46 protein-coding genes (1 of these 46 cut by a window edge) are annotated in these 57,671 nt (G+C 72.0%); 19 read left to right on the top strand and 27 right to left on the bottom strand.

What is annotated here, in order from left to right; genetic code table 11:
• The 3 genes from ABZV42_RS31405 to glpK form a co-directional block, all read left to right on the top strand.
• Positions 1–207, top strand: partial view of a GGDEF domain-containing protein gene (locus tag ABZV42_RS31405; protein WP_355977947.1) — the 3' portion only. The gene continues 1,437 nt to the left of window position 1, outside the view; the window shows 207 of its 1,644 coding nt (coding positions 1,438–1,644); the start codon falls outside the window, past its left edge; its stop codon occupies positions 205–207.
• Between the two features lie 632 nt (positions 208–839).
• Entirely contained in the window at positions 840–1,580 is a 741-nt protein-coding gene (locus ABZV42_RS31400) for an MIP/aquaporin family protein (RefSeq protein WP_355977949.1), read from the top strand.
• Positions 1,581–1,656: 76 nt separating this feature from the next.
• Entirely contained in the window at positions 1,657–3,177 is a 1,521-nt protein-coding gene (gene glpK, locus ABZV42_RS31395; protein ID WP_355977951.1) for a glycerol kinase GlpK, read from the top strand.
• Positions 3,178–3,368: 191 nt separating this feature from the next.
• Here glpK and ABZV42_RS31390 read toward each other — a convergent pair whose 3' ends face one another.
• Genes ABZV42_RS31390 through ABZV42_RS31370 form a run of 5 tightly spaced genes read right to left on the bottom strand, consistent with a single transcriptional unit; the run spans position 3,369 to position 11,441 of the window.
• On the bottom strand, positions 3,369–3,974 hold the full coding sequence (locus tag ABZV42_RS31390) for an ATP/GTP-binding protein (protein ID WP_355977953.1): 606 nt from the start codon (positions 3,972–3,974) through the stop codon (positions 3,369–3,371).
• Positions 3,955–7,605, bottom strand: coding sequence for a hydantoinase B/oxoprolinase family protein (locus ABZV42_RS31385; RefSeq protein WP_356054712.1), 3,651 nt, complete (start codon positions 7,603–7,605; stop codon positions 3,955–3,957). Before ABZV42_RS31385 ends, ABZV42_RS31390 begins: the two co-directional genes overlap by 20 nt.
• A gap of 24 nt (positions 7,606–7,629) precedes the next feature.
• The gene (locus ABZV42_RS31380) at positions 7,630–8,025 is read right to left on the bottom strand and encodes a DUF742 domain-containing protein (protein ID WP_355977958.1); all 396 of its coding nucleotides are present in this window, start codon (positions 8,023–8,025) and stop codon (positions 7,630–7,632) included.
• A 9-nt stretch (positions 8,026–8,034) separates the two neighbouring features.
• Positions 8,035–8,475, bottom strand: coding sequence for a roadblock/LC7 domain-containing protein (locus tag ABZV42_RS31375; RefSeq protein ID WP_355977960.1), 441 nt, complete (start codon positions 8,473–8,475; stop codon positions 8,035–8,037).
• Positions 8,472–11,441 (bottom strand): nitrate- and nitrite sensing domain-containing protein, encoded by a 2,970-nt coding sequence (locus ABZV42_RS31370; RefSeq protein WP_355977962.1) that lies wholly within the window; start codon positions 11,439–11,441, stop codon positions 8,472–8,474. Before ABZV42_RS31370 ends, ABZV42_RS31375 begins: the two co-directional genes overlap by 4 nt.
• A 405-nt stretch (positions 11,442–11,846) precedes the next feature.
• Between ABZV42_RS31370 and ABZV42_RS31365 the strand changes: the two genes are divergently transcribed.
• A complete protein-coding gene (locus ABZV42_RS31365) occupies positions 11,847–12,500 on the top strand; it encodes a hypothetical protein (protein WP_355977965.1) in 654 nt (217 codons plus the stop codon).
• A 349-nt stretch (positions 12,501–12,849) separates the two neighbouring features.
• Here the strand turns inward: ABZV42_RS31365 and ABZV42_RS31360 are convergent, their stop codons facing one another.
• The 4 genes from ABZV42_RS31360 to ABZV42_RS31345 all read right to left on the bottom strand — a co-directional run bounded on the left by ABZV42_RS31360 (position 12,850) and on the right by ABZV42_RS31345 (position 21,351).
• A complete protein-coding gene (locus tag ABZV42_RS31360; protein ID WP_356054710.1) occupies positions 12,850–17,487 on the bottom strand; it encodes a hypothetical protein in 4,638 nt (1,545 codons plus the stop codon).
• A 93-nt stretch (positions 17,488–17,580) separates the two neighbouring features.
• Positions 17,581–18,459 carry a hypothetical protein gene (locus ABZV42_RS31355; RefSeq protein ID WP_355977971.1) on the bottom strand — a complete coding sequence of 293 codons (879 nt, stop codon included), beginning with the start codon at positions 18,457–18,459 and terminating at the stop codon, positions 17,581–17,583.
• Between the two features lie 364 nt (positions 18,460–18,823).
• A complete protein-coding gene (locus ABZV42_RS31350; RefSeq protein WP_356054708.1) occupies positions 18,824–20,341 on the bottom strand; it encodes a hypothetical protein in 1,518 nt (505 codons plus the stop codon).
• A 305-nt stretch (positions 20,342–20,646) separates the two neighbouring features.
• Positions 20,647–21,351, bottom strand: a complete 705-nt coding sequence (locus ABZV42_RS31345) for a GntR family transcriptional regulator (protein WP_355977977.1) — start codon at positions 21,349–21,351, stop codon at positions 20,647–20,649.
• Between the two features lie 336 nt (positions 21,352–21,687).
• On the opposite strand from ABZV42_RS31345, the gene ABZV42_RS31340 reads away from it, so the two are divergent.
• From ABZV42_RS31340 to ABZV42_RS31320, 5 genes are read left to right on the top strand one after another with little or no spacing between them, the layout of a single operon-like run.
• Positions 21,688–23,007, top strand: coding sequence for an MFS transporter (locus ABZV42_RS31340; RefSeq protein ID WP_355977980.1), 1,320 nt, complete (start codon positions 21,688–21,690; stop codon positions 23,005–23,007).
• A 56-nt stretch (positions 23,008–23,063) separates the two neighbouring features.
• A complete protein-coding gene (locus tag ABZV42_RS31335) occupies positions 23,064–23,858 on the top strand; it encodes a putative hydro-lyase (RefSeq protein WP_355978401.1) in 795 nt (264 codons plus the stop codon).
• 29 nt (positions 23,859–23,887) lie between these two features.
• The gene (locus ABZV42_RS31330; protein ID WP_355977983.1) at positions 23,888–24,646 is read left to right on the top strand and encodes a 5-oxoprolinase subunit PxpA; all 759 of its coding nucleotides are present in this window, start codon (positions 23,888–23,890) and stop codon (positions 24,644–24,646) included.
• Between the two features lie 50 nt (positions 24,647–24,696).
• Positions 24,697–25,314 carry an allophanate hydrolase subunit 1 gene (locus ABZV42_RS31325; protein WP_355978403.1) on the top strand — a complete coding sequence of 206 codons (618 nt, stop codon included), beginning with the start codon at positions 24,697–24,699 and terminating at the stop codon, positions 25,312–25,314.
• Complete coding sequence (locus ABZV42_RS31320; protein WP_355977986.1) at positions 25,311–26,180, top strand: biotin-dependent carboxyltransferase family protein; 870 nt, start codon at positions 25,311–25,313, stop codon at positions 26,178–26,180. Before ABZV42_RS31325 ends, ABZV42_RS31320 begins: the two co-directional genes overlap by 4 nt.
• A 155-nt stretch (positions 26,181–26,335) precedes the next feature.
• Here the strand turns inward: ABZV42_RS31320 and ABZV42_RS31315 are convergent, their stop codons facing one another.
• From ABZV42_RS31315 to ABZV42_RS31295, 5 genes are all read right to left on the bottom strand, one after another.
• On the bottom strand, positions 26,336–27,190 hold the full coding sequence (locus ABZV42_RS31315) for an SGNH/GDSL hydrolase family protein (protein ID WP_355977989.1): 855 nt from the start codon (positions 27,188–27,190) through the stop codon (positions 26,336–26,338).
• Positions 27,187–28,341, bottom strand: coding sequence for a glycosyltransferase (locus ABZV42_RS31310; RefSeq protein ID WP_356054706.1), 1,155 nt, complete (start codon positions 28,339–28,341; stop codon positions 27,187–27,189). Before ABZV42_RS31310 ends, ABZV42_RS31315 begins: the two co-directional genes overlap by 4 nt.
• Positions 28,338–29,501, bottom strand: coding sequence for a glycosyltransferase family 1 protein (locus tag ABZV42_RS31305; RefSeq protein WP_355977995.1), 1,164 nt, complete (start codon positions 29,499–29,501; stop codon positions 28,338–28,340). The genes ABZV42_RS31310 and ABZV42_RS31305 overlap by 4 nt, the downstream gene beginning before the upstream one ends.
• 139 nt (positions 29,502–29,640) lie before the next feature.
• Positions 29,641–31,059: a HEAT repeat domain-containing protein gene (locus ABZV42_RS31300; protein ID WP_356054704.1), complete on the bottom strand. Its 1,419-nt coding sequence runs from the start codon at positions 31,057–31,059 to the stop codon at positions 29,641–29,643.
• Between the two features lie 300 nt (positions 31,060–31,359).
• On the bottom strand, positions 31,360–31,752 hold the full coding sequence (locus tag ABZV42_RS31295; protein ID WP_355978001.1) for an ankyrin repeat domain-containing protein: 393 nt from the start codon (positions 31,750–31,752) through the stop codon (positions 31,360–31,362).
• 260 nt (positions 31,753–32,012) lie between these two features.
• On the opposite strand from ABZV42_RS31295, the gene ABZV42_RS31290 reads away from it, so the two are divergent.
• Both ABZV42_RS31290 and ABZV42_RS31285 read left to right on the top strand, forming a co-directional pair.
• Positions 32,013–32,207: a hypothetical protein gene (locus tag ABZV42_RS31290; RefSeq protein WP_037621052.1), complete on the top strand. Its 195-nt coding sequence runs from the start codon at positions 32,013–32,015 to the stop codon at positions 32,205–32,207.
• 39 nt (positions 32,208–32,246) lie between these two features.
• Positions 32,247–33,827 carry a hypothetical protein gene (locus ABZV42_RS31285; protein ID WP_356054702.1) on the top strand — a complete coding sequence of 527 codons (1,581 nt, stop codon included), beginning with the start codon at positions 32,247–32,249 and terminating at the stop codon, positions 33,825–33,827.
• Positions 33,828–34,047: 220 nt separating this feature from the next.
• Here ABZV42_RS31285 and ABZV42_RS31280 read toward each other — a convergent pair whose 3' ends face one another.
• A complete protein-coding gene (locus ABZV42_RS31280) occupies positions 34,048–35,547 on the bottom strand; it encodes a PLP-dependent aminotransferase family protein (RefSeq protein WP_355978006.1) in 1,500 nt (499 codons plus the stop codon).
• A gap of 29 nt (positions 35,548–35,576) precedes the next feature.
• Between ABZV42_RS31280 and ABZV42_RS31275 the strand changes: the two genes are divergently transcribed.
• From ABZV42_RS31275 to ABZV42_RS31260, 4 genes are all read left to right on the top strand, one after another.
• Positions 35,577–36,332, top strand: coding sequence for a hypothetical protein (locus ABZV42_RS31275; RefSeq protein ID WP_355978008.1), 756 nt, complete (start codon positions 35,577–35,579; stop codon positions 36,330–36,332).
• On the top strand, positions 36,329–37,096 hold the full coding sequence (locus ABZV42_RS31270; RefSeq protein ID WP_356054699.1) for a glycerophosphodiester phosphodiesterase: 768 nt from the start codon (positions 36,329–36,331) through the stop codon (positions 37,094–37,096). Before ABZV42_RS31275 ends, ABZV42_RS31270 begins: the two co-directional genes overlap by 4 nt.
• A gap of 43 nt (positions 37,097–37,139) precedes the next feature.
• Entirely contained in the window at positions 37,140–38,495 is a 1,356-nt protein-coding gene (locus ABZV42_RS31265; protein WP_356054697.1) for an MFS transporter, read from the top strand.
• A gap of 255 nt (positions 38,496–38,750) precedes the next feature.
• Positions 38,751–39,125: an RNA polymerase-binding protein RbpA gene (locus tag ABZV42_RS31260; protein ID WP_261709266.1), complete on the top strand. Its 375-nt coding sequence runs from the start codon at positions 38,751–38,753 to the stop codon at positions 39,123–39,125.
• Positions 39,126–39,462: 337 nt separating this feature from the next.
• Here ABZV42_RS31260 and fxsA read toward each other — a convergent pair whose 3' ends face one another.
• From fxsA to ABZV42_RS31240, 4 genes are all read right to left on the bottom strand, one after another.
• On the bottom strand, positions 39,463–40,029 hold the full coding sequence (gene fxsA, locus ABZV42_RS31255) for an FxsA family membrane protein (protein ID WP_355978014.1): 567 nt from the start codon (positions 40,027–40,029) through the stop codon (positions 39,463–39,465).
• Positions 40,030–40,241: 212 nt separating this feature from the next.
• Complete coding sequence (locus tag ABZV42_RS31250) at positions 40,242–41,036, bottom strand: polyprenol monophosphomannose synthase (protein WP_355978017.1); 795 nt, start codon at positions 41,034–41,036, stop codon at positions 40,242–40,244.
• 550 nt (positions 41,037–41,586) lie between these two features.
• Positions 41,587–43,203 (bottom strand): amidohydrolase, encoded by a 1,617-nt coding sequence (locus ABZV42_RS31245; protein ID WP_355978020.1) that lies wholly within the window; start codon positions 43,201–43,203, stop codon positions 41,587–41,589.
• 169 nt (positions 43,204–43,372) lie between these two features.
• The gene (locus ABZV42_RS31240; protein WP_355978023.1) at positions 43,373–43,813 is read right to left on the bottom strand and encodes an Lrp/AsnC family transcriptional regulator; all 441 of its coding nucleotides are present in this window, start codon (positions 43,811–43,813) and stop codon (positions 43,373–43,375) included.
• Between the two features lie 270 nt (positions 43,814–44,083).
• Here ABZV42_RS31240 and ABZV42_RS31235 point away from each other — a divergent pair, with 270 nt between their 5' ends.
• Positions 44,084–44,518: a hypothetical protein gene (locus ABZV42_RS31235; RefSeq protein ID WP_356054695.1), complete on the top strand. Its 435-nt coding sequence runs from the start codon at positions 44,084–44,086 to the stop codon at positions 44,516–44,518.
• A 288-nt stretch (positions 44,519–44,806) separates the two neighbouring features.
• Complete coding sequence (locus ABZV42_RS31230) at positions 44,807–45,202, top strand: hypothetical protein (protein WP_356054692.1); 396 nt, start codon at positions 44,807–44,809, stop codon at positions 45,200–45,202.
• Here the strand turns inward: ABZV42_RS31230 and ABZV42_RS31225 are convergent.
• The 6 genes from ABZV42_RS31225 to ABZV42_RS31200 form a co-directional block, all read right to left on the bottom strand.
• Positions 45,165–46,337, bottom strand: a complete 1,173-nt coding sequence (locus ABZV42_RS31225) for an acyl-CoA dehydrogenase family protein (protein ID WP_355978029.1) — start codon at positions 46,335–46,337, stop codon at positions 45,165–45,167. The genes ABZV42_RS31230 and ABZV42_RS31225 overlap by 38 nt on opposite strands.
• A gap of 241 nt (positions 46,338–46,578) precedes the next feature.
• Entirely contained in the window at positions 46,579–47,238 is a 660-nt protein-coding gene (locus tag ABZV42_RS31220; protein WP_355978032.1) for a TetR/AcrR family transcriptional regulator, read from the bottom strand.
• 160 nt (positions 47,239–47,398) lie between these two features.
• Positions 47,399–47,545, bottom strand: coding sequence for an SCO1431 family membrane protein (locus tag ABZV42_RS31215; protein ID WP_355978034.1), 147 nt, complete (start codon positions 47,543–47,545; stop codon positions 47,399–47,401).
• A gap of 270 nt (positions 47,546–47,815) precedes the next feature.
• Positions 47,816–49,168 carry a peptidase C39 family protein gene (locus tag ABZV42_RS31210; protein ID WP_355978036.1) on the bottom strand — a complete coding sequence of 451 codons (1,353 nt, stop codon included), beginning with the start codon at positions 49,166–49,168 and terminating at the stop codon, positions 47,816–47,818.
• A gap of 192 nt (positions 49,169–49,360) precedes the next feature.
• Positions 49,361–50,815: an amino acid permease gene (locus ABZV42_RS31205; RefSeq protein ID WP_355978038.1), complete on the bottom strand. Its 1,455-nt coding sequence runs from the start codon at positions 50,813–50,815 to the stop codon at positions 49,361–49,363.
• Positions 50,816–50,956: 141 nt separating this feature from the next.
• Positions 50,957–51,913 (bottom strand): hypothetical protein, encoded by a 957-nt coding sequence (locus ABZV42_RS31200; RefSeq protein ID WP_355978040.1) that lies wholly within the window; start codon positions 51,911–51,913, stop codon positions 50,957–50,959.
• Between the two features lie 231 nt (positions 51,914–52,144).
• On the opposite strand from ABZV42_RS31200, the gene ABZV42_RS31195 reads away from it, so the two are divergent.
• Positions 52,145–52,798, top strand: coding sequence for a hypothetical protein (locus ABZV42_RS31195; protein ID WP_355978042.1), 654 nt, complete (start codon positions 52,145–52,147; stop codon positions 52,796–52,798).
• Between the two features lie 467 nt (positions 52,799–53,265).
• Complete coding sequence (locus ABZV42_RS31190; RefSeq protein ID WP_355978044.1) at positions 53,266–55,131, top strand: AAA family ATPase; 1,866 nt, start codon at positions 53,266–53,268, stop codon at positions 55,129–55,131.
• Between the two features lie 78 nt (positions 55,132–55,209).
• On the opposite strand, the gene ABZV42_RS31185 is transcribed toward ABZV42_RS31190, so the two are convergent.
• Complete coding sequence (locus ABZV42_RS31185; protein WP_355978047.1) at positions 55,210–56,298, bottom strand: hemolysin family protein; 1,089 nt, start codon at positions 56,296–56,298, stop codon at positions 55,210–55,212.
• Entirely contained in the window at positions 56,295–57,626 is a 1,332-nt protein-coding gene (locus ABZV42_RS31180) for a hemolysin family protein (protein ID WP_356054690.1), read from the bottom strand. Before ABZV42_RS31180 ends, ABZV42_RS31185 begins: the two co-directional genes overlap by 4 nt.
• Positions 57,627–57,671: the final 45 nt, after the last annotated feature.

The raw sequence follows: 57,671 nt of genomic DNA, 5'->3' as shown, positions 1-57,671 counted from the left end.
CTGTCGCTGGCCACGGTGTTGTGCGCGCCGGGCAGTGTGCTCGACCACCGGCAGGCGGCCACCACTCTGGCACCCCTGAAACAGGCCGCCAAGGCTCTGGACGGGGCGAGCTGGGTGCTGGGGCGTGCGGGGCTGCCGGGGCATGAGGTCCGGCGAGGTACCCGGGCCGGTCCGATGGAGTCGTACGGTCAGACGCTGACCGGCTGAACCTGGCGAGCACCTTGGCCATCTGACCTCCAGGCCATCTGACCCTCAAGCCTCCAGGTCTCCAGGCCGGTCTACCGGGTGGCGGTGCGCGCCCGACCGCTCAACCGCCCAACCCTCTGACCCTTTACCGTCCGGCCACCCGGCCGTCCGGCCACCCGGCCGTCCGACCACCCGACCGACTGGCCACCCGACCACCCGACCGACTGGCCGACTGGCCGACTGGCCGACTGGCCGACTGGCCGACTGGCCGACTGGCCGACTGGCCGACTGGCCGACTGGCCGACTGGCCGAAAATGGTCCACTCCTGTGGCGCCGGCCTCCCTCCGTGGCGGCTCCACTTCGCGCCCTCCAACCGGTGCGGTCCGCGACCTTGACGCCCCCTGGGCGCCGGTGAACACTTCCGGGTGTCAGTCGGCATCGCCGCATTCGGGCGCCATCAGGCGCCGCACAGCTCGGGTCCCCGGCCTGCGCCAAAGGCCGTTCCCGTGGGCGATTCCGCTGCGACGGCACGCTCGTCACGGACGCCCGGGCAGGGCGCGGGATCTCCCTGCCTCCGGCTGAAGCAGCCATGGGAACGCACTCTGCACGGTGGCCCGGAGCGGATCGTTCCGGGCGAGAGCCTAGGAGCCGCCATGAGCAACGGAGACATCTTTGTCGGCGAGTTGATCGGTACCGCGATTCTGATTCTCTTCGGCGCGGGTGTGTGCGCCGCTGTCACCCTGAACAGATCGAAGGCCCAGGGGGCGGGCTGGATCGTCATCACCTTCGGGTGGGGCTTCGGGGTCCTCGCCGGCGCCTACACCGCGGCGCCGCTGTCGGGAGGCCAGATCAACCCGGCGGTCACCATCGGGTTCGCGATCGAAGGTTCCACCAAGTGGTCGGACGTGCCCTTCTACCTCCTCGGGCAGTTCACCGGAGCCGTCATCGGCGCGGTCCTGTGCTGGCTGCTCTACCTCGGCCAGTTCAACCTCAACGCCGAACAGGACAAGGCGATCGAGACGCTGGGGATCTTCTCGACACGTCCCGAGATCGACAACCCCGTACAGAACCTGATCACCGAGATCATCGCCACCGCCGCCCTGATGCTGCCCATCCTCGGAATGGTCGGCGGCGGCAAGCACGTGGCCGGGATCGGTGACGCGGGTCTGCCGGTCCTGCTCATCTCCTTCCTCGTCGTCGGCATCGGTCTCTCGCTGGGCGGCCCCACCGGATACGCCATCAACCCGGCCCGCGACCTGGGGCCACGCCTCGCCCACGCGCTGCTGCCGATACCCAACAAGGGCACGTCGGAGTGGAGATACTCCTGGATTCCGGTGGCCGGCCCGATCGCGGGTGCCGCTGTCGCCGCCGGCATCTACAACGTGGCCTTCTGACCTCTCGCCGCCACCCCCGGAGTGCAGCCTCCTGACGAGAACACAGCCTCCTGACGAGAACACGCAAGGGGACGACATGACGGACAACGCCGAGAAATACGTCGCCGCGATCGACCAGGGCACCACCTCCAGCCGCTGCATCATCTTCGACCGGGCCGGCGCGATCGTCGCCGTCGACCAGCGCGAACACCGCCAGATCTTCCCCAAACCGGGCTGGGTGGAGCACGACGCCACCGAGATCTGGTCCAAGGTCCAGGCCGTGGTCGCGGGAGCCATCGCCAAGGCCGGACTGCGCGCCGACCAGCTCAGCGCGCTCGGCATCACCAACCAGCGCGAGACGACCGTTCTGTGGGACCGCGCCACCGGCAAGCCCGTCCACAACGCGATCGTCTGGCAGGACACCCGCACCTCGGCGCTCTGCAACGAACTGGGCGGCACGGACGGCCAGGACCGCTTCCGCGAGCAGACCGGCCTCCCCCTGGCGAGCTACTTCTCCGGGCCCAAGGCGGCCTGGCTGCTCGACAACGTCCCGGGCCTGCGCACCCGCGCCGAACGCGGTGAGATCGCCTTCGGCACCATCGACTCGTGGCTGATCTGGAACCTGACCGGCGGCACGGACGGCGGGCGGCACGTCACCGACGTGACCAACGCCGGGCGCACCATGCTGATGAACCTGAACACCCTCCAGTGGGACCCGTCCATCCTCTCCGCGATGAACATCCCCGAGGCGGTGCTCCCCGAGATCAGGTCCTCGGCCGAGGTGTACGGCACCGCCGTCGGCCAACTCGGCGGTGTGCCGGTCGCGTCGGCGCTCGGCGACCAGCAGGCGGCGGTCTTCGGCCAGGCCTGCTACGAGGTCGGCACGGCCAAGAACACCTACGGCACCGGCAGTTTCCTGCTGTTGAACACCGGCAACAGGCCCGTCCCGTCGAAGAACGGCCTGCTGACCACCATGGGGTACAAGATCGGCACCGAGGCGCCGGTGTACTGCCTCGAAGGGTCGATCGCGATCACGGGCGCGCTGGTGCAGTGGTTCCGGGACCAGTTGGGCATCATCCGTTCCGCCGACGAGATCGAAACGCTGGCGGCGAGTGTCGAGGACAACGGCGGCGCGTACATCGTGCCCGCCTTCTCGGGCCTGTTCGCCCCCTACTGGCGTTCGGACGCGCGCGGTGTCGTCACCGGTCTCACCCGGTACGTCACGAAGGCGCACCTCGCGCGCGCGGTCCTGGAGGCCACGAGCTGGCAGACGCGTGAGGTCGTGGACGCCATGTACCAGGACTCCGGCGTGCCGATCACCACCCTGAAGGTGGACGGTGGCATGACCAAGAACAATCTGCTGATGCAGCACCAGGCGGATGTCCTCGGCGTGCCGGTGATCCGTCCGAAGGTCTCCGAGACGACCTGTCTGGGCGCCGCGTACGCGGCGGGGCTCGCGACGGGTGTGTGGAACGGCCTCGACGAGCTGAAGTCGCACTGGCAGAAGGACGTCGAGTGGACGCCGTCGATGGACGTCTCGGTGCGCGACCGTGAGTACCACAACTGGCGCAAGGCGGTGGAGAAGAGCTTCGGCTGGCACGACGACAGGGTCGAATGACCCCGGGCCCGCGCCGGCCGGGCATCGACGCGGGCCGGTACGAGCGGGGCGCCGGCCCGAAACAGGGGTTCACGCGCGTGTGCGGATCGGGAGAACCACGCGTGCGTGTGTGACCGCGGCCCGTACCCCGGTCGGCGGGGGTACGGGCCGCACCTGCGTGTCAGGTCGTGACGCGCCGCGCGGCAGGGGCGTCAGGTCGTGACGGCCTCACGGACGACGGCCGCGTGTGCCATCGCGTGCTGGACGACGCGGATGAGGACCTCCTTGACCGACTCGCGGTCCCGCGCGTCGCAGAGCACGACGGGCACACCCGGGTCGAGGTCGAGGGCCTGGCGCACGGCCTCCGCGGGGTAACGGGCGTCTTCCTCGAAGCAGTTGACTCCGACCACGAAGGGTATGGAGCGCCGTTCGAAGTAGTCGACCGCGGCGAAGCAGTCCTCCAGGCGTCGGGTGTCGGCCAGCACGACGGCACCCAGGGCACCTGTGGCGAGCTCGTCCCAGAGGAACCAGAAACGGTCCTGCCCGGGGGTCCCGAACAGATAGAGCACCAGGTCCTCGCGCAGCGTGATCCGGCCGAAGTCCATGGCGACCGTCGTGGTGTTCTTGCCCTCCACGCCGCTGATGTCGTCGACGGGCCGGCCCGCCTCGGTGAGGACTTCCTCGGTGCGCAGCGGCCTGATCTCGCTGACCGCGCCGACGAGGGTCGTCTTGCCGACGCCGAAGCCGCCCGCGACGAGGATCTTGAGCGTGACGGGCTCGACCGGAGGCTTGCCGCGCTCAGAACGCCCGAAGATCATCGATCTCTTCTCCTGCTTGGTGGGGGTCGCGTTGGTGGTGCGGCGGCGGGCCGTAGCCCCCGCCGCCTGGGGTTTCGATGACGAGTACGTCGCCGGGTCCGACGTCCGCCGCATCGCTTCCGCGGAGTTCCGTGACGGTGCCGTCGGCGCGCTCGACCCGGTTGGCACCGAGAGCACCGGGCTCACCGCCCGCCATACCGTACGGCGGCACCCTGCGGTGCTGTGAGAGCGTCGAGACGGTCATCGGTTCCAGGAACCGGATACGCCGTACGGCGCCGTCGCCGCCCCGCCAGTGTCCGTGGCCGCCGCTGCCGTGTCGAATCGCGAACTCGTCCAGCCTGACGGGCAGTCGCCACTCCAGGACCTCGGGGTCGGTGAGCCGCGAGTTGGTCATGTGGGTCTGGACGACGGGGGCGCCGGGGAACCCGTCCCCGGCGCCCGAACCGGAGGCCACGGTCTCGTAGTACTGGTGGCGCTCGTTGCCGAAGGTGACGTTGTTCATGGTGCCGGAGCCCTCGGCCTGCACGCCCAGAGCCGCGTAGAGGGCGCCGGTGATGGCCTGGGACGTCTCCACGTTGCCGGCGACGACTGCGGCCGGGGGCTCGGGGGCGAGCATCGAGCCCGGTGGCACCACGATGCGCAGGGGGCGCAGACAGCCGTCGTTGAGCGGGATGTCGTCGTCCACCAGGGTGCGGAAGACGTACAGGACCGCAGCGTTGACCACGGCGAAGGGCGCGTTGAAGTTGGTGGCGAGCTGTGCGGACGTGCCCGTGAAGTCCACGGTTGCGGAACGTGCTTCGCGGTCCACGGAGACACGGACCCGGATGACCGCCCCTGAGTCGGTCTCGTAGGCGCATTCGCCGTCATCGAGGGTGTCGACGACGCGGCGCACCGCTTCCTCCGCGTTGTCCTGGACGTGCTTCATGTACGCCTGGACGACGTCGAGCCCGAAGTCCTCGATCATCCGGCCGAGTTCGTCGACGCCTTTGCGGTTGGCGGCGATCTGGGCGCGCAGGTCGGCGAGGTTCGTCTTCGGGTTGCGCGAGGGGTGGGGCGGCTCCGTGAGCAGGGCCAGTGTCTCCGCCTCCCGGAAGTGTCCGTTCTCGGCGAGCAGCCAGTTGTCGAAGAGGATGCCCTCCTCGTCGATGGTGCGGCTGTTCGCCGGCATGGAGCCCGGGGCGATGCCGCCGATCTCGGCGTGGTGGCCGCGCGAGGCGACGTAGAACAGGATCCGCTCACCCTCCGTGTCGAAGACCGGGGTGATCACGGTGACATCGGGGAGGTGGGTGCCGCCGTGGTACGGGTCGTTGACGGCGTACGTGTCACCGGGCCGCATGGTGTCGCCGCGCCGCCGGACGACCTCCTGCACGCTCGTGCCCATCGAGCCCAGGTGGACGGGGATGTGCGGGGCGTTGGCCACCAGGTTTCCGTCGGGGTCGAACAGGGCGCAGGAGAAGTCCAGGCGCTCCTTGATGTTGACGGACTGGGCGGTCGATTCCAGTCGGGCGCCCATCTGTTCGGCGATGGACATGAAGAGGTTGTTGAAGACCTCGAGCAGAACGGGATCCGCTTGCGTGCCGAGATCGGAACTCTCCGTGACCGCCGCGCGTTCCATGACCAGATGCCCGTCGTCGGTCGTCGCGGCCCGCCAGCCCTCGTCGACGACGGTTGTCGCGCCTGCCTCGGCGATGATCGCAGGTCCGTCCACGGTCTCACCGGGCGGGAGCTCCTCGCGGCGGTGCAGGGGCACTTCGCGCCAGGTGCCGCCCGTGTGCAGTCGGACCGTATGCGCGGTGTCGGGGCGGGCGGCGGACGCGCCCCGGTCGGGGGCGAGGGCGGAGAGATCGGGGGGTTCGGTGAGACCGGTGGCTTCCACGGAGAGGGCTTCGACGACGACCGGACGGTCGAGGGTGAAGGAGTAGGTGGCGCGATGACGTTCTTCGAAGGCGTGGGTCATGGCTTCGGGTTCGGCGAGCTCGACGGTCAGTGCCGTGTCCGTTCCGTCATAGCGGAGTTGGGCCCGGCGCGTGATCCGGATGCGGTGCTCGGGGACGTCCTCGGCGAGGAGTTCGGCGCGGGTGGCGCTTTCCAGATCGTCGCACGTCTTGAGGATGCCGGGCATCGAGGACGGTTCGAGGCGTGCCTCGACGGACTGTTCGCGCATGGCCGTCGTGTCGGCGAGTCCGATGCCGAGGGCGGACAGGACGCCTGCCATGGGCGGGACCAGGACGGTGCGGATGCCGAGCGAGTCGGCGACCCTGCACGCGTGCTGGCCGCCGGCGCCACCGAACGTGGTGAGCGCGTAGCGGGTGACGTCGTGGCCCTTCTGTACGGAGATCCGCTTGACGGCGTTGGCGATGTTGGCCACGGCGATCTGGATGTAGCCCTCGGCGACCTGCTCCGGAGTGCGGGCGTCGCCGGTCCTCTCGTGGATCTCCTGGGCGAGCGCGGTGAACCGGTCCCGGACGACAGTGCCGTCGAGGGGCTCGTCGCCACCGGGGCCGAACACCTTCGGGAAGTGGTCGGGCTGGATGCGGCCGAGGGCGACATTGGCGTCGGTGACCGTCAGCGGGCCGCCGTTGCGGTAGCAGGCGGGTCCTGGGGCGGCGCCGGCCGAGTCGGGGCCCACGCGGTAGCGGGAACCGTCGAAGTGGAGCACCGATCCGCCGCCCGCGGCGACGGTGTGGATGTCCAGCATGGGGGCGCGCAGCCGGACCCCGGCGATTTGGGTGGTGAAGGTCCGTTCGTAGTCTCCGGCGAAGTGGGAGACGTCGGTGGACGTGCCGCCCATGTCGAAGCCGATGACGCGGTCGTAGCCGGCGAGCTGCGACATCCGGGCCATGCCGACGATTCCGCCCGCGGGTCCCGACAGGATGGCGTCCTTGCCGCGGAACTGACCGGCCTCGGCGAGGCCTCCGTTGGACTGCATGAACATCAGCCGCACGCCCCGGAGTTCGGCGGCGACCTGCTGGACGTAGCGGCGCAGCACGGGCGACAGGTAGGCGTCGACGACGGCGGTGTCACCGCGCGGGACCAGCTTCATCAGCGGACTGACCTCGCTGGAGAGGGAGACCTGCGGGAAGCCGACACGTGTCGCCAGCTCGCCCACGGCCCGTTCGTGAGCGGGATGGAGATGGCTGTGCATGCAGACCACGGCGACCGCGCGGATCCCGTCGTCGTACGCCTGCTGGAGGGTTGTGGCGAGGGCGTCCAGATCGGGGGCGCGCAGTACGGTGCCGTCGGCGGCGATCCGTTCGTCGACCTCGGCCACCCGCTCGTGGAGCAGCTCGGGGAGTTCGATCGCTCGGGCGAAGATGCTCGGGCGGTTCTGGTAGGCGATGCGCAGGGCGTCGCCGAAGCCCCGGGTGGTGAGGAGGAGCGTGCGCTCGCCCTTGCGTTCCAGGAGGGCGTTGGTCGCGACGGTGGTGCCCATGCGGACGGAGTCGACCGGGGCGTCCGCGGCGTCCCCTTCGCTGCCGAGGAGTTCACGGACGCCCGCGACGGCCGCGTCGGTGTAGCGGGCCGGATTGTCGGACAGCAGTTTGTGCGTGACCAGCCGTCCGTCGGGACGCCGCGCGACGATGTCCGTGAAGGTCCCGCCCCGGTCGACCCAGAACTGCCAGCCTGTCACGTCTGTTCCCCGTTTCCGCCCAGCTCAGAGCGCCCGGAGGCCGCTGATCACGTCGCGCAGAATACTCTCGTCCGGCAGTTCGGCAGGGGGTACGGGCCGTGTCACATGGACCATTTCGTCATCGACGAGGTCCCCGATCAGGACCCGCACCACTCCGATGGGCAGGTCGAGTCCGGCCGCGAGTTCGGCGACCGACTGGGGGATGTCACGGCAGAGTTCGACGATGTCCACGTGTTCCGGGGACAGCGAGTGGTCCGCCTCGGGGTCCTCGGCGTGCTGTTCCGTGACCACCAGCGCGATGAGATCGAGGCGGTGCTGGGCCGCGCTGGTGGTACGTCCGCGGGTCATGGCGTACGGGCGGACCACTGGTCCCGCCTCGTCGTCGAACCAGTGGCGTCTTCCCTGACCGTCTCCGCTCATGCCATCCCACTACCCGCCCGAAGACAGATCGGTACGCGGACTCGAGGCCAGATGTACGCCGACTCGCTTGACGAGAAGCGTCATCTCGTAGGCGACCTGGCCCACGTCGGAGTCCGCGTCCGAGAGGACGGCGAGGCAGCTGCCGTCGCCGGCGGCCGTGACGAACAGGAAGGCCTCGTCGAGTTCGACGACGGTCTGGCGGACGCTGCCGGCCTCGAAGTGCCGGCCGACGCCCTTGGCGAGGCTGTGGAAGCCGGAGGCGACGGCGGCCAGGTGTTCGCTGTCCTCCCGGGTGAGGTCCTTCGAGGCCCCGGTGGGCAGACCGTCGCCGGAGAGCACGATCGCCTTGTTGATACTGGCGACGCGGTCCACCAGTTCGTCGAGCAGCCAGTTCAGCTCACCGGACACATTGCTGGTCGCGGCGGGCCCTGCGGCCTTCGGTGCGGTCATCGACCGTCCCCCTTTGTCGTTCCTCGTGCTGAGCCGTCCTGGGCCTGGTCGCCCTCGGCATTCTCTTCTCGGCCGCGCTGCCAGCCACGCTGGAGCGAGGCCATGCGGCTGCGGACCTCGTCCGCGTCCCGTTCGGCGGGATCCGGGGGCGTGCCGTCGCGGCCGTTGCCGCGCTCGGCGAGCCGTGCCGGTCCGTCCTTCAGCTGCGGTGCCAGATTCGCCTGCCGGACACGCCGGGGCAGCGGGGCCGTGCCCGATTCTGTGCGGCCCGGCGCGGTGTCGCGGTGCGCGGTCGTGTCGTCCGGGCCCGCCGCGGACGCCGTGGTGCGGGTGCGGCGGGGCAGAGCCGGGGCGTCGTGGCGGCCCGGGCCGTCCCCGTGGCCGGTGCTCTCGCGGAGACCGGGCGCTCGGGGAGCTTCGGGTGCCTCGTGCAGAGCGGGTCTCCCCGGTGTGCCGAAGGGCGCGCGCGGGCCGGTGGCACCGGAGCGCTCACCGCCGTGCCGGGCCGAGGCGGCGGATCGCTCGCCGCGCCGCTTGGGCAGCGGCTTGGCGCCTTCGCGTTCGGGCACACGGCGGTCCCGGTGTTCCGCGTTCTCTCTCGGCTCCGGGTCCCGCACCGGTTCGAGGTCCTGTGCCGTGCCCTCGTCCACCTGGTCACGCCACGATCTGGCCCCGGTGACGGGACGGCCGTGGGAGCTGACGAGCTTGGGTGCCCGGCGTCGCGGCAACGGTACGGCGGTGGCGTCGGTCCGGTCGTCGTCCTCCGGGTCGCTGGAGTCGTCGCTGTCGCCGGCCTGCTCGTGCCGCCCCGCGGGAACCCCGGCGATGGAGCGCCGCGGACGGAACAGTCCGCCGCGTTCGCTGTCGTCGTCGCCGAGGGCGCCGGGGAATCCGGTGAGCGTGTCCAGGTCGACGGGCGCGTCCAGCTCGACGGGGCCGTCGAGGACCGAGGACGGCAGACCGGGCAGCCGCACCGACGACTCGGTGAGTGCCGGGCCACGCCGCTCCTCGGGCTCGCGCGCCTTGCCCGGCAGGGCGCGGTCGAGGCGGAATCCGATGCCGTTCGTGTCCGGGACGTCGTCGGTGAGCAGCGCGTCCGGCATGAAGACGACCGCTGTCGTGCCGCCGTACGGGGAAGGCTGGAGCGAGACGCGGACGTTCTGCCGCTGGGCGAGCCGGCTGACCACGAAGAGGCCGAGCCGGTCAGTGTCGGAGAGCTCGAACTCCGGCGTCTCGGCGAGTCTCAGGTTGGCGTCGAGCAGCGCCTCGGCGGTCATGCCGAGACCGCGGTCGTGGATCTCCAGGGTGAAGCCGTTGGCGACGCGTTCACCGACGACATGCACGGCCGTGTGCGGGGGAGAGAACACTGTCGCGTTCTCCAGCAGCTCGGCCACGAGATGGGTGACGTCGGCGACGGCGGGACCCGTGATGGCGACGCGCGGAAGCCGACGTACCTCCACGCGTTCGTAGTCCTCGACCTCGGCGACGGCGGCGCGGACGATGTCCATGAGCTGGACCGGCTTGCGCCACTGCCGGGACGGCGCCGCGCCGGACAGGATGACGAGTCCCTCGGCGTGACGGCGCATGCGGGTGGTCAGGTGGTCGAGGCGGAACAGGTCCGCCAGTTCGTCGGTGTCCTCGGTCCTGCGTTCCATGGTGTCGAGGAGGGTGAGCTGCTTGTGGAGCAGCACCTGGCTGCGGCGCGCGAGGTTGACGAAGACCTCGGACACGCCCTCACGCAGTTCGGACTGCTTGACGGCAGCCTCGACGGCCGCACGCTGAAGGGTGTTGAGGGCCTGGCCGACCTCGCCCATCTCGTTCCTGTCGTACTCGAGGCGCGGCACCTCGGTCTCGATGTCGACCTGTTCACCCGCGGAGAGGCGGCGCATGACGCTGGGCAGCCGTACACCGGACGCCTCGTGGGCCTCCATGCGCAGCCGCCGCAGGTCGCGGATGAGACTCCGGCCGATGCGTACGGACATGACGAGCGAGATCAGCAGGGCGATCAGTCCGACGACGCCCGCGCAGACGGCCTGGAGGATGACGCTCATGGCCACGGGCCTGACCCGGTCCCGGTAGTGGTCGCTCGCCCGGTCCTCGAGTTGCCCGAGCTCGGCGAGCACATGCCCGGCGGCGCCGTCCCAGCTCTTCGCCGTGACGCCGCTCGGCGCGCCGGTCGTGGAGGCGGCGACCGCCTGTTCGGCCGCGCGCAGCGGCCCGGTGCCGGCGTTCCCCCAGTAGCGCTCGAAGCGGGCGCGGTCCGAGGAGGGGAGCAGCGGCAGGCTGATGTCGTACAGCAGCGTGCGCTGGGCCACGAGGTCGGAGACCTCGCGGAGTTCGTCCCGGGTGATGTGACCGTCGACCAGCGCCGAGCCGAGAAGGGCGTCCTCGCGGGAGAGCAGTTCGCGGGCGCGGGACACGTTGACGAGGGCGCGGCTCTCCTTGTCCAGCTCCACGTCGTCGACCACGTGCAGATTGGCCAGCAGGACGTAGCAGGGATCGATGAGGCGGTCGTAGAGGCCGAGGGCCTGGACGCGGTCGAAGGTGCCGTCCCCGATGCCGTTGCGCAGCGAGGAGATCCCGTCGACGGCGTCGAGGAGAGAGGTGAGGCGCTCCGTGGTGCCCGCGCCGAGTTCCTTGCGCAGGCCCGTGTCCTTGGCGTTCTTGCGGACCTTCGCCAGGACGCGGTCCGTGACTTCGCGGCTGCGACCGAGTGCCGCGAGCCCGTCGGACGCGCGAGGATCGGCCAAGTAGACGAGTGTCTGGCGGCGTTCCTGCTGGAGGACCCTGACGGTGTCCTCCGTCGGATAGCCGATCTTCTTCACGACCTCGGAAACACTGAAGAGCCTGCTGGCCTCACGTCCCGTCAGCACCGTGGCGAAAGCCCAGATCGCGGTCAGCGACACCAGGGGCACGAGGAGCAGCGCCACAATCTTCCGGCGGATGGACTTCCCGCGAAAGCGCATGGCCTCCCCCAGCTCGACCCCCTTCGACGGGGGTACACATGTGCGTCAACAAACGGCGTGAGCCTACTACTGACCGGGAGGTAACTCGAAGACCCGTCCGACGCATGGTCTCGGCCCGGCAGGGAACGAGACATGGGGAGTTGTCCGTTCATTGGGGGAGATTGCGCCCCTGGATCCGGCACTTGGGGCCGGATCCCATCGGAGCGGGGAACTTCGTCACTTGGCCGAAATTCTTCGCTCGGCGGGAATCTTCGGGGCAGGTCGTTCGTCTTTCTGTACGGGAATTGAGGGCGGAATCGGCCACAGGCGCCGCATGCCGCACTCTGTCGGCGTAAAAGAGCGCAAGCCGGGCAGCCACTGGGGGGCGGGGGTCGCAAGACGCCCGTGCGAGAGGACTGCTGGGCGGTGGGGAGTGACAAGTTGATGGGCACGGCGGAGCGGAGCGGGTCACCCGCTGCTGAGGTCGCGACACGGAAGGCGGCACAACACGCCACCCGGGCACCGGATGACGGCATTCGGGCAGCGGGGCCCGGTCGTCCGGACACGCGACCGGCGACGGAAAGGCCCTGCACGGCGGACCTCCAGGACACCACCCCGGGAAGGGGTGGCCGAGCCGAGGAGAAGGGCGCTGCCACGAACGGACACGAGGACGACGAAGAGCGGGCGTACTACCGGCCGTTGTGGATCGAGGAGCCCGCGCGCAGGCGTCGGCTGCCCGACCCCGTGCGGACGTCTGCCGTGCGCGCGGTGCTCGTCATCGCGGTCACGCTGATACAGGCCGTGGTGGCCTTCCTGTGCACGGTGACGGATTCCTGGCTGGCCTTCCCGATGCTCATCAGCAGCATAGGCAGTACGGTCCTCGCCACCTGGGCCGCGCTGGACGTCTGGGTGACTCGGCAGGTGTGGAACCAGCGGAACGGCGTGGTGTCGGTGCCGAGCAGCACGGCGCGTGCGCTCCGACGCGAGCGACGTAAGGCCAGGCGTCAGGCGCGGATCGCGGCGCGGGCCCAGGAGCGGATACGCAGGCGGGGCGGGGCCGGGCAGTTGTCGCACTCGTAGCGGGGGCGGCGACCCTTCGCGCCTCGGCTCTTCGGCCGCGGGTCGGTCGAGGGCTCTCTCGGCGGTCGTTCGAGGGCTCCCTCGGCCAACCGGACCGTGTCCGCTGCGCGTCGCGGGCCGGCGAACCGGATCCGAGAACCGCGAGCGTGGCCGGCCATCGGCCGCCGAAGCGGTGGCCGATGTCGACCATCACGACTTCGGCGGGCGGGGAGCGGCCGTCGAACAGTTCTCTCCGACGGCCCCGGCCCAAGGAAGGAGGACGTGTGGATGAGCGCACCGCCAAGGGCGCGGGGAACCCCGCGGCCGGCCGCTGACGGCACGCGATTCCCCCTCCGAGACGGCTCGGTCGCTAGGGAGTGACCGGTGCCGGGCGCTTGTACATCCGTGTCGCGGTGATCTCGGTGTGCACGGCTTCTCCGGCGGAGGCTTCACGCGGCAGTCCCGGCCGCAGATGCTCCTCGACGCTGATGTACTTCAGCCCGGCTCGAAGGTCGGCGTCGTTACGCAGCCGGATGACGAGGGGGAACTCGGCGAGCGCGGTCGTGTCGAACAGGCCGGTGGTGTAGAGGAGCTGGACGCCGAGCGCGTCCGAGACGGCCCGCTGGAGCTCCAGCAGATAGGTCGCGTTGGCGCGCCCGATGGGGTTGTCGAGGAACAGGGTGCCTGCGTGCCGCTGCTTGTCACGGCCGCGGTCGTTGCTGCGCAGGGCCGCCATCGTGCAGTACAGCGCGATGGCGGCGGTGAGCAGCTGACCGCCGGAGAACACGTCGCCCATCTGTCCGACGGGGACCCGCTCCGCGCGCAGCACGGCGTCCGGCTTGAGGATCTCGACGGCGACGCCCTTGGGCTGGAGCGCGGCGCCGACTCCGCGCAGCAGCAGCGACATGCCGTCACGCCGCATGTCCGAGTTCTTCTTGACCGCGGCGCGGGTGGCCTCGTCCACCACCTCGCCGAGCCGCTCGGTGAGGGCGGCCTGGTCGGGTTCCTCGAAGCGGATGCGGAGGAACTCCTGTCCGGACCACTCCCCCAGTCCCTCCGGCAGCCTGGACAGCCGCTGGGCGGAACGAAGGGTGGCGAGGGAGGACTCGACGAGCCCGCGCAGCCGGTCCACGATCGAGTCCCGGTTGCGCTCCAGCTGCGCCAGTTCGTCGGTCAGCACACGCAGCCGGGGCGCGAACGCGTCCGCCCACTTCTGTGCGTGCTCGGGGAGGGAGGAGGCGGGCAGCTCGCGGATCTGCTGCCGGGCGGGGGTGCGCACCTGCTCGTAGCGCGTGGAGTTGGCGTGCCGCACCAGGATGTCGCTCGCCTCGCGGACGGCGGCCTCGGCCGTGGTCAGGTCGGCGGCGCAGCCGCGTAGCGAACGGCGGCTCTCGGCGGCGGAGTTGCGTGCCTCTTCGAGCGTGCCGGGGTAGGGCTCCTGCTCGTCCTGCGGCTCGTCGTCGACCTGGTCGCGGAGCAGGTCCCTGAGGAGTGCGGCGACCTCGTCGAAGCCGCCGGCAGCGTCCTCGGCCGACCGGTGGGCACCGAGGAACTCCCCGTGCGCCTCGCGGGCTTGGTTCAACGCCTCGGTGCGGGAGGCGAGTTCGGTGGTGGCGGTGCGCAGCAGTGCCTGAGCCTGCTCGGCGTCACCGGGAACCAGTTCCTCGGCCAGTTCGGTGTGCGTCCCGCCTTCCTCGGGCGCGTGCCGCTCGGCCTCGCCGCGCAGCCGCCCGAGCTGTTCGCTCGCGGTCGACATCCGGGTCTCCAGGAGCTGCACCAGTTCCTCGGCCCGTGCCGCGGCGGCCTGCCGGGAGGGGCCGTCCGAACCGTCCGGTGACTCCAGGAGCTGTCCGGCGCGGGTGCGGACCTTGTTGCTGAGCCGGTCCAGCTCCGCGAGCGCCGCGCTCTCGTCGCTCTCGGCCCGTGCCTGCTCCGCGCGCAGGTCGGCACCCACGCCGACCTTCTCGTAGAGCTGCGACGCGGCCCGGTAGGCCTCGCGCAGGGCGGGCAGCGAGGCCTTGGCCGCCGCCGTGCCGTCCTGGGTCACCTCGTCGGGGGCGCCGGCGATCTCCGCGCGTTCGGCGCGCAGCGCGCGGGCCGTGCGGCGGGCGTCGTCGGCGGCCCGCTGCGCGGCGCGGCGGTCCTCGTCGGCGGCGCGGGCCCGGTCCAGGCACACCTGGGCACGAGCCTCCGACTCGGCCGCCTCGTCGGCGAGTTCACGGACCTTGAGCTGCCATCCGGCGCGTTCGCGCAGCCGGAAGGCGAGTCCGGCGAGCGCGTCGGCGGCACGGCGGGCCTTCTGTGCGGCGTCCTGGCGCTCGTCGCGTACGTGGGCCGCGTCGGCCGCCGTCTCGTCGGCCTCCGCCCGCACGGTGCGGGCCTCGGCGAGCTCGGCCTCGGACTCCTCCGCGAAGGCGCGCGCGTCACGGGCGGTCGCGGCCAGCTCGGCGAGCCGCCCTGCGGGGCAGCCGGTACGCCAGGACGCGAGGCGGGCGGCCAGTTCCCGGTCCTTGCCGAGGCGGGCGGCGAGGGTACGGATCTCCTCGTCCCGCAGACCCGTCCGGGCCCGCAGCGCCTGGCGCTCCTCGTCGGCGGCGTGTTCGTCGTGCATGGCCGGGTTCGGTGGTACGAGGAAGACCCCGCCGTCGTCCGCGTCGGCGGCCGGGGTCGGGGCGAGCAGGGCGGCGGCCGTTCCGACGGCCACCGTCGAACGCGGCAGCAGCGCCGCGTCGCCGAGTACCTCGCGGGCCCGCGCATGGGTGTCCGGGTCGGTGATGATCACACCGTCGACGAGTTCGGGCCGGGCGGCCAGTACGCGCGCGTGGTCGACGGGGTCGACGGCCTGGGCGAGGTAGCGCCATCCGGGCAGCGCGGGGATGCCGTGCTCGCCGAGGTACTCGACGGCGGCGAGGACATCCGGGCCGGGCGGCAGCAGGCCGCCGTCGCCGAGCGCCCCGAGGATCCGGGCGTCGTCGGCCGCGGCGGTGCGCAGTTCGAAGAGCTGCCGCTCCGCGGAGGCGACGGTTTGGTCGAGGAGTCCGCGGAGGTCGTCGGCGTACCGGTCGAGCTCTTCGGGAGCCAGTGGCGCACCGCCCGACGAGACGGCCGGGCTGTCGGACTCCTCGTCGCGGCGCGGGTGCGGAACGATGCGGGGGGTGTCGGCGCCGGGCAGGCTCAGCAGCTCCGCGAGCCGTTCCTCCCGCGCCAGGGCCTCGGCCGTGCCCCGCTCAGCTTCGTGCGAGCGTTCGGCCGCGGTCGCCGCGTCCGCCGCGCGGGCGGCCGTCAGTTCGGCGCGGGACTCGGCGGACGCCGCCTCCCGCGCCTGGTCGGCGGCGCGCCGCGAGGCCTCGCGCGCGGTGTCCCAGGCGGCGACAGCCGTCTTCTCCGCGTCGCTGGCGGCAAGGGCGGCCCGGGCCGGGTCGGCGTCGGGGGCGCTGTCGTCGAGCCAGCCGGCCCGGACCGCCTCGGCGGTCTCCTGCTCGACCTCGGCCAGCCGCTGACGCAGATGACCGACCTCGCTGCGGGCGCGCTGTGCGGCGGTGGCGGCGGCCGTCGAGTCGGCGTGCGCCGTCTCGCCGTTCTCCTGGAGGGCGGCGGACCGCTCCTCCTGCTCGTTGGCGAGCGACTCGGCGCCCTCGGCGGCCCGGTGCAGGGCGTGGACGAGGTCGACGGCGGCCTTGGCACGGGCCGCGAGCGCGGGGGCGGCGTCCCGCTCGGCCTCGCGGATCACGTCGGCCACGCGGGTGGAGCGGTCGGCGGCGGCACGGTGACGCAGGACGGCCTCGGCCGCCTGCCAGGCCGCGTGCAGGGTGCGCGCGTCGGCGAGCTCGCGCTTCTGCGCGGCGGCCGACTTCTCCGCGCCGGCGAGGGCCAGCGACGCGTGGCGGTAGGCGAGTTCGGCCGCGATCAGCGCGCTGCGCTCGCGGGCGCCCTCGGCGTGGGTGACGGCGTACGCGGCGGCGGTCACGCGCTGGGCGAGCTCACCGGCGCGCACGCGCTCCCGCACGGCACGTGCGGACAGCCGGCGTGCCAGCGTCCTCGTACGCCGCTCGGCGCCGGTGTGGATGTCACGCGCGCGCGAGCGTGCCCCGGCGGCGTCGACGATCCGGAGGAGCAGGTCCACGGAACCGGCGGTGAACTCGCGCTCGGCGATGAGTTCGGCGCGTCGCCCCAGCTTGTTGCCGAAGCCGCCGACCAGGTCGGCGAGCCCGTCGGTGTCGCGGGTGTCGGTGACCGCGCGCAGCAGCAGGTCGGTGAAGTCGGAGTCCTTCTTGACCGCGAAGAGGCCGGCGGCCTCGCCCTCGTCGGCGTTCATCTCCCGCTGGTAGCGGAAGAGTTCGGGGTCGAGGCCCAGGTCGCCGAGGTGTTCGTTCCAGCGGTCGTGGATCTCCTCCCAGTGCACCTCCAGGTGCGGGTAGGCCTTGCCCGCCTCGGTGATCGCGTCTCGGAAGCCCTTCATGGTGCGCCGCCGCCCCTGCGCTCCCGAGGCGCCCTCGACGGGCGGCCGTACCGAAGTGGCCTCGGCGACGGGCAGGTTGTCCAGGCTGAGCCCGGGGCCCGGCCGGAACGAGTACCAGCCTTCGGCGAACTTCCGCGGGTCGTTGGAGACCTGCCGCCCGCGCCACTCGCTCGCCTTGCCGACCACCACGCACTCACCGGTGAGCGTGTGCTGCCACTCCAGCGCGACGTGCCCGCAGTCGTCGGCGAGCAGGAACTTGCGCAGCACGCCGGAGCTGGCGCCGCCCAGGGTGTTGCGGTGACCGGGGAGCATGACCGAGAAGATCAGCTTGAGCAGCACCGACTTGCCGCCGCCGTTCTCCAGGAAGAGAACACCGGCGGGCGCGGGCCGGCGGGGCGGGCCGACCGGCTCCTCCTGGAAGAACTCCGCCTGGGTGGGCGCCGGGTCGGGCACGGGCTCGCCGACTCCGCGCAGATCCAGCACGGTGTCGGCGTAACGCGCACCGGCGGGCCCGATGGAGTAGAGGCGGACCCGGGACAGCTCGTACATGGCGGCGGACTCTCGTAGTCGTGAGGGGCGGTGAGGTCGTGGCGGGGAAGCCGGGGCGACGGCCGGGGGCGGCCGTCGGACGTCGCGCTGACGTCAGGAGTGGAACGGCAGTCCGGCTCCGGCCACCAGTTCCAGTTCGTCGGTGTCCTCCGCGGGCAGCAGGGTCGCCGTGCCGTCGGTCACCGGGACGATGCCGAGCTCCAGCAGTTCGGCCATGGCCGCGCTGCCGGCCATGTCGCGGACCTGGAGCTGATAGCGGGCCGTCGTCCGGAAGGTCCCGCCGGAGTCGTCCCCGGTGCGCTGGAGGAACCCGGAGTCGGTGAGGAAGGCGACGGCCTTGGCGATGATGCCCGTCGTCGAGCCGGCCAGTCTTCGCGCGTCCTTGGTGGCCCCGGTGGAACTTCGTCGTGCCCAGATCCGCCAGGCAGCCTCCAGTCCGGGCGCGTCGGTCGCCGGGTCGGTGTTCTCACCGGTCTCCTCGGCCCGCTCCTCCAGGCGCCGGCATGCCTGCCGTACGAAGGCGTCGACGCCGTTGACCGAGACGCGCCCGATGTATCCGTCGTCGGCGAGGTCCTCGGGGCGAGGGAAGGCCATCGCGGCGACGGCGAGGTGGGCGAGCCCGTGCAGGAACCGGTCCCCGGCGTCGGTCGAGGCGCGTCGCGCGTAGTCGCCCATGCGGACGGCGAAGACCGAGTCCTCGGCGGCTGTCACGGCCATCCCCGCGCGCGGGGACACCTCCAGGACGACGAGCCCGAGCCCCGCCGCGACCGCGTCGGCGAGCCGCGCGAAGGGCGGGTCCTCGCGGTAGCGGCGCAGCAGCTCGGTGTACTCCTGGTCGCGCGCGGGCTGAAGTTTGGGCTGTAGCCCGAAGGCGACGAGCCGCGCCGCGTCGGCGGCGTCGGCAGGTGTGACGGGGGCGTGCGCCGGTGCGGCGGTGGCCTCCGGTTCACTCCATTCGACGTGCTCGGTCACGGCTGGGGCTCCTTGTTCGAAAGCACGAGGGTACGTGCACAGGGGCGGGCGGGTGCCCGGTGCGAGGCTCCCGGCCCGACGGGGTGCCGCTTCGCCGAACCAGGGAAGTACAGCTCCGCCGGACGGGCGGGGCCGGTGACGCCGGACGCGGGGGTCCGGGACCGTCCGGGGCCGAGCTGCGAACCCGAGAGACGCGGCTTCGCCGGACGGGCAGGGCCCGTGACGCCGGACGCGGGGGTCCGGGGCGACCCGCGGCGCATGGATCGAAGCGGCGAACCCGGGAGATGCGGCTCCGCCGGACAGGCGGGGCCGATGGCCCGGGACGCGGGGGTTCGGGGCCGTCCGGGGCCGAGGGGCGGACGGTTCATGCCCGGGCCGCCTTCATCCCGGCCGCGTCGAGCAGGGCCATACCCACGATCAGATCGGCTCCGCCGAACTCTGGGTCGTCCAGCTCGGTCCCGTCGTCCACGGAGAACAGCAGACGCTCCTCGCCCTGCCGGTAGGCGGTGCCGACGGGCGGACTCGCGGCGTGCACGGCCAGCAGAGCCACCAGGTAGGGCAGCTCGGGATCGCGGCGGCGGGCCTCCGCGAGCAGCCCGGACAGCCGGCGCGGCGCGTCGGGGGGCAGGTTCAGCAGCTCCTTGGCCGAGGCGAACTGCTCCTCGCTGAAGCGGCTGTCGTCAGGTGTGGCGATCAGATCGGGCTCGGGCATCTCCGCACCGAGGTGCTCGCGCTCCAGCGGCGGCGAGAGGAGGATCTCGACGAGGTCAGTCACCCGCACGGCGACCGGGGTGCGCAGCCCCGTCCCACGCTTGAAGAAGGCGTCGGTCACGCGCAGCGCCTGATCCACGGGCAGGGGCAGCACCGGCGCGACCAGATGCCCGTAGAGGTCGATCCCCGACGTCGTCATGGGGGTCCCGAAGGCCTGCCGGTCCTGCTCGGCGCGGAACAGCGGGCCCGCTTCGAGCAGACGGGACTGGAGCTGGGTGTGCCGGCGGATGCAGTCCTTGACTATGTCGACGAGCTCGGCCGCGCGCCGCTTCTGCTCGGGGTCCTCGGACTCGTCCCGGGCCTTGCGGATGTTGGTGAGGATCGCGTTCTCGTGGCGGTAGCGGTCGGCGACGTGGTCCAGGGCCTCGGCGATCATGTCGGGCACGGCCTGGAGCCAGTCGACGGCCCGGACGTTGCGCCGGGTGGCGTCGAGGGCCCTGCGCAGCGTCTCCGCGTACTGCACGGTGCGGTAGCGGGCCTGCTCGGCGGCGAGCTGCGCGTCGGCCAGCCGGCCGCGGCTGATCAGGACCTCCAGCTTGACCTCGGCGGCGATCTGCGCGCTGGTGACATCGGTGTCGAGGGCGCCGACGAGAACGTTGACCGCCTCGTCGGTCGTACGGAGGTAGACGCCTCCTCCGTAGCCCGGCACTTCCTCGATCAGCTTGAAGTCGTAGTCGCGGCGCACATAGGTGCCGTCGGGCGCGAAGGTGCCGTACACGGCCCGGAAGCCCCGGTCGACACTGCCGACGTTGATCAGGTTCTCCAGGACCCAGCGGGCCACGCGCTCGTGCTCGGCGACCGGTCGCCGGGGGGCCTGCGCGGCGATGCGCGGGATGAGCCTGGCCACTATCTGGTCGTGGTCGGCGCCCGTGTCGAAGTCCATGTTCAGTGTGACGAGGTCGATGGCGGCGAGGGCGACCTCGGCCATGCCGTACACCGTGTACTCGCCCGCGAGGTTCGCCTTGCGCATGTCCAGGTCGTGCAGCGGCGCGGTGCACGCGAGCGCGCGCAGCCGCCGCGCCAGGCCCTCGTCGGCGGCCGGGCCCGGCGCCGGGCGCGGCCCCGCGCTGAGCTGGGGCGGAACGCTGTCCGTCGATGCAGGCGAAGTCACGCTGCACAGACTAGGTCCTCGGTCCGACAACGGTCGAAACGGGCGGAAGCGACCGCCGCCCCCCGCCGGGCACGAACCCGCCGCCCCGCACAACCACACACCGGCCCGCCCGGCGCGGCCGACGTCATGACGTCGGCCTTGCGTGTCCGACGCCACACAAGGCCGACGTCATGACCCCGGCCTTGACTGTCCGAGGCCACACACCGGTTCCTCACGGCGGAGGCGCCGCGTCGTCCACTGGCCGCCCTCTGCCCCGGCAGCACCCGGCGTCGGCCGGACGACCTGGTCCAGGCCCGCGCGCCCCGTCAGCCCGGGGCCTGCCCCCCGTCCGTCACTCGGCGCGCGTACACCTCGACGAGCCCTCGGAGGGAGTCGTCGAGGTAGGCCGCGAGGAGGCGCTCCGCGCCGTCCCGGTCGCCCTCCAGCAGGGTCTGGAGGATCTGGTGGTTGCGGGCGAGGTAGGGCTCGTGGAGCCGCTGGGGGTCGTCCACGACGTGGAAGGCGAGACGCAGCTCGGCGAAGACGCTGCGCATGACCTCGTCGGTACGGGCGCTGCCGGCGAGCGCGACCAGTTCGCGGTGGAAGTGGATGTTGGCGGTCGACACTCCTTTCCAGTCACCTTCGCGTGCCGCCCGCTGCCCCTCGGAGACGGCCCCGGCGATTCCCTCGACGGCGTACGGCGGACTGCCGAGCCCGCGGACCACGGCGCACTCGACGAGGGACCGGGTGCGGTAGATGTCCTCGACGTCCTCGACGGTGAGCACCCGTACGAAGACCCCTCGATTGAGTTCGTGCACCAGGAGCCGCTCGTGCGTGAGCAGCCGGAACGCCTCGCGCAGCGTGTTGCGCGAGACGCCGAGCGCGCCGCCGATGCTGTCCTCCGACAGCCGTGTCCCGGGCGGGAAGAAGCCCTCGGCGATCCGGCCCCTGAGGATGTCCGAGACCCGCTCGGCGGTGCTGGTGCGGCCCAACAGGGCCCGATCGTCGGCCAGTTCCGTCAGCTCTGCCATGCCCGGAATTCAACCGCAGACCCAAGAACGAAACAACACGGGTATTGAGGGATCGTTCAACGATCCTCTACCTTGTCGGACAGGCGCCCTCCGCACCACCGCTCGTACCGGGTTCCCGCACCACCGCTCGTACCCGGTTCTCCGCACCACCGGCGCACGCGGTTCTTCGCACCACCGGCGCACGCGCACGCAGCTCTCGTACCACCGCGCGTACGCCGTTCCTCGCACCACCGCTCGTCCCCGGTTCTCCGCAGCACCCGAACTCCCGGGCGCCCAAGGCTCAGCACGGCTCGGCTCAGTCCTCACGCACTCTCCGTCCCTCACTGCGAGGTGCCCATGAGCACGACCCCTCCACCCCAGGCCCTGACCCCGGGCGCGCCGTCCGGCACGGCTGAACCCGCGGCCGGGGAAGGCGCGTTCGGCTGGCTGCGCGCACTCGGTCCCCAGGGCCGACGCGCCTTCGGCGGCGCGTTCGGCGGCTACGGCCTCGACTCGTACGACTACTTCACCCTGCCGCTGAGCATGGTCGCCCTCGCGGCCTACTTCGGCCTCGACAGCGGTCAGACCGGCCTGTTCACCACCGTCACACTGGTCGTGTCCGCGGTCGGCGGCGCCGTCGCGGGGGTGGTCGCGGACCGGATCGGGCGCGTAAAGGCGCTGATGATCACCGTGATCACGTACGCGGTGTTCACCGTGGCCTGCGGTTTCGCGCCGAACTACGAGACGCTGCTGGTGTTCCGTGCCCTCCAGGGCCTCGGCTTCGGCGGCGAGTGGGCGGTCGGCGCCGTCCTGGTCGCCGAGTACGCGAGCCCCCGGCACCGGGGGCGCACGCTCGGCGCGGTCCAGAGCGCCTGGGCGGTCGGCTGGGGCCTGGCGGTGACCGTCTACACGCTGGTCTTCCAGTACCTCGACGACGGCCTCGCCTGGCGCGTGATGTTCTGGACCGGCGCGCTGCCCGCGCTGCTCGTGGTCTGGGTCCGGCGCCAGGTGCGGGACGCTCCCGAGGCGGCCGCGGTCCGCGAGCGGAGCGCGCGCAAAGGATCGTTCACGACCCTCTTCAAGCCCGGCACGGCCGAGACCCCGGGCCTGTTGCGCACCACGTTCTTCGCGGTCCTGCTCTCCACCGGTGTCCAGGGCGGCTACTACACGCTGGCCACCTGGGTGCCCACCTATCTGAAGACGGAACGCGGACTGTCCGTCGTCGGCACCGGCGGCTACCTGACGCTCCTGATCTCCGGGGCCTTCCTCGGCTACCTCACCGGCGGCCTGCTCACCGACAGACTGGGCCGCAAACGCAACATCCTGCTCTTCGCGGTCCTCTCCGCGGTGTGCGTCCTCGCCTACGCGAACATCCCGAGCGGCGCCAACGCCCTTCTCCTGGTGCTCGGTTTCCCCCTCGGCTTCTGCATGTCGGCGATCTTCAGCGGCTTCGGCTCGTTCCTGAGCGAGCTGTACCCGGTGGAGGTGCGGGGCACGGGACAGGGCTTCGCGTACAACACCGGGCGTGCCGTCGGCGCGGCCTTCCCCACCACGGTCGGATTCCTGGCCGACAGCTGGGGCGTGGGCGGAGCGCTGGTCTTCGGCGCGATCGGCTACGCGCTCGCCGCGCTCGCCCTGACCGGACTTCCCGAGACGCGCGGCAAGGAGCTCCGGTGAACGAAACCGTCCAGGTCCGGCCGTCCGCCCTCCCCGGCGACGGCACGCCGGGCCTCTTGAAGACCTCCGCGCACGCGCACGCGTGGACCCCCGCAAGAGCACGTCGGCGGTTCCGGTCGGGGCTGTCGGTCCCCACCGCCGGGATCGCCGCGGGCCACGCCCAGGCGAACCTCGTCTCCGTGCCCGCCGACTGGGCGTACGACATGCTGTTGTTCTGCCAGCGCAACCCGAAGCCGTGTCCCGTCCTCGACGTCACCGACGCCGGTTCGTGGACCACCGTGCTCGCCGCGGGCGCCGATCTGCGCACCGACCTGCCCGGCTACCGGGTGTGGCAGGACGGTGTGCTGGTGGCCGAGCCCACGGACGTCGTCGAGTACTGGCGGTCCGACCTGGTGTCGTTCCTGATCGGGTGCAGCTTCACCTTCGAGTGGGCGCTGAGCTCCGCGGGCGTGCCGCTGCGCCACATCGAGCAGGGCCGCAACGTCTCCATGTACGTGACGGCACGTCAGTGCCGGCCGGCGGGCCGGCTGCGCGGCCCCATGGTCGTGTCGATGCGTCCGGTGCCTCCCGAGCACCTGAGCACGGCGATCCGGGAGAGCAGTCTGCTGCCGGCCGTGCACGGGTCTCCGGTGCACTGCGGCGACCCCTCGGGGCTGGGCATCGAGGATCTCTCCCGCCCCGACTTCGGCGATCCGGTGGTCGCGGCCCCGGACGACATCCCGGTTTTCTGGGCCTGCGGAGTGACGCCCCAGGCGGCGGTGATGGCATCCCGCCCGCCGTTCGCGATCACCCACGCGCCCGGCCGGATGTTCATCACCGACACCCGTGACGAGCAGTACCGAGTGGCCTGAACGGGCCGGACGAGGAGGAACGGCAGCCCATGACCCGCATCGATCTCAACGCCGATCTCGGCGAGGGCTTCGGCCGCTGGCGGCTGACCGACGACGAACAGCTGCTGTCCGTCGTGACCAGCGCCAATGTGGCCTGCGGCTTCCACGCCGGGGACGCGGCCACCATGCGGCGGGTGTGCGAGCTTGCGGCGGAGCGGGGCGTACGGATCGGCGCCCAGGTCTCCTACCGCGACCTGGCGGGGTTCGGGCGGCGGGCGATGGACGTGCCGCCCGACGAGCTGGCGGCCGAAGTGGCCTACCAGATCGGCGCTCTGGAGGTCTTCGCCCGCGCGGCGGGCTCGCGGGTGGCGTACGTGAAGCCGCACGGCGCGCTCTACAACCGGGTCGTGCACGACGAGGAGCAGGCGGCGGCGGTCGTCGACGGTGTCCTGCTGGCGGGCGCGGGTCTGCCCGTGCTCGGTCTGCCGTCCTCGCGCCTCCTGAAGACCGCCGAGGGGGCCGGACTGCCCGTCGTCGCCGAGGCGTTCGCGGACCGCGCGTACACCGAGGAGGGCACTCTCGTGCCGCGGACCCGGGAGGGCGCGGTGATCACGGAGGCCGAGGCCGTCGTCGAACGCTCGCTGGGCCTGGCCCTCTCCGGCGTGGTCATCGCCCTCTCCGGGGAACGCGTTCCGGTCCGGGCGCGCTCGCTGTGCCTGCACGGGGACACCCCGGGGGCGGTCGGGCTGGCCCGCCGGGTCCGGGCCGGGCTGGAGGCCGCGGGCGTGCGCGTGGAGGCGTTCGCGTGAGGGCCGGACCCGCCGACGACCGTAGGGACCCGGTCGCGGCCGGCGGCGGCATGAAGGCCCTGCACGTCGGCGACCGGGCGCTGCTCGTCGAGGTCTCTTCGGGCGAGGCCGCCCAGGCGCTCCACGCCGAGCTGGTACGGCGCCGCGCGGAGGGCTCGCTGACCGTGCGGGAGATCGTCCCCGCGGCCCGCACGGTGCTCCTGGACGGCCTGGACGAGCCGGCTCGGCTCGCGGAACAGCTGCCCGGCTGGGAGATCCCCCCGCCCGACGCGCGCGCGGATGCCACCGTCGAGATCCCGGTACGGTACGACGGCCCCGACCTGGCGGATGTGGCGGCCTTCTGGGGAGTGAGGGTGCGCGAGGTACCGGAGATCCACGCCATGGCCGAATTCCGGGTCGCCTTCTGCGGGTTCGCGCCCGGCTTCGGCTACCTCACGGGACTGCCCGCGCGCTACGACGTGCCGCGCCGGGCCACCCCTCGGACCGCGGTGCCCGCGGGCTCCGTGGCGCTCGCGGGCCCGTACACCGGTGTGTACCCGCGCAGTTCGCCGGGTGGCTGGCAGCTGATCGGCACGACGGACGCGGTGCTGTGGGACCACGCGCGCGTGCCGGCCGCGCTGCTGGCACCCGGTGCCCGGGTGCGCTTCGTACCGGAAGGGTGTTCATGAGCGACAGGGCCCTCGCGGTGGTGCGGGCCGGGGCCCTGACCACCGTCCAGGACCGGGGGCGGCCGGGGCACGCCCATCTCGGCGTACCCCGCTCCGGGGCGCTCGACGCGCCCGCAGCGGCCCTGGCCAACCGGCTCGTCGGCAACTCCGCCGGGGCCGCGGTGCTGGAGACGACGGTCGACGGCTGTGCCCTGCGCCCCCGTTCGCCGGTCACGGTCGCCGTGACCGGAGCGCCCTGCCCGGTGCGGGTGGACGGCCGCCCGGTCGCCTGGGGGGCACCTGTCCGGGTGCCCGCGGGGGCCCTTCTGGACGTCGGTTCCGCACGGGCCGGGCTACGGAGCTATGTGGCGGTGTCCGGTGGTGTGGCGGTCGATCCGGTGCTCGGCAGCCGTTCGACCGATCTTCTCTCGGGGCTCGGCCCGCCGCCCCTGACGGACGGCACGGTGCTTCCCCTGGGAAGTCCCGGCGCACTTCACGCGCGCGTGGACGTCGTCCCGCACCGCGCCCCGCCCGCCGAGCTGGTTCTGCGCGTGACCCTCGGCCCGCGCGACGGCTGGTTCACCGGGCCGGCCCTGCGGACACTCACGACGCGCGGCTACCGGGTCTCGCCGGCGAGCAACCGCATCGGTCTGCGCACGGAAGGGCCCCCGCTGGAAAGGGCGGTCCCCGGCGAACTCCCCAGTGAGGGCCTGGTGCTGGGTGCCGTCCAGGTGCCGCCCGACGGCCGCCCTGTCGTCTTCCTCGCCGACCATCCCACCACCGGGGGCTACCCGGTGATCGCGGTCGTCCGTCCCGCCGACCTCCCGGCGGCCGCGCAGGCGGTCCCGGGAACCCCGGTGCGCTTCCTGGCCGTTCGCCGCCGCTGAGGCCTCTTCAGTCGCGTACGCGGGCGAACGGGGCGCCGGCCCATACGGCCGGCGCCTGTTCGTCGTCCGCGCGCCCGTCCGTGTCCTCGTCCGCGCGCCCAGTCCACGGACGCGTCCCCGTCCGCACACGCGTCCGTGCGCCCGTCAGGCCCCCGTCAGGCCACGTCAGGCCGTTCCGCCACGGACAGGGCCGCCAGAGCGGACGCGACGGCGTGGGAGGCGCTCAGGTCGAGGCGGGCGCTGGTGCCCCGGGCCCGGTGGCGCACCTCGGACGCGGCGAGGGTGAGCAGCTGGGGCAGCAGGTCGGTGCAGCGCCTGGCCACCCAGCCCGTGCCCGCCGTGGCCAGCCACAGCAGGCTGGCGGAGCGCGTCGGCGTGGGGAATTCCGCCTCGGCCGTGGGGGTGACCCCGTCGGCGAGGCCCCGCTCGGCGAGCAGCGCGTGGAAGCGCAGCGCCAGTTGCCGGTGCCCCAGTTCCCCGGGGTGCAGCCGGTCGGCGCTCCACACGGCGCGGTCCTTGAGCCAGTCCTCCTCCGCCGCGTGCAGATGCATCGCCCCGTGCCGCCTCGAGAGCTCGTGCACCACCGCGTTGACCGCGTGCTGACGCCGGGCCAGCGGACGGGCCAGGGCTCCCGGCAGCCCGAGCATCGAACCGGGGTCCGGGAGGCAGGCCGTCAGCACGGCCGTGCCCCGCGCACGGAACGCCGAGTACACCGTGTCGAGCCGTTCGGCCACCGAGTGGATGTCGAAGGTGTACCGCAGGGTGTCGTTGACGCCGATCACGACGGAGACGATGTCGGGCTCCAGGGCGAGCGCGGCCGGGGTCTGCCGTTCGAGGACGTCCCGTGTCTGCGCCCCGCTGACCGCGAGGTTGGTGAACCGCACGGGCGCGTCCACCGGGGTGAGCCCCGGGGCCAGAAGCTCGGCCCACCCCCGCCACCGGTCCCCCACGGGGTCTCCCACACCTTCCGTGAGGGAGTCCCCGAGGGCGACGAACCGAACCGGTCTCATGCCACGCCCTCCTGGAGACGCGGCCGGGTCACGGCCACCGCGTCGTGCGCGGCGAGGAAGCCCGTCACGGCGGCGTCCCAGCCGAAGCACTCGGCACGCGCGCGTGCGGCCTGCCTGCGCTCGCCCTCGGCTCGGCCGAGCAGCAGCCGTACCGCGTCGGCGAAGGAGTCCCCGCTGTCGGCGGCGGTGGCACCGGCGGAGCCGACGATCTCCGGCAGCGCGGAGAGCGAGCTGGCGACCACGGGGGTCCCGCAGGCCATCGCCTCCAGGGCGGCGAGGCCGAAGGTCTCCGCGGGCCCGGGTGCCAGGCACACGTCCGCCGAGGCCTGGAGCGAACCGAGCAGGGCGCGGTCGGCGACGTGCCCGAGGAAGGTGACGGGCAGCCTCCGTTCCCGGGCGCGCTGTTCGAGCCGGGCCCTGAGCGGGCCGTCCCCGGCGACGACGAGCACGGCCCGCTCTCCGCGGCGCAGCAGCGCCTCCAGCGCGTCGAGCGCCGTACCGGGGCGCTTCTCGACCGAGAGGCGGGAGCACATGACGAGCAGGACCTGGTCCGCGCGCGCGTGGCGGGCCCGCAGCGCCGGGTCGCGCAGGGCGGGATGCCGGTCCACCAGGTCGACACCCAGGGGGGCGCGTACGACGTTGCGTGCGCCGATCCGCACGAACTCGCGCTCGGCGAATTCCGTGGTGCACACCACGCGCGCGTAGGAGTGCGCGGTACGGACGTTGAGGGCGTCGGCGGTCCGCCGGGCCATCGCCTCGGACAGTCCCCAGGTCCGCAGCACACCGTCGGCGGTCTCGTGGGAGACCATCACCGCGGGCACCCGGGCCCGTCGCGCCCATACCCCGGTCCAGCGCAGGGTGGTGCGGTCGGAGACCTCCAGGCGGTCGGGGGCCAGCGACTCCAGGAGCCTCGCGACCCGCCGCTTGTCGGTGAGGACGCGGTAGCCGCCGGTCCCGGGCAGCAGCGGGCCGGGCAGCGTGATGACCCGCCCCTGTTCGGTGTCGCGGTCACCGGCGCGCTCGCCGGGAATGACGAGGACCGGTTCGTGGCCGGCCGCCCGGTATCCGGCGCCCAGCTCCCTCAGCGCGGTGCGCAGCCCCCCGGAGGAGGGGGCCACGAAGTTGGCGAGCCGTACGATGCGCAGACTCATGCCGCCACCAGCTTCCGTGCGGAGAGCACGTCCTCGTAGTGGCCTATGAGCTGGTCGCCCACGGCGGCCCAGGTGCGGCCCTCGACCATGGCATGCCCGGCGGCGCCGTAGGCCGCCCGCAGGCCGGGGTCGCCGGCGAGGGTGCGTACCGCGTCCCGTACGGCGTCGGCGTCGCGCGGCGGGACCAGCAGTCCGGTACGTCCGTGGGCGACCAGGTCGAGCGGCCCGCCCGCGGCGGGCGCGACGACGGGCACCCCGCTGGCCATGGCCTCCTGCACGGTCTGACAGAAGGTCTCGAAGGGGCCGGTGTGCGCGAAGACGTCCAGGGAGGCGAAGATCCGGGCGAGTTCGTCGCCGGTGCGCCGGCCGAGGAAGACCGCGCCGGGGAGCGCGCCGCGCAGGGTGGCCTCGCTCGGTCCGTCACCGACCACGACGACGCGGACACCCTCCATCTCGCAGACCCCGGAGAGCAGTTCGACGTGCTTCTCGGGGGCGAGCCGGCCGACGTAGCCGACGATCAGCTCGCCGTTGGGCGCCAGTTCGCGGCGCAGGGCCTCGTCGCGGTGGGCGGGGCGGAAGCGGGCCGTGTCGACTCCGCGCGCCCACAGCCGTACCCGGGGAACGCCGTGCGTCTCCAGGTCGTGCAGGGCCGCGCTGGACGGAGCGAGGGTCCGGTCGGCGGCGGCGTGCACCGAGCGGATACGCCGCCAGGCGGTCGCCTCACCCGCGCTGATGTACGTACGGGCGTATCCGGCCAGGTCGGTCTGGTAGACGGCCACGGCGGGGATGCCGAGCCGGGCGGCGGCCGCCATGCCGCGGACGCCGAGGATGAAGGGGCTGGCCAGGTGGACGATGTCGGCGCGGTGTTCGGTGATGGCCGCGGCGACCCGCCGGCTGGGGAGGGCGACGCGTACCTGGGGGTAGCCCGGGAGCGGAATCGAGGGGACACGGACGACGGGACACGGCGCGAGGGCGTCGGGCCCGTTCCCGGTGGGGGTGCCCCCCTGGTCGGGGGAGGCCGCGAACTTGGGGGAGGTGGCCGGAGCGACGACCAGGGGAACGTGACCGCGACCGACGAGGTGCCGGGCGGTCTGGAGCGCGCAGTGGGCCACGCCGTTCACATCGGGGGGAAAGGATTCGGTCACGATGACGACACGCATACGGGTGTTCTCGCCCGGCTGGACGTGCCCGCGTCAACGTGGATCTATGCGAACGATGAACGTCCCGTGAGCGTTGCGGTCCACCCCCGAGCAGGTCAGCCGCCGTCCACGCGTTCCTGACTCCCGGGTCACCGAACGTTCATACGGCCGGCATGTCGGGCCCGATCCGGCTCCGTACCGCTGTCTGGACTTCGGCCTCCTCGGCCGGATCCGCCGCCAGCCTGCGCAGCTGATCCACCACACGCGCGTCACCGGTCTCGGCGTGCCGGGCGGCGGTCTCCCGGGTGGTCTCCTCGCAGTCCCAGAGGCATTCGACGGCGAAGCCCGCGGGGAAGGAGGGATCGGTGACGGCCAGGGCACGGGCGGCGCGCTGACGCAGGTGCGACGACGCGGTCTCCCGGTAGATGTGCCGCAGCACGGGGGCGGCGCAGGCGATGCCGAGCCGTCCGGTGCCGTCGACGAGGGTCCACAGGGTCGGCGCGTCGGGGCCCTCGCCCCGTACCGCCTCGCGCAGGGCCGCGAGGACGAGCTCGCGGTCGTGGGCGCCGCCCCGGCAGGCGAGGACGCGGCCCGCGGCGGCGCCGAGGGCGTCGGGCCGGTGCGCCCAGCCCCTGGCCCGGTCGACGGCGGCGACGCTCTGCATCCGCTCGAAGGCGTCCACGCCGGCCTCGGCGACTGCCGTCGAACCGTCCGCGACGGCCGCCTCGATCAGGTCGAGGGCCTCCGGATCGTTGCCGTCGGCGAGATAGCGCAGGGCTGTGCAGCGTGCGCCCTCCGCGCCGTGGCGGGCTGCCTCGACGATCTCGGGGCGGTCGTCGGGTCCGGCGACGGCGGTCAGGCAGCGGGCGGCGGGGACATGCAGTGCGGCTCCGCGTTCGATGCCCTGCTGGGCCCATTCGAAGACGGCGCCGACGCTCCACCCCGGGCGGGGTCCCGACGGCCGCATCTGGCGTTGCCAGCGGTCGAAGGACCCGGCCTCCCGGGCCGCGCGCACCCGCCCGGCGACAGACGCACGGGAGTCGTCGGCCCACAGCCGCCAGGGCCGTGGCTCGAAGGCGTCGCGTACGGCGGCGGCGAGGGCGGCCTCGCCCTCCGGGTCGGCCGGGAACCGGGCGAGCACGGGCGCGGCGAGGGCGCGCAGGCCCGCGTCGTCGTCGCGCAGCGCCAGCTCGTCCAGGGCCCAGGCCCAGTTGGAGCCGACCCTGGCGTACCTGCGCAGCAGCTCCAGCGCGTCCCGCCTGCCGTAGGAGGCGAGGTGGCCGAGGACCGCGAGGGCGAGCCCCGTGCGTGACTCGCAGTCGTCGAGGATGTCCTCGGCGTCGAAGAGGTGCCGCTCGATCTCGTCGAGCTCACCGCTCAGATCGAGGTAGAGACGGGCGTAGTACAGGGATCGGTTCTCGACCTGCCAGTCGTGGCGGGGGTCCTTGAGAACACAGTGGTTCAGTGCCGCGAGCGCCTCGGCCCGCGGTGCGGTGAGCGCGTGCAGCGTGCCGTCGCCGCGGCCCCTCTGGAGCAGGCCGAGCAGGGTTCCGCTGGGCGCTATGACCGGATCGAACATGGGAAACAGCCTCACATCAAGCGTCGACGCAACCGGGATCCTGCATTACCTGGCCGCGTGACAACACGTCGGGGCGCCCGCCGTCTCTTGCTTGCTGTAGACCATCTTCCTCTGCCTCTCGTCGGTGGCCCATGCGGGCCGAGTCACGGTCCGCGCGGTGCGGCAACTACTGCCCGGCCATCGCGTCCGTGAATCACGTCGTCATGATGACCCGGTCGTTCTTCCTGCCGCGACCGTATTTCGGGCGGCCCCGTTCCGCCTCCCCTTTTTCCCGCGTTCAGCCTGGTCAGAGCGTTCGATTCATGGCGTGCCGAACAATTCGAGCAGGTCCGTCTTGGCAAACATGCGCGCCGTGTCGACGGCCGAGGGGGTGCCCGCGGCAGGATCGGCGCCGGCGGCCAGAAGGACCCGGATGACGGCCTCCTCGCCCTTGAAGACGGCTCCGGCGAGGGGGGTCTGGCCCCGGTCGTTGACCCGGTCGGCCTCGGCGCCGCGGTCGAGCAGGGCGCTGACCGCCCCGGCGTGGCCGTGATAGGCGGCGAGCATCACGAGCGAGTCGCCCCGGTCGTTGGTGAGGTCGGCCGGAACACCCGCGTCGACGTACGCCACGAGCGTCGCCGTCTCGCCGCGTCGCGCCAGATCGAAGATCTTGGTCGCGAGCTCCACGACCTCGGGGTCGGGGGCTTCGCTCATCTGCCGGACCGCCTCTCACTGCAACCGTTCGGGTGAATCGACAGCGTACTGGCTCCGGCGGCACATGACAGGCATCCTCCGCGGCAAAGATCACAAAGTGCGCATCGGGCGCAACAGGGCAGCTCAGACGGCGCAAGACGCCTCCATCGGGCGGGTGAAATCAGCCCTTTTTCACCCAGTTGCACCTTTTATCGTATGGATACATGCTGTGATCCTGGGACAACTCATGGTGACCGTCCCCACGAACCAGGAGAGCTCAAATGATTCTGTCCATGTCAGGCGTAGTCCTTCTCGGCATCATCGTCTTCCTCTTCTTCAAGAAGGACGGGCTGAAGGCGTCGCACGCCCTGGTGGCCGCACTCTTCGGCTTCTACCTCGCGAGCACGGCCATCGCGCCGAGCATCAAGGCCGGCGGGGAGAGCCTGGCGGGCCTCCTCGGCGGGATCAAGTTCTGACGACGTCCCCCACCTCGTACGCACCTTCAGGAGACAGCAGTGGCCCGGCGCCCTCTCCCCCGCATCCTCAGCAACGGCACCGCACAGATCGCCAAGAGCCGGGAGCTGGCCCGGACGGCAGCCGACAGCGCCACCGATGTCCTCCATCCACTGATCACGGTCACCCGTGGACTGCGCCGGCTGGCAGCCGCCGGACGGCGCAAGTGGGCCGCCACCCCCAAGGACCGGCGCGGACCGCTGCTGTTCCTGGTGGCCTCGGTCGTCCTGATCGTGGCCCTGGTGCCGTACGGACCGCTGCTCGCCGTCATCACCGTGATGGCGGCGGCAGCCTGGACCGGTCGCGAGCGCACCCCACCGCCCGCGACCGGCCCGGACGAGGCGCAGACCGGACGCCTCCAGTCCCTCTACGACGCGCTCGTCCCGTACTTCTCCGCAGCCGACGACCCCGCTCCCCTGTACGCCCACGGCGGCGACTGGGAGAAGGCCTTCACCTCGCACGAATTCGACGACGACGGACGGATCTCCCGTCTGCTCATCCACTACCCGGCGTACTTCACGGACGGCGAACCGGACTCCCGCGCGCGGATCGAGCAGCTCCTGCACGCCAAGTCGGGACGCGGCCGTGAGTACCACTTCGACTGGGACGAGGAGGGCAACGAACTCACCGTCACGGTCCTGCCGCCGCTCCCAATCGACATCGCCGCCCAGCGCTTCGTCACCGCGCCCGGCGAGACGGTCCTCGGATTCACCGATCCGGGCGACGTCCAGCGCACGCTCCCCCTGACCCACGGAGAGGAGCGGCGCGACGTTCCGCCGGTCGTCTGGCGCACGGGCGTCCGCTCCACCGAGCCGCACCTGCTGATCACGGGCGAACCGGGCACCGGCACGACCACCCTGCTGCGCTCCATCGCGTTGCAGGGCCTCCAGTACGGCGATGTCGTCGTCGTCGACGGCGGAGGCACCGGCGAGTACGCGTGTCTGACCGGGCGGGAGGGCGTCCTGGCAGTCGAGTGCTCGACGGGTGGGGCTCTCGCCAGCCTCGAATGGGCGGCGCACGAGACCGAGCGGCGGCTGATCGCGGCGAACCGCGCCCGCCAGGCGGGGCATCCCGCCCCCGACGACATCAGGAACCCGCTGTGGATCCTGCTGGACCGGCCGAGCGCCCTCGGTCATCTGGCCGCTGCCGACGGCCGCAAGGACCCCCAGTCACTGCTCCAGATCCCGCTGCGGCACGGCCGTGCGGCGGGCGTCACGGTCGTGATCGCCGAGCACCTCGAGAACCTCGACTTCATCGGCGACGCGGTACGGCAGCACACCCGCGCGCGCGTGGTGCTCGGCGCCGCCTCCGCCGCCCAGCTGGAAGCGGTCCTCGGCGCTCCCCCGCACACCACCCCCACCCGGGACGTTCCGCCCGGCCGCGGCTACGCCCGTCTGGGCACCGGGCCCGTCCTGCGCCTCCAGGTCCCGGCCACACCGGACCCCTTCGACGACGCCACGAGCGAGGCCCAGCGGCGGGCGGTGCTCGGCCTCCTGCCGGAGCGCACGACTCCGGGCGACGCGGCGGAGCAGGTGCCCTCCGAGGTCGCCGGGGTCGCCGGGGGCGCGGTGGCGGAGGGATAGGAGGCGGAGGCGCGGCCTCCGAGGCCCGGCGCACGAACCTCCCCCGGACCAGCACACGAACTGCCCCGGGGCCGGCGCACGAACTGCCGGGCCGGCACACGAACCCGAGGCCGGCGCACAAGCTGCCCCCGAGGCCGGCACACGAACCGCCCCGAGGTCGGCGCACGAACGCCGGACGGGCCGGGAACCCACGTGGGTTCCCGGCCCGTCCGGCGTTCGGCTACGCCACGAACGTCCGGGGCCCGTCCTCTCCTCCGCTCACGCCGGTCTCCACCAGCCTGGCGGCCGCGGCCAGCCGCGTCGCCGCCTCGTCGGCGACCGCGCCGCCCACGGTGAACGGCAGCCGCACATACCCCTCGAAGGCGCCGTCCACCCCGAACCGGGGCCCCGAGGGCACCCGCACGCCCACGCGCTCACCGACCTCGGCCAGCCGCGACCCGGACAGACCACCCGTACGCACCCACAGGGTGAGACCGCCGCGCGGCACGGAGAACTCCCACCGGGGCAGCTCCCTGCGGACGGCCGTGACGAGGGCGTCACGGTTCTCGCGGGCCTGGCAGCGGCGGATGCCGACGGCCTCCTCCCAGCCCCCCGTGCTGAGCAGCCAGTTCACAGCGAGCTGCTCCAGCACGGGCGTGCCGAGGTCGGCGTAGGCGCGCGCGGCAACCAGGCTGCGGATGACGTCGGGGGCGGCCCGCACCCAGCCGATCCGCATGCCCGCCCAGAAAGCCTTGCTCGCCGAACCCACGGTGATCACCGTCGAGCCGGCCGGGTCGAAGCTGCACACCGGGCGCGGCATCTCCACCCCGTCGTCCAGATGCAGCTCGCTCATCGTCTCGTCGACGACCAGGACGGTGCCGGCCGAGCGCGCCGCGTCCACGAGCCCGCGCCGCTGGTCCTCAGCAGCGAGCGCGCCGGTGGGGTTGTGGAAGTCGGCGACGACGTAGGCGAGCCGGGGCGCCGCGTCGCGCAGGACCTGCCGCCAGCGGTCCATGTCCCAGCCGGCCAGCCCCTCGGCCATCGCGACCGGCACCAGCCGGGCGCCGGCCTCCCGCATCAGCTGGAGGATGTTGGCGTAGGAGGGCGACTCGACGGCGATGCGCTCGCCACGGCCCGCGAAGAGATGACAGATCGCGTCGATCGCGCCCATCGCGCCGGTGGTCACCATGATCTGCTCGGGCATGGTCGGGATACCGCGCGCCGTGTACCGCTCGGCGAGCATCGCGCGTAGCGCGGGCAGGCCGGCCGGGTAGTCGCCGTGGGTGTGCGCGTACGGCGGCAGTTCCTCCAGGGCGCCCTGGACGGCGCGGGTCAGCCATGGCTCGGGCGCGGGCAGCGCCGCGCAGCCGAGGTCGATCATCGAGCCGAGGGTCTCGGGAGGCAGCGGCTCCAGACCGCGTGCGGGCAGCGGGTTCCCGGCGGGGACCGCGGTCCAGCTGCCGGCTCCGCGGCGCGACTCCAGGAAGCCCTCCGCGCGCAGCGCCTCGTAAGCTGCGGCGACGGTCGTACGGCTGACCGACAGGGCGAGGGCCAGCTCCCGCTCGGCGGGCAGCCGGGCCGCGACCGGAACCCGTCCTTCGAGCACGAGGAGCCGCACCCCGTCGGCGAGGGCTCGGTACGCGGGCGGACGGCGGGTGCCCGGTCCGGCGGGCCGCTCCTGCTGGGAGTTGAGGAGCCGTGCCAGCTGTGCGGCCCCCACCGCCGAAGTCCACTGCGCCATGATTCCAGTCCACCTTCCCCGAATTGGCCATGGTTGAAGCCACTTCTCAAGCCACAGAGTGTCATGCGCCAGGCCACTACCACCACTGGGGGCATCCCTTGTCCACACGCTCCGAGTCCGCACCCACCGGGGCTCCCGGATCCGGGCGGCTCCCCCGCCGTCTCGTCCAGCTCTACGCGGGCCTCACCCTCTACGGCGCGAGTTCGGCGCTCCTCGTGGAGGCGGGACTCGGTCTGGAGCCCTGGAACGTGCTGCACCAGGGTCTGGCCGAGCTGACCGGTCTGACCATCGGCGTGGTGTCGATCATCGTGGGCGCCGCGGTGCTGCTCCTGTGGATCCCGCTGCGCCAGCGGCCGGGCCTCGGCACCATCTCGAACGTCTTCATGGTCGGCATCGCCATGGACGGCACGCTCGCGCTGGTCCCGGACGTCCACTCCCTGGCCCTGCGGATTCCGCTGATGGTGGCGGGCATCGTGCTCAACGGCGTGGCCACCGGCCTGTACATCTCCGCCCGGTTCGGCCCGGGGCCCCGCGACGGTCTGATGACAGGACTGCACCGGCGTACGGGCCGCTCGGTCCGTCTGGTGCGCACGGTCCTCGAAGTGGCCGTCGTCGCGACCGGCTTCGCGCTCGGCGGTACGGTCGGCGTCGGCACGGTGCTCTACGCCGTCGCCATCGGGCCCCTGGCCCAGCTCTTCCTGCGGGTGTTCGGCGCCCGTCCGGCACCGGTCGGCAGCGCCGTTGTCGCCCCGGGGCAACCCGAGCCCGCCATACTGCCCGGGTGAGCACGCGCACTCTTCACCCCTACCTCGACCACCCCGGCCCGATCCCGTTCGCGCACCGCGGCGGGTCTGCGGACGGCCTGGAGAACACCCTGGCGCAGTTCCGGCGGGCGGTGGACGCCGGATACCGCTACATCGAGACCGACGTGCACGCCACGGCGGACGGCAGGCTGGTCGCCTTCCACGACACGACCCTCGACCGGGTGACCGACGGCGCCGGACGGATCGCGGACCTCCCCTGGGAGGACGTGCGCCGGGCGCGCGTGGCGGGCAAGGAGCCCGTCCCCCTCTTCGAGGAACTACTCGAGGAGCTCCCCGAGGTGCGCTGGAACATCGACGTCAAGGCGGAACCCGCGCTCCTTCCGCTGCTCGACCTGATCGGCCGCACCGACGCCTGGGACCGGATCTGTGTCGGTTCGTTCTCCGAGGCCCGTGTGACCCGCGCCCAGCATCTCGCCGGACCCCGCCTGGCGACCTCGTTCGGCACCCGGGGTGTGCTCAACCTGCGGCTGCGCTCCTGGGGCGTGCCGGCCGCGGTGCGCCGCTCCGCGATCGCGGCCCAGGTCCCCGAGACGCAGTCGGGCGTGCCGGTGGTCGACCGCCGGTTCGTACGGGCCGCCCACGCGCGCGGGCTCCAGGTGCACGTGTGGACCGTAAACGAATCGGAACGCATGCACCGGCTCCTGGACCTGGGAGTCGATGGCATCATGACCGATCACATCGACACGCTGCGCAAGGTCCTGGAAGACCGGGGCACCTGGTTCTGAGCCTCCTCGCGCAGCCTGCTTCACGGGGAAGCGAGGGGCACGGGTGAGCACGGACACCGTGCAGGCGGGGGCGGCCGACGAGGCCGCGGAGCGCCGGCGAGAACAGCGAGGCTGGTATTTCTACGACTGGGCCTGCTCCGTCTATTCGACGAGCGTGCTCACCGTGTTCCTGGGCCCCTATCTGACGGCGGTGGCCAAGCACGCGGCGGACGCGGACGGGTTCGTCCATCCACTGGGCGTACCGGTCCGCGCCGGTTCCTTCTTCGCGTACGCGGTCTCCGCCTCGGTCATCCTGTCGATCTTCGTGATGCCGATGGCGGGCGCCGCCGCCGACCGTACGGGCCGCAAGAAGCCGCTGCTCGCGGCGGCGGCCTATCTGGGCGCCGCGGCCACCACGGGCATGTTCTTCCTGGACGGCGACCGCTATCTGCTGGGCGGCCTGCTGCTGATCGTCGCGAACGCCTCACTGGCCGTGTCGATGGTCCTGTACAACTCCTACCTCCCCCAGATCGCCCCGCCCGAGGAGCGCGACGCCGTCTCCTCCCGGGGCTGGGCCTTCGGATACGCGGCGGGCTCTCTGGTCCTCGTCGGGAACCTGGTCCTGTTCACGGCCCATGACAGTTTCGGGGTCTCCGAGTCGACGGCCGTGCGCATCTGCCTCGCCTCGGCGGGTGTCTGGTGGGGCGCCTTCACGCTCGTACCGCTGAAGCGGCTGCGCGACCGCCGTACGCCCGCCGCCTCCGCCGGCCGGGCGTCGGCGCACGGATGGCGGCAGTTGGCGGCCACGGTGCGCGACATGCGCCGCCAGCCCCTCACCCTGTCCTTCCTGCTCGCCTACCTCATCTACAACGACGGCATCCAGACGGTCATCTCGCAGGCCTCGGTCTACGGCTCCGAGGAGCTGGGCCTCAGCCAGTCGACCCTGATCACGGCCGTACTCCTGGTCCAGGTGCTGGCGGTCGGGGGCGCACTGGGCATGGGCCGGCTGGCCCGTACGTACGGTGCCAAACGCACCATTCTGGGCTCGCTCGTCGCCTGGACGCTCACCCTCGGCGCCGGATACTTCCTGCCCGCGGGCGCGCCGGTGTGGTTCTTCGTCCTCGCCTCGGGCATCGGACTGGTCCTGGGCGGCAGCCAGGCGCTGTCCCGTTCCCTGTTCTCGCACCTGGTGCCGAGCGGCAAGGAGGCCGAGTACTTCTCGGCGTACGAGATGAGCGACCGCGGAATGAGCTGGCTCGGCCCGCTGCTGTTCGGGTTGACCTACCAGCTGACGGGAAGCTACCGGGACGCGATCATCTCGCTCGTGGTCTTCTTCGTCATCGGCTTCGTCCTGCTCGCCCGGGTGCCGGTGCGCCGGGCGGTGCGGGACGCGGGCAATCCCGTACCCGAGATGATTTAGCGTCCGGGGCCAAAGAGCGGTAGTGTACGCGTTTGGCCTGCCTGGCGTACCGTTACTGCGCGTCAATGATACTGAAGCGTTGGGTGACATCTGATGCCAGATGTGACAAACCGGGCGACGGTGGGTACAACAAGGGGCGGCTACGACGGCGACGCATGACCCGGAACGGGAATCTTTACCGCCGACCGGACGTTGACCGGATGACGACGACAGCGACACCTGTCCTGTGGGCGACAAGCCCGGGAGGCACGATTCATGAGTGAGCGAGCTCTTCGCGGCACACGCCTCGTAGTGACCAGCTATGAGACGGACCGCGGCATCGACCTGGCCCCGCGCCAGGCCGTGGAGTACGCATGCGAGAAGGGACATCGCTTTGAGATGCCCTTCTCGGTGGAGGCCGAAATTCCGGCGGAGTGGGAGTGCAAGGTCTGCGGGGCCCAGGCACTCCTGGTCGACGGCGACGGCCCTGAGGAAAAGAAGGCCAAGCCCGCGCGTACGCACTGGGACATGCTGATGGAGCGGCGCACTCGCGAGGAGCTCGAAGAGGTCCTCGCGGAGCGCCTGGCAGTCCTGCGCAGCGGCGCGATGAACATCGCGGTGCATCCGCGGGACAGCCGCAAGTCCGCCTGACCCCCTAGCGGGTCGAGCGGCATACACCGCACGCCGAGACCGCGGGCACCGTACATTCAGGTACGGTGCCCGCGGTCTCGCGCGTTCCGGTGGATTTCGGGAGGCGCGGGGACCGATGACCCCGGAGACTCGGTGACCGCTCCGCCGGCCGGCGGTTGACCCTGCCGACCAGCGGTTCAGCGGCGGTTCACCATGCCGGCGGCGATCTACCGTGCCTGCCAGCGGTTCAGCGTGCCCGCCATCGCTTCCCCGGACAGGCCAGCCCTTCACCATGCCGGCGGCGATCCACCGTGCCTGCCAGCGGTTCACCATGTCGGCCGCGGATTCCCCGTGGCTGCTAGCGGTTCAGCGGCGGGTAGTGGTCGCCGGGCTCGCGCGGGGCGTCGTCCCTGATGACCTCGCCCTGGACCACCTTGCCGTCGGGGCGGTGGATACGGGCCTGCTGGAAGGCGTCGCCGACGGTACCGGGGGTGGCCAGCCGCATCCTGCGTTCGAAGGCGCCCTGCGCGGAGCGGCTGACGCCCTTCTGGACCGGCGGAATCAGCAGGAGCAGGCCGATCGCGTCGGAGATCAGCCCCGGGATCATCAGGAGCAGGCCACCGAGCATCGTCAGGCCGTTGCCCCGGCCGCCCTCACCCGGGGAGGTGACGCCGCCCTGTGCCTGTTGCAGCGTCTGGCTGAGGTTCCGGAAGGCGCGGCGGCCGGCCCTCTTGATGACCACGGCGCCGAGGACGAACCCGGCGACCAGCAGCAGGAACACCGTGAAGCCGCTCGTGGCACGCGCGACGAGCGTCAGCAGCCAGATCTCCAGCACCAGCCACACCGCGACACCCAACGGCAGAAAGGTGCGCAGCCTCGAGCGTCGCGGTCGGGAGGGAGTGGGGGTCGGAACGCCTGTCGTCATGCTCCCAGTGTGCCTGGGCCCGCCTCAGTTCGAGATAAGCGGACGCTCAATCCTCCACCGGCGAACGCCCGGTCCCCATCGCGGTGACACCGCTCGCGGCCCACGCCCGTCGCGGGCACCCCTCGCGGCGCCACTCCGGGTATCGGCGCCGCCCACCGGCGCGTCCTGTCGTCAGGACAGCCGGTGGGTCCGGAGCGGTGTCAGGACGGGTGTCAGGACTGCTTGCGGCGGGCGGTGATCCTGCCGACCCGCTCGCCCACACCCCAGGTGGTGACGCGCCACAGCGCCTCCACGAGGATGTCGCGGCTCATCTTGGAGTCGCCCAGCTCGCGTTCGACGAAGGTGATCGGGACCTCGACGACGTTGTAGCCGGCCTTCACGGCACGGCGGGCGAGGTCGACCTGGAAGCAGTAGCCCTGCGAGGCGACCTCGGCGAGGCCGAGGCCTTCGAGGGTCTCGCGGCGGAACGCGCGGTAGCCGCCGGTCACGTCCCGGATCGGTACGTCGAGCAGGACACGGGAGTAGAGGCTGCCGCCGCGCGAGATGAACTCACGGGACTTGGGCCAGTTCACCACGCGGCCGCCCGGCACCCAGCGCGAGCCGAGGACGAGGTCGGCGCCCTTGAGGGCGGTCAGCAGCCGGGGAAGTTCCTCCGGCTGGTGCGAGCCGTCGGCGTCCATCTCGACGAGGACGCCGTAGCCGTGCTCCAGGCCCCAGCGGAACCCCGCGAGGTAGGCGGCCCCGAGGCCTTCCTTGCCCTTGCGGTGGAGTACCTGGACGTTATCGTCGTCGGCGGCCAGTTCGTCGGCGAGCTTGCCCGTGCCGTCGGGGCTGTTGTCGTCCGCCACCAGAACATGCGCCTCGGGCACGGCGGATCGCACCCGACCGACGATCTTCTTGATGTTCTCCGCCTCGTTGTAGGTCGGGATGATCACCAAGGCCGTGCCGAGCGGGCCGAACCGCCTCCCCTGGGCTTCCGCCGCGAGGGTCCCGTCGCCGTCGTTCACTGCTGCCCCTTCGTATCCGTACGCAGAGGTCCACCATAGTGCGCCCAGCCTGCGCAACTGCGTCGCGGCGGCCTCACGGGGGTGTCGATTCGCCAAGAGGCGGGTAAGAGCGGATGCCCCGGAGCGGAAATCACATCCTGCGGCGTCCTGCGGATCGGGGCCCGGCGCCCTTCGGGCCGACCTGGGACCCGCTGGCTGCGGGTCGACCGAAAGCCGTTGTCTACTGAACGTCCGGGCCCCACCCGGGTCGCACCTGCCGACTTGTCGGAACGTTCCCTCGCCTCGCGGCGCCGCCGCTGGGCCTGGCTCCCAGTGGCCGGTGCGCCGGTGCGGCGCACCACCCTTGACCCAGCGGCGCCGCGAGGCCGTGCGGAAGTTCCCCGGTCGGCCGTCCGGTGGTGGACGGGCCGAACCTACCCGCCCCCTGCGGCCAGCTGTCAACACTGGCTTGATCTGCGCCTTTTCCGAATAAGCCCTGGTCAGCGCCTCGGACGCGCAGGTCGAACCTCAAAGTTCCGGGCCCTGGATGCGCGCCCGGCACCGCGGGACATCACTCGTTAGGCCGTACGAATACCGTCCGTCCACCGACCACGGTGCGCAGGCAGACGGGCAGGTCACCGCCGGGAGTCAGATCGGGGAGTCCGGGCGTGCCGGAGCGAGGGTCGGTGGACCAGCGCGCGACCCGGTCGTCGGGGGTCTGGACGATGAGGTGGCCGGTGCGCCACACGGCGTAGTCCGCGGGCGCGCCCGGCACCAGGACACCCGCGTCGTCGCGTCCGACGGCCCGCCAGCCGCCCCGGGTGTGGGCCGTGAAGGCGGCCCGCACCGACACCCGGTGCTCGGGCGTGCGATGGAAGGCCGCCGCGCGCACGGTGCCCCACGGGTCGAGCGGGGTCACCGGGCTGTCGGAGCCGAAGGCCAGCGGCACACCGGCGCGCAGCAGGGCCGCGAACGGGTTGAGTGCCCGGGCCCGTTCGGCTCCGAGCCGCTGGGCGTACATGCCGTCCTCGCCGCCCCACAACGCGTCGAAGGCGGGCTGCACGGAGGCGGTGAGGCCGAGTTCGGCGAAACCCGCGACCGTCTCCGGAGTGAGCATCTCGGCGTGTTCGACACGGTGCCGGGCGGCGCGTACACGGGCCAGGCCGACCTTCTCAGCGGCGGCGCGGACGCCCGCGACCACGGCGGCCACCGCCGCGTCCCCGATGGCGTGGAAGCCCGCCTGGAGGCCCGCCTCGGTACAGGCCACCACATGCGCGGCGACGGCGTCCGCGTCGAGGTGCACGATTCCCGTGTGGTCCGCGTCGGCGTACGCCTCGTGCAGACAGGCGGTGTGCGAGCCGAGGGAGCCGTCGACGAACAGGTCGCCCGCCGCTCCGACGGCGCCCAGGGCCCGTGCCTTGTCGACATCGCGGTCGGCCCAGTAGCCGACGACCCTCGGACCCGGCTCCCCGGCGGCGAGCCGCAGCAGTCCGGTGAAGTCGTCCTCGGAGGAGATCTCGGGGCCCGCGCACTCGTGCACGGAGCCGATGCCGAGCGAGGCGGCGTGGGCGAGCGCTGCGCGCTGGGCCTCGGTGCGCTGCTCGGCGCCGACGGCGCCGAGGGCCGCGGCGCGCACGGCGTGGTGGGCGTCGCGGATCAGGGGGCCGTCGGAGGCGTACCCGGTGAGCGCCGTGACGCCGGGGACCAGGTCAAGCAGCGCGCTGGTGGCCACGGCGGAGTGCACGTCGATGCGGGAGAGGTAGAGCGGGCGTCCGCCGGTCGCGGCGTCGAGTTCGGTACGGGCCGGGGGCCGGCCTCCGGGCCAGCGGGCCGCGTCCCAGCCGTGGCCGAGGAGCACCCGGTCGGCCGGGCGGGCGGCGGCGAAGTCGCGCACGAGGGCGAGGGCCGCTTCCAGGGACGGCGCGCCGGACAGGTCGAGGCCGGTGAGCGCGAGCCCGGTGGCGGTGGTGTGCACGTGCGCGTCGGTGAACGCCGGGGTGACCAGGGCGCCTTCGAGGTCGACCACCTCGTCGACCCCGTCGGCGAAGGCGTCGGCGGCGCCTTCCGAGCCGACCCAGGCGACTTGGCCCCGTTCCACGACCATGGCGGTGGCGAAGGGGTCGGCGGGGCTGTGGACTTCTCCACCGCGCAGCAGCACGGTGTCCGACGGGGCGGTGCTCTCACTCATGGGAACAGTCTCGCGCCTTCCGGCGGCCGGCCGTCGCCCGGGTGGGTCGACACGGCGGGGCGGCCGTGGTTCCGCCGGCGGGCGCGATCCCGGTACGCCTCGTCCGTCCGGACCGGCCCGCGCGATCACGTGCCCCCACGTGCCCCGGAGATTCCCGGGAGCGAACTCCTCAGATGCGGGGCGGACGCGCTTCGTACGGTGTCGACAGGACGACCGTGGTGCGCGTCGACACGCCCGCGAGCGCCCGCAGCCGCCCGAGGAGCTCCTCGAGTTCGTGCGGGGTCGAGACCCGCACCTTGAGGATGTAGTTCTCGTCGCCCGCGACACTGTGGCAGGCCTCGATCTCCGGGACGCCCGCGAGGCGTTCGGCGATGTCGTCGGGGGCGCTCGGGTCGAACGGTTTCACCGAGATGAAGGCGGTCAGGGGCAGCCCGACGGCCTCCGGGTCCACGACCGCGGCATAGCCCCGGACGACACCACGCTGCTCGAGGCGGCGCACCCGCTGGTGCACGGCGGACGTGGACAGGCCCGTAGCCTTGCCCAGGTCGGTGTAACTCATCCGCCCGTCTGCGACGAGCAGCTGCACGATCTGTCGGTCCAGCTCCTCCATGACGCAAGAACCTACAGGGCCGTTGACGCCCCGGGATACCTCAGCGGTGCAGGTCATAACCGCTTTGTGATGTGACTCGGTCCCGTTCGTGTGCCGTTGGGCCGTCGGTTTTCCCGCCGGGCGGGGCACCTGCGGGCGGCATGTGACGAAGGACACATGCATGCAACCGGGTCCGCGGAGTTCGCGTGATTACGTCGGAGACGGGACGGGAAGTGCTTGCTGTGGTCGAGGTCGCAGCGCCTTGTCGGCCCACCCAAGGGGGAGAAACCCATGCAGAGTCTTAAGCGCCCTGGTCGTACCGCGCCCAAGCGGCAGCAGGCCGTTCTCGAGCCCGAGCCGGAGGGCGTCGAATCCGACACCCTGGACGGCGACGAGTTCGACGCGTACGACACTTTCGAGATGTACCGGGTGATCTGCCCGGCCTGCGCGCAGCCCATCGCGCTGCTGGCGGACGAGGAGGTCCTGCCGGAGCACGCCCTGTGCGCCTCCCCGTGGAACCCGTTCGGGCTCACCGCCTGTTCGGGCACGGGCAGCGCGGCCGACGAGGCGCACTCCGCGGACGAAACCGCGGAACCCCAGCAGCAGGTCACCGCGCTCCTGCTGACGCTCCCGCAGGGACTGAACTGGCGTACGCAGCCGTTCTCCCACGTGGGCGGGCCGGGCTCGACCCCCGTGCGGACCTCCGAGTTGCGGCGCGCGGCCTGACGGCACGGCGTATTCGGCGGGTGTCGCCCGCTTAGTCCCAGTAGCTGCCCTGCACCACGGCCCGCGGGCTGCCGTGGTGCAGGATCAGTGTGTCCGGGTCCGGGTCCGGGTCCAGTTCCGGGGTCTGCGGCGACACTGACGGTGCATCGGATCGGGCCGGTCGGCCGGCTGTCCGGCAGGCCGGCCGGACAGCGCGTTCCCGCGCGGACCTCGCAGGGGTCCTGTCGTGGACACACGCCCGAATCCACGTGCGGGTGACCTGTCCGCCCGCCCGCACGTTGCCCCGGTATGAGCCCCACACCTTCCGCGACCGGGCACCGGCGCCGGATCCTCGTCCCCGCTCCGGCGGTTCACTGGGTACCGCCGCCACCGCCACCCCCGCCGGCTCAGGATCCGCCCATCTACCGCGCCCTGATGCGCGCCTGGGCCGATCGCGGCCGCACCCTGCCGGGGCGCGACGACCCCGAGTGGGCGCGCCTGGCCACGCCGTCGGTGATGTACGGGTACGGGCGGTTCGGCGCGCTCACGGAACCGCGCGGGGAGGAACGCTTCGCCCCGGGCCGGGACCCGCGCGGCGACGACCACTTCGGCGCGTCACGCGATCCACGGAACGAGTTCGGTATGAGCCCGGAACCGCTCGGCGACCTCAGCGCTCCTCGGGACCCACGAGGTGGCGTGCGATGACCATGCGCTGGATCTGATTGGTGCCCTCGACGATCTGGAGCACCTTCGCCTCGCGCAGGTACCGCTCGGCGGGGAAGTCGGCGGTGTACCCGTACCCGCCCAGGATCTGGACGGCGTCCGTGGTGACCTTCATCGCCCCGTCCGTGCACAGCAGTTTGGCCATGGCCGCCTCCTTGGAGAAGGGGCGGCCGGCGTCACGCAGCCGTGCGGCGGCCAGGCAGAGCGCGCGGCCGGCCGCGATCCGGGTGGCCATGTCCGCGAGCATGAAGCGCAGCCCCTGGAAGTCCGCGATCCGCTTCCCGAACTGGCGCCGCCCGGTGGCGTACGCGACGGCCTCGTCCAGCGCGGCCTGGGCCACGCCGGTCGCGCAGGCGGCGATCCCGAGCCGCCCCGAGTCGAGCGCCGACAGGGCGATCGCGAAGCCCTGCCCCTCGTCGCCGAGGCGCCTGCCGTCGGGGACCCGCACGCCGTCGAAGTGGACCTGCGCGGTCGGCGATCCCTTCAGGCCCATCTTCCGCTCGGGCGGCGAAGCGCTCAGCCCCTCGGCGTCGCCGGGCACGAGGAAGGCCGTGATGCCGCGCGGGCCCTCGACGCCGGTGCGCGCGAACACGGTGTAGAAGTCGGCCACCCCGCCGTGCGTCGTCCATGCCTTGGTGCCGGTGACGGCCCAGTCGTCCCCCTGCCGTACCGCCTTCGTCCGCAGCGAGGCGGCGTCGGAACCGGAGGACGGCTCGGAGAGGCAGTACGCGCCGAGCAGACCGCCGCCGAGCATGGCGGGCAGATGCGCGGCCCGCTGCTCCTCGGTTCCGTGGTTCGCCAGCGCGTGGCAGGCCAGGGTGTGGACGCTGACGCCGAGGCCCACGGTGAGTCGAGCCATGGCGAGCTCTTCGAGGACCTGGAGGTAGACCTCGTACGGCTGGCCGCCGCCACCGTGCGCGGGATCGTAGGGCAGTCCGAGCAGTCCGGACTCCGAGAGCAGCCCGAAGAGCTCGCGCGGAAAGCGCCCGGCGTCCTCCTCCTCGGCCGCCCTCGGGGCGATCTCGTGCCGCGCCAGGTCACGGACGAGCGAGATCAGATCCCGGGCCTCGTCCGTGGGCAGCTGACGGTCCACCGGCTGTGCGGCGCGATCGGGCACGGCGACGCTCCTCCCTGGTCGGGCGCAGCGGCGGACGCCCGCCCGGGGGCGGCGCCGCCGGGTCTCACCTGGCCCCGCCGATGCTCCCGGTCCCGGTCGCGGAACCTGGTCAACGGGGACCGTGGCGCCCGGAGTACGCCCGAACGGAGGCACGCTCCCACCGGACTACGAGCACCCGTCGAGGGGGACCCGGAATTGGTCCGAACCATTGACGGAGTGGTCTAGTCCTCATAGGCTTCGGTCAGTTGTCCCGCCGGGCGTCGGGCGGGGCCGCATAGGAGGGGTCGAGTTCCTCGACGGCACGCATCGCGCCCCCCAGCATCTTCACCAGGAGTTCGCGCATCGTGTCGCGCGGCAGTACGGGACGGCCGATCCAGTCGAGGGTGGCCCCCTCCACACTGTGCAGCCAGCCCAGCAGGGCGACACGCGGCAGGGGTCCGATCTCGCCTCTGCCGTAAGCCCCTTCGGCGATCGTCGCGACGATCGCCTCGCGGACACCCTCGCGTATCGCCTGCACTTCGGCGTCGAAACCCACTCCGCCCGCGATGATCGTGCGATAGGCGGCCTGGTTGTGCTCGGCATAGCGGAGATAGCCGTCGATCGTGCGGTGGACCCGCTGCACCCCGGGCAGTTCCGGACCGTCGGCGGCCCGGGAGACCAGGTCCGCGACCGAGTCCTCGACGATGGCGAGGTAGTAGCCGCGCTTGGACTTGAAGTAGTAGTAGATCAGCCCCTTGGCGACATGCGCCTGGCGTGCGATGTCGTCCATCGACAGTGCGTCGTACGACGTGTCGGCGAACAACTTCCGCCCGATGGCGATGAGTTCGGCGCGGCGCGCCAGTGAACGGTCGGTGCCCCGCGCCCGGGGGCGATCGACCTCATGTTGTTGACTCGTATTCAATTCCGGCCCTGGTCTCCAACTGCCGACGGAACAAGCGCAGTATGGCAGAACCGTGCCGACCGTCATCCGTGGGCGATCGACGCCCGGCCGTCCCGGCCGAGGCGGGACGAACGACGGCGGCGGGCCGCGCGAACCCGCGGCACCCGGACGGGGCGCCCGCTCAGAGCAGACCGAGCCGGGTCACCAGCATCGCGACGACCACCACGAGGATCCAGCCCAGGACGTGTTCGAGGATCTTCGGGCTGTCGTCGCGGGGGCCTCCGGTACGGACGCGGGGACGAGGGGCGGTGGCGGAGCTCGCGGTCATGGCATCTCGCTGACGTAGTGGTGCGGTGGCATACCCCGCCCCCGTCGGCTCCCCACCGACCCGACCACCTTGCCACCGGACCCGCCGGGACCGGTAGAGACCCAGGTCACGTCCGCGACCCGGTCGGCGCCGGAGCCCGCCGGATCGCACCCGGAGCGCACCGTCCGTGCGTCTCGTCACACGGCTCGGGCCGGCCGGAAGCTCCCACCGGAGGGTTCCGGCCGCCGCGGCCCCGGACCGGCGGCCCCGGACCGGGGGCCGCCCCTCACCTCACCGGACGCCCACCGCAGCGAGCGCCTTGCGCTGCCGGGTCGACGGGTGCGCCGGGAAGTACAGGTAGCAGACCCCGCCCGTGCCGGAGACGACCTTCCCGGAGGCGTTGTAGCGCTTGGTCCGCAGCCAGATGTTCTCCCACTCGGAGCGCTTGTAGACCCTGCGCACCGCGTCGTCGCCGGGCGACGCCGGGTCGTTGGCGATCACATCGCCGTCCGCGGTGAACCCTATGACGGTCATGAGGTGGCCCGAGGTGCCGTAACCCGCACCCGTCAGCTCGGTCTTGAGGAACGACTGGGACGTTATGGCCGGGATGCCCGCGGCGATCAGCGTCTCCAGGTCCGTCAGCGAGGCCAGCCGGGTCACCACGCCCTGGAGGTCCTTGTACGTGGCCGCGTAGGCGGCGTTGAAGGGCCAGTTCCCGCAGCCGGTGTACTGGTAGTCGTAGGTGGAGCGGGCCGCGAGGCACACCTGCGGGTCGGCGTACGCCGGGTCGACCCAGGCGAGCTGCCCGGCGGTGGGCCTGCGCCCCCAGTACTCGATGATCATCTGCGAGGAGGTGGGGCTGCACCAGGCCTCGCCCCCGTTGTCGTACTCGGGGTACTGGCCCGCGTGGATCTCCTGCGAGAAGCGCGGAACGTTCAGCTCCTGGGCGAGGCCGGGGGCCGAGGCGGGCACGGTGAAGCGGTCCGGGATGTCGGAACCCATCGCGCCCAGGCGCCACACGGTGGGCGTGGTCCTGGAGCCCGGGGTGCGGTAGAGGGTCAGTCGCAGCCGGTACGAGACGAGGCGCAGTCCGGAGGCCGCGTCGTCGATGGAGAAGGTGTCCGTCCAGATCGTGCTGCGGCCGTCGGTCTGGCCGTCCACGGAGGTGCGCCTGATGTCCTGGTCGCCGGAGGCCCAGCGGCCCATCACGTACCAGGGCGTGTCCGTGCCGTCGGAATACGTGCCGGTCAGCTCGACCTGGAGCCAGCTGCCGGCCGGGGTGTGCGCGTTCCAGGAGGCGATGACCTCCGTGGCGGGAACGGCGAGCCGGTGGACCGGAGAGGTCCAGGTCGCGTACTCCCAGGTGGCGGTCCTGCCGGTGTGCGGGTCGGTGTAGTCCGTCGCTCCGGCCGGGGCGGCGATCACCAGACCGGGACGGGCGCCCCGCACGGCCCGCGCGCCCGCCGCGCTTCCCGCGCGCCAGTCGCTGTACGAGGTCCAGGCACGGTTGTCCACGAGACCGCCGGGCGCTCTGGTGCGGCGGGCCGGAGCGGCGGCGGCCGGCGGCCCCGCGGCCCCCACCGCCGCCGCGGCGACCGCGGCGGCCAGGACGATTCTGCGGGACGGCTGTTCGGCTCTGCTCATGGGTGGAGAACCCCCAGGGTGTCCGGAACGGGCGGGCCCAATGCTCTGTCGTGCGCCCCAACTATGGACGCCGGAGGGCGACTTCTGCCAGCACTTCGGCCCGTGCCGCGCCCACCAATATTGGTCGGGACCACTGGCATGACCTGGGACGCCTCGGCCCCGGCGGGTGCCGGGGCCGAGGCGGACGGGTGATCAGACGAGGTCCATGGCGGCGACCTCGTCGGGGCGGCCGTAGCTGACGGGGCCCTGGAAGCGGCGGCGCGCCGTGGCGAACCACCACACCGTCGCGACGACGAGCACCACGGCCAGGGCGATCGAGGCGTAGTTGAAGTTGTCCCCGGTGATCGGCGAGACCTGGGGCAGCATGAAGAGCACGCTGCTGACGATGATCCAGGTCACGGCCACCCAGCCGATGGGCTTGCTCCAGCGGCCCAGGTTCCAGGGGCCGGGCTGGAACTCGTCACCGAGCCGCAGCCGCAGGAACACCGGCACGGCGTAGGCGAGGAAGAGTCCGACGACGTTGACGCTGACGATGGCCGTGAAGGCGGTGTGCGACCACCATCCGGGCAGGACGAGGGCCAGCGAGCAGGCGACCGCCAGCCAGACGGCCTTGACGGGCGTACGGGTGCGCGGCGAGACGGAGTGCCACCAGCGCGAGCCCGGCATCGCGCCGTCCCGGGAGAAGGCGAAGATCTGCCGGGTGTTGCTGGTCAGGTTGGCCAGCCCGCAGAAGAGCATGGACCCGATCACGATGAGCAGGATGAACTTAGCCATGCCCATGCCAAGCCCATCGATGAGGATCTGCACGGGCGGCGCCGAGGAACCGGCGACCCGGTCATAATCATGAATGCTGTACACAAGGGCAAGCATCAGGATGAGCCCGGTGATCGCCGAATAGCCGATCGAACGAGTGATCCCCTTCGGTGCGTTGACCGTGGCCCGCACCGTCTCCTCGGACATGTGGAAGCTGCCGTCGAAGCCCGTGAAGGTCCAGCTGGTGACCAGCAGACCGAGCATCCCTCCGTAAATCCCGTTCGTGAAACCGGTGTTGTTCGCGAAATGCGTGACGAACGAGGCCGACTGGTGGTCGTCGGGCATCACGATGAGTGCTCCCACGATCACTACGAGCCCGATCAGCAGCCACCACACCGAGATCCGGTTCAGCAGGGCGACCATGTGGACGGTGTAGGTATTGGCCAAACCCTGGAGCACGATGATCAGTGCCGTGATCAGGACCGTCTGCTCGGCGGTCGGCCGGTACGAGTCCCACTGAAGGGCCACGAACGCCTGGATGAAGGTGGCGGCCGCGTATCCGGTGGCGGCGGTACCCCCCACCTGACCCACGAAATTCAGCCACCCCGTGTACCAGGACCAGGCGCCCTTGTGCCGCTTGGCGAGCTTGCCGGCGGAGAAATAGAGGGCCCCGCTGGTCGGATAGGCGGATGCGACTTCCGCCATCGCGGCACCGATGAAGAGCACCATCACCGAGACGCCGATCCAGCCGAACACGAGAATGCGCGGGCCGCCGGCATTCATTCCGAACCCGAAGGACGAGAAGATACCGGAAATTATGTTGATGATGGTGAAGGAGATCGCGAAATTGTCGAACGCCTGGAATCGACGGGTGAGTTTTCTCGGATATCCCATCGCGTGAAGCGTCGCGTCGTCGTCGAAGGCGACGGAATCCTTTCCGGGGCCGCTTTTCCGGCCCGGGGCCGATATTCGCTCTGACACGGCTGACCTTTCTCTCGGGGGTGGTTCGGGACGTCGGGCGGGGAGGGCCGGCGGTCAGCCGGCCCCCGGTATGGGCAGGCCGCAGGCGCGGCGGGCGCGGGAGAGCTGCTCCTCGGGTTCGCCGAACACGCTCCACGGCATGCGGCAGGCGTACGGCCCCATGGCCATGAGCACCGCGCGCGCCTCGAACTCGCGTTGCGCCATGAAGAGCGCGTGCGCCAGATACGCCAGGTCGAGCACCGGCGTGAAGCGGTATCCGGACACCTCCGGCAGCCAGTTCTGGTAGATCGCGAGCGCCGTGGAGCGCCACTGCGGCTGCTCCCAGGTGCGGTCGACCAGCAGCTGCGTGGGGTTGTAGCTCTCCACCAGGGCCACCAGCGGCAGCAGCCGCAGCGGCGAGGAGGCGGGGGCGCGCTGGCTGAGGAAGGCGGCGACGTCCCAGGCCGCGTTCACGGACCCGCCGTGGCGCGTGAAGAAGAACGCCAGGAACCGGTGATGGCCCTCACGGTTCCAGGGGTCGAGGCGCAGAACGTGCGAGAACAGGCGCCAGGGGCCGGGAGGCCGGGTCAGCAGCCCCTGCGGGGCGGGGTCGCGCAGGTCGTGCAGCCGGGCCATGGACAGCCGGGCGACCCAGGGCGTCGGATCGGCCCGGTCCATCAGCGCGGCCCGGTCGCAGGCCGTCAGCGCTATGCGTTCCAGCGCCTCGGCCCGGTCGTCCTTGGCGTCGGCCGCGCGTAACGCCCGCAGTACGGCCACGCGGGCCCACATCAGGGCGGCCTCTGGGGTCTGCTCCTCGGCCAGCCAGCGTTCGGCGAGGTCGGAGTCGGCGGCCTCGGAGGCCAGGACGAGCGAACGATGGGCCCGTAATCCGTAGTCGGAGCGGGTCTCCTCGAGAGCTTGGTGGGCGCTCAGATAGCGGCCGGCTCTGACATCCATGCAGACGCTCGCGAGTCTGCGGTCGTCGGCCGCCGGATGCCACACATACTGCCCCTCGAATAACCCCGCGGCCATCTTCCCCAGTCCATCCCCGTACGGCACTCGCCGTTCCGCAACAGGAACCCTACTCAGCATCCATGAGTACCGGAACGCCCTATCCGAAATACCTGGTTCCGCGGGGCCGGGAATTTTCGGAGCGGGCCCCCGAAGTTCTTGGGGATTGTTCAATGAATAGTTCAACGCGACACCATCCTGAACCCATGGATCCGCTGTGGACAGCGCCTCGATAGAATGACGTCAAGGCCTGTGCCGACCTCGCACCTCACCCCGGGACACCCCATTCACGACCTCGCCTCACGGCTGCGCCGGCTGCCGCCCTCCTGCGGGCCCGTCCGCCTGATCGGCGTGGACGGCCACGCCGGCTCAGGAAAGACGACGTTCGCCGGGAGACTGGCGGCGGCCCTGGGCGGCGCACCCGTACTGCACCTCGACGACATCGCCACCCACGAGGAGCTCTTCGGCTGGACCGGACGCCTGCTGAGCTCGGTGATCGAGCCGTTCGGACGCGGCGAGACGGCGCGCTACGCCCCCTACGACTGGACCGCCCGGGCGTTCGGACCGCTCCGCGAACTGCCGCCCGCTCCCGTGGTGCTCCTCGAGGGCGTCGGCGCGGGTCGCCGTGCGCTGCGACCGTGGCTCGCGCGACTCCTGTGGATGGAGCTGCCGCACGAGCAGGCCTGGGAACGGGGCCGGCAGCGGGACGGGGAGGCGCAGAGCGACTTCTGGGACGGGTGGGTCCGCGCCGAGCGCCGGCACTTCGCCGAGGACCCCACACTGCCGTTCGCGGACCAGGTGGTACGGCAGCGTCCAGAGGGTTATGAGGTACTGCCGGGGCCTGCTGGGGCGCCTGGACCGGACCAGTTCATCACGCACCGTGATGGACCACCCGCAGCGTGCTGAAGTCGTGAAGACCCACTCCGGAGAAGTTGCCTCGGTGCCCCAACTCTGCTTGACCAGGGGACCGTACAGGTCTTACGTTCTGAAGCAGCGGCCCTACGGGAGCCGCCCGCAGTCGCGAAGCCCCCGGTCGTTCCCCCGTGATCGGGGGCTTCGTTCTGCCCACACCCTCTCTTTCCGGACACCCCACGACGTGATTCGCTCACCCTGGGTCACCGTTCGCAGGGCATCCCATCCGCTCCCACCTCGTGGAACGGGCTGTGCGGCACCCTTCGGCAGGCCCGTCGACCGCGGGTACCATGCCTCTCGGTGCGACTTTCGGACGGCTGCTCTGCCGCACCGCTTCAACTCCCGTCCGTGGCACAGTCGTTCGACCAGAGCTGCCGACGGGCACCGGCCCGGCGGCGAGGGGATGTCCTGATCCTCGAGGCACTCCCCGACCATCGGGGGCACGGTTTGTGGGGGACGTGATGGACTTCGGCACGCAGGGCCCCGAGGCCCCGGCCGACCTCGCCTGGCTGCGAGGTGTGGACGCCTACACGATGGGCGCCTACCCGCAGGCGGAGGAGGAGTTCCGCGCCGCGGTCCGGATGGACCCCGGTATGGCGGACGGCTGGCTCGGACTGCACGCGCTACGGGTGGACACGACGACCGCGCTGCTGCGGATGTTCCGGCACCGGGACCGCTTCGGCGAGCAACGCTCCCGCCACCGGCGCACCCTCAACTCCTGGTACTGGCTGGGCTGGTGGGTCCAGCCGGTGCTGGAGAGTCCGCGCGACCTGCTGCTCGCGCACGCCTCGCACTGGCTCGACGGGCGCCATGTCCCCGAACTGGACCGGGCGTTGGCGGGACTGCCGCCGGTCGACGCGGACCACCAGGTGCGGTTCCTGCACGCGTGCCGCTCCTATCTGGTCAAGGACTGGGAGCAGTTGGTCCGGCACACCGATCCACTGATCAACGATCCCATGCTCGGCATCGAGGCCGGTCTGTTCGGCGGCATGGCACGGGTCAGGCTGGAGATGTACGGACAGGCCGAGCCGCTGCTGTCGTCCGCGCTGATGCGCTGCCGCAGCGAGCAGCCGCAGCGCAAGGAGCTGCGGTACTGGCTGGCCCGCGCCCACGAGGGCACCGGACGGTCCGCCGCGGCCCTGCCCCTGTACCGGGCCGTGCACCGGGTCGACCCCTCCTTCATGGACACCTCGGCACGCCTCGCGGCCATCGCCGAGGGGGACGGGTACGACGACGCCGCGGCCGACCTCGCGGCGATCACGCTCGCCGGGATAGGGCAGGACGTGCTGGAGGGCCCGGACGGCATGGACGCGCTGTTCGGCACCGAGGGGCGCGATCTGAGGCTTCCCGATCCCGACCCGTCGCCGCCCGGCGGACTGCCTCCCCAGACGGACGGCTTCCGGGAGAAGGCCGCGATGCCGGTGCAACCGATGCCCGCCGGACCGACCGACCCCGCCCTGCTCGACGAGGCGCTCGCCGAGCTGGAGTGCATGGTGGGCCTGGAGCCGGTAAAACGGCAGGTCAAGGCGTTGTCGGCGCAGCTGAACATGGCCAGGCTGCGCACCGGACAGGGCCTGCCGGTGCAGCCGCCGAAGCGGCACTTCGTCTTCTCCGGCCCCTCGGGCACCGGCAAGACGACGGTGGCGCGCATTCTCGGCCGGGTCTTCTACGCGCTCGGGCTGCTCGGCGGCGACCATCTGGTCGAGGCACAGCGGGCCGACCTGGTCGGCGAGTACCTCGGCCAGACCGCGGTGAAGGCCAACGAGCTGATCGACTCCGCGATCGGCGGCGTCCTGTTCGTGGACGAGGCGTACTCCCTGTCCAACTCCGGCTACGGCAAGGGCGACGCGTACGGCGACGAGGCCCTCCAGGTCCTGCTGAAGCGGGCCGAGGACAACCGGGACCATCTCGTCGTCATCCTCGCCGGCTATCCCGAGGGCATGGACCGCCTGCTCGCCGCCAACCCGGGTCTCTCCTCGCGCTTCACCAGCCGCGTGGACTTCCCCTCCTACCGCCCGCTCGAACTGACCTCCATCGGTGAGGTGCTGGCCGCCGAGAACGGCGACATCTGGGACGAGGAGGCGCTGGACGAGCTGCGTTCGATCGCCGGGCACGTCGTCGACCAGGGCTGGATCGACGAGCTCGGCAACGGCCGCTTCCTGCGCACCCTGTACGAGAAGAGCTGCGCGTACCGCGATCTGCGGCTCTCGGGCTACCCCGGCACACCGTCCCGCGACGACCTGTCGACGCTGCGTCTGCCCGACCTCATGCAGGCCTACGGAGAGGTCCTCTCGGGCCGGGGCCCGCAGGATCCGTCCGCGATGTGAGAGGGCCCCGGTCCAGCCTGGGCCCTGCGACCGTCATCGGGTCGCACGGCCTCCGGGAACCGGGGCCCACGCTCGCGGTCAGCTCGCCAGGGCCTCCTCGGGGGCCTGGCTGGGGCGCGGCTCGGCGACCCGTACCGGCGTGACATCGCGGTGCGCCGGGTCCCGTACCTCGCCGACGAGCAGTTCCAGTACGTCCTCGAGCGCCACCAGGCCGAGGACCTTGCCGGATGCGTCGGCGACCTGGGCGAGGTGGGTGGCGGCGCGACGCATCACGGTGAGGGCGTCGTCAAGGGGGAGTTCGGACCGCAGGGTGGTCATCGGCCGCCACACCTGCTGCGGGACCGCCCGCTCGGACTCCTCCAGGTCGAGGACGTCCTTCACATGGAGGTAGCAGCCCATGAAGGCGCCGTTCTCCGCGACCACCGGGAACCGGGAGTATCCGGTGCGCGCGGTGAGGGCGACGATCTGACCCGGGGTGACCGAGGGGTCCACGGTGATCAGCGAGGCGCTGTCGAGGAGGACGTCGGTGACCGGGCGGGAGCCGAGTTCCAGGGCGTCCTCGAGGCGTTCCTGTTCCTCGGGGTCCAGGAGTCCGGCCTGTCCCGAGTCCTCGACCAGCCGGTTGAGCTGCTCGCTGGTGAAGACCGCTTCGACCTCGTCCTTGGGCTCGACCCGGAACAGCTTGAGGATCAGTGCCGCGCAGGCGCCGAGGCCCACCGTGACCGGGCGGCACACCCGTGCGAAGGCGACCAGTCCGGGGCTGAGCCACAGGGCCGTCTTCTCGGGCGCGGCCATCGCCAGGTTCTTCGGGACCATCTCGCCGATGACGAGGTGGAAGAAGACGACGAAGGCGAGCGCGATCACATAGCCGAGGGGGTGGATCACGGAGTCCGGCAGCCGGACCGCCTCGAAGAGCGGCTCCAGCAGCTGGGCCACCGTCGGCTCGGCGACCGCGCCGAGCGTCAGCGAGCACATGGTGATGCCGAACTGGGCCGCCGCCATCATCTGCGGAAGCCGCTCCAGGCCGTAGAGGACCTGCCGGGAGCGGGCGGTGCCCAGCGGTTCGATCTGGCTGCGGCGTACGGACACGAGCGCGAACTCGGCGCCGACGAAGAAGCCGTTGGCGAGCACGAGCAGGCCCGCGAAAAGCAGTTGGAGCATGCTCATCGGACGGCCTCCGGGGCGAGCGCGGTACGCACGAGGCGGACGCGTTCGGCACGGTAGTGCCCGACCTGTCGCACCACGAGACGCCAGCCCGGGAGGTCGGCCTTGTCGCCGGGGGCCGGGATCCGGCCGAGCAGGTCCGCGACGAGGCCCGCCACGGTCTCGTACGGTCCCTCGGGCACGTCGAGGCCTATGCGCTGGAGGATGTCCACCCGGCAGCTGCCGTCGGCGTCCCAGGCGGGCCTGCCGTCCTCGGGGGGAGCGGCCGCGAGCTCGGGCTGCTCGCCCTGGACGTCGTCGTGCTCGTCGTGGACCTCGCCCACGAGTTCCTCGACGATGTCCTCGAGGGTGACCACGCCGGCCGTGCCGCCGTACTCGTCGACGACGACGGCGATCGGCTGTTCGCTGCGCAGCCGCTCCAGGAGGGGCCGCACGGGCAGGGTCTCCGGGACGAGCAGCGGGGCCTGCGCGATCCGGACCACGGGTGTGCGCAGCCGGTCGTGCGAGGGGATCGCGAGAGCGTCCTTCAGGTGCACCATGCCGACGATCTCGTCGATCCGCTCCCGGTAGACGGGGAAGCGGGACAGACCGGTGGCACGGGTGAGGTTGACCACGTCCTCGGCGGTGGCCGTCGACTGGAGGGCGCTGACCTTCACGCGCGGCGTCATGACGTGCTGCGCGGTGAGGTCGGCCAGGGACATCGTGCGGACGAAGAGGTCCGCGGTGTCCTGCTCCAGGGCACCGGCGAGGGCCGAGTGGCGAGCGAGCGAGACGAGTTCGCCGGGGGTGCGGGCGGAGGCCAGCTCCTCGGCGGGTTCGACGCCCAGCGCGCGGACGAGCCGGTTGGCGACGGTGTTCAGCGCGGCGATCACCGGCCGGAAGAGACGGGAGAAGACGTGCTGCGGGCCGGCGACGAAGCGGGCCACCTGGAGCGGCTTGGACACCGCCCAGTTCTTGGGCACGAGTTCGCCGACCACCATCTGCACGGCCGAGGCCAGCAGCATGCCGGTCACCACGGCCACGCCGGGCACCGCGCCCCCGGGCAGTCCGAGCGCCCTGAACGGGCCGTCCAGCAGCCGGGCGAGGGCCGGTTCGGCGAGCATGCCGACGACGAGCGAGGTGATGGTGATGCCGAGCTGGGTGCCCGAGAGCTGGAACGACAGCTCCTTGAGCGACTCGACGACCGTACCGGCGCGGTGGTCACCTTCGGCCGCGGCCTTCTCGGCCTCGGGGCGCTCCACGGTGACGAGGCCGAACTCGGCGGCCACGAAGAAGCCGTTGGCGAGGATCAGCAGGAACGCCGCGCCAAGGAGCAACAGGGGGATGGTCATGCCGCCGCCTCGATATGTCGGAAGGGGGCGGCGCAGGTACTACAG

The organism is Streptomyces sp. NPDC005281 (genome assembly GCF_040607495.1).
GTDB lineage: Bacteria > Actinomycetota > Actinomycetes > Streptomycetales > Streptomycetaceae > Streptomyces.
The sequence above is the reverse complement of the archived record's forward strand: the minus strand, read 5'-3'. Positions and strand labels throughout refer to the sequence as shown.

Coding starts and splice junctions, on each gene's coding strand:
- ABZV42_RS31300 (WP_356054704.1), bottom strand. CDS start 31,059: ATGTTCGATCCGGTCATAGCGCCCAGCGGAACCCTGCTCGGCCTGCTC.
- ABZV42_RS31390 (WP_355977953.1), bottom strand. CDS start 3,974: ATGATCTTCGGGCGTTCTGAGCGCGGCAAGCCTCCGGTCGAGCCCGTC.
- ABZV42_RS31340 (WP_355977980.1), top strand. CDS start 21,688: ATGAGCACGACCCCTCCACCCCAGGCCCTGACCCCGGGCGCGCCGTCC.
- ABZV42_RS31210 (WP_355978036.1), bottom strand. CDS start 49,168: ATGAGCAGAGCCGAACAGCCGTCCCGCAGAATCGTCCTGGCCGCCGCG.
- ABZV42_RS31320 (WP_355977986.1), top strand. CDS start 25,311: ATGAGCGACAGGGCCCTCGCGGTGGTGCGGGCCGGGGCCCTGACCACC.
- ABZV42_RS31215 (WP_355978034.1), bottom strand. CDS start 47,545: ATGACCGCGAGCTCCGCCACCGCCCCTCGTCCCCGCGTCCGTACCGGA.
- ABZV42_RS31275 (WP_355978008.1), top strand. CDS start 35,577: ATGGTTGAAGCCACTTCTCAAGCCACAGAGTGTCATGCGCCAGGCCAC.
- ABZV42_RS31205 (WP_355978038.1), bottom strand. CDS start 50,815: ATGGGATATCCGAGAAAACTCACCCGTCGATTCCAGGCGTTCGACAAT.
- fxsA (WP_355978014.1), bottom strand. CDS start 40,029: ATGACGACAGGCGTTCCGACCCCCACTCCCTCCCGACCGCGACGCTCG.
- ABZV42_RS31240 (WP_355978023.1), bottom strand. CDS start 43,813: ATGGAGGAGCTGGACCGACAGATCGTGCAGCTGCTCGTCGCAGACGGG.
- ABZV42_RS31190 (WP_355978044.1), top strand. CDS start 53,266: ATGGACTTCGGCACGCAGGGCCCCGAGGCCCCGGCCGACCTCGCCTGG.
- ABZV42_RS31180 (WP_356054690.1), bottom strand. CDS start 57,626: ATGACCATCCCCCTGTTGCTCCTTGGCGCGGCGTTCCTGCTGATCCTC.
- glpK (WP_355977951.1), top strand. CDS start 1,657: ATGACGGACAACGCCGAGAAATACGTCGCCGCGATCGACCAGGGCACC.
- ABZV42_RS31370 (WP_355977962.1), bottom strand. CDS start 11,441: ATGCGCTTTCGCGGGAAGTCCATCCGCCGGAAGATTGTGGCGCTGCTC.
- ABZV42_RS31315 (WP_355977989.1), bottom strand. CDS start 27,190: ATGAGACCGGTTCGGTTCGTCGCCCTCGGGGACTCCCTCACGGAAGGT.
- ABZV42_RS31290 (WP_037621052.1), top strand. CDS start 32,013: ATGATTCTGTCCATGTCAGGCGTAGTCCTTCTCGGCATCATCGTCTTC.
- ABZV42_RS31360 (WP_356054710.1), bottom strand. CDS start 17,487: ATGTACGAGCTGTCCCGGGTCCGCCTCTACTCCATCGGGCCCGCCGGT.
- ABZV42_RS31235 (WP_356054695.1), top strand. CDS start 44,084: ATGCAGAGTCTTAAGCGCCCTGGTCGTACCGCGCCCAAGCGGCAGCAG.
- ABZV42_RS31400 (WP_355977949.1), top strand. CDS start 840: ATGAGCAACGGAGACATCTTTGTCGGCGAGTTGATCGGTACCGCGATT.
- ABZV42_RS31295 (WP_355978001.1), bottom strand. CDS start 31,752: ATGAGCGAAGCCCCCGACCCCGAGGTCGTGGAGCTCGCGACCAAGATC.
- ABZV42_RS31230 (WP_356054692.1), top strand. CDS start 44,807: ATGAGCCCCACACCTTCCGCGACCGGGCACCGGCGCCGGATCCTCGTC.
- ABZV42_RS31185 (WP_355978047.1), bottom strand. CDS start 56,298: ATGAGCATGCTCCAACTGCTTTTCGCGGGCCTGCTCGTGCTCGCCAAC.
- ABZV42_RS31325 (WP_355978403.1), top strand. CDS start 24,697: ATGAAGGCCCTGCACGTCGGCGACCGGGCGCTGCTCGTCGAGGTCTCT.
- ABZV42_RS31305 (WP_355977995.1), bottom strand. CDS start 29,501: ATGCGTGTCGTCATCGTGACCGAATCCTTTCCCCCCGATGTGAACGGC.
- ABZV42_RS31280 (WP_355978006.1), bottom strand. CDS start 35,547: ATGGCGCAGTGGACTTCGGCGGTGGGGGCCGCACAGCTGGCACGGCTC.
- ABZV42_RS31245 (WP_355978020.1), bottom strand. CDS start 43,203: ATGAGTGAGAGCACCGCCCCGTCGGACACCGTGCTGCTGCGCGGTGGA.
- ABZV42_RS31345 (WP_355977977.1), bottom strand. CDS start 21,351: ATGGCAGAGCTGACGGAACTGGCCGACGATCGGGCCCTGTTGGGCCGC.
- ABZV42_RS31310 (WP_356054706.1), bottom strand. CDS start 28,341: ATGAGTCTGCGCATCGTACGGCTCGCCAACTTCGTGGCCCCCTCCTCC.
- ABZV42_RS31260 (WP_261709266.1), top strand. CDS start 38,751: ATGAGTGAGCGAGCTCTTCGCGGCACACGCCTCGTAGTGACCAGCTAT.
- ABZV42_RS31380 (WP_355977958.1), bottom strand. CDS start 8,025: ATGAGCGGAGACGGTCAGGGAAGACGCCACTGGTTCGACGACGAGGCG.
- ABZV42_RS31375 (WP_355977960.1), bottom strand. CDS start 8,475: ATGACCGCACCGAAGGCCGCAGGGCCCGCCGCGACCAGCAATGTGTCC.
- ABZV42_RS31330 (WP_355977983.1), top strand. CDS start 23,888: ATGACCCGCATCGATCTCAACGCCGATCTCGGCGAGGGCTTCGGCCGC.
- ABZV42_RS31200 (WP_355978040.1), bottom strand. CDS start 51,913: ATGGCCGCGGGGTTATTCGAGGGGCAGTATGTGTGGCATCCGGCGGCC.